The organism is Lysinibacillus sphaericus (assembly GCF_006864135.1).
Classification (GTDB): Bacteria; Bacillota; Bacilli; order Bacillales_A; family Planococcaceae; genus Lysinibacillus.
On the sequence record NZ_SADV01000020.1, the window covers coordinates 1 to 57,671 of the forward strand.

The following is a 57,671-nucleotide window of genomic DNA, read 5'->3' on the forward strand; positions in this document are numbered from 1 at the left end:
ACACGGAAGTTAAGCTCTTTAGCGCCGATGGTAGTTGGGGGCTTCCCCCTGTGAGAGTAGGACGTCGCTAGGCACCTAGAAAAGTCGAGGATTTATTCCTCGGCTTTTTTGTTTTATAAAATAAAAGTAAAATGATATACTCATTTTAAAATTTACATAATGAATGATGCTGTATAATGCTTCTAAAAACGAGCAAAGCAGACTGTTTGTGGAATGTAACGGGGGGAAACACATATGTGCCCGTAAAAACAAAAACGACTGATAGAATTAACGAACAGGAGGTTAGAGCGCCATCAAGAGAGATTTTTACAACTTGCTGGAATGTCTAAAAATAGGAAGAGGCAGTCGCTAGAACGTTTCAGGCGCATGTTTCACATTGTATATTGCCTCAACATTTGATATATCCATCGCTTATTGTTCAAAGAGTAAAGTCGGACGAGCTTTATTAGCGAATTTTAAATTGAAATTAGATCTATAACACACATCTTGCTTTAATAAGGGAGGAATTAAAAAATGAGGCGTAACATTTTTTCTACTATATCAATATTTTCCTTAATGATTACATTCTTTATGTTTGGCTATGATTCATCAAAATGGTATGGTAGTTTTTTTAATTTCCTTTATGATCTAAGTATATTTACGCCATTTATGTTAGGAGGATTGGGAATAATTAGCGCAATTTTGGGTATTAAAGGCGATATTCGTATAGTTTTAATTGTACTCAATGCTTTTTTAATGTTCCTGTTCCTGGGTGCATATTTAATTGGAATCTACGGATTTCAAAATCCTTAATAAAGAACTGCAGTTTATTTTTCTGCAGTTCTTTTAATTTGTCTTCGATTAGTAACAATAAAAATATAAATCCTTGTTAATAGCTAGTCACCAAAAGTTGAGAATGATATTTATTAAGCGGAGAGTGGGCGACTTTTTTTGGAATAGCGTCACAGATGAGATCTTGGAGCGAGCAAGCTGAGGAAAGAAGGCTAAAAATATCACATCCTATAATAACGCCTTCGTGACCAACATCGTGCCGATGTCGTTATGTTGCAATACGCTTTCGCATAAAAAACATTTGTTGGCACAAGCGGCTCATCGGACGCCCCTAGGAAAGTGCCTAGTCAGAATGAAAATCAACTTCACGTTTTGGCGAAGAGCATTTTATTAATACATCATACATACTAAAGGAACAAACTAAAGGTATAATGGAATTCATACAAGGGAAAACAATTGGAAACAAGATTGAAAGGAAGAAAGATTTGGGAAAAAAACAAATTTGGTATGAAGTAGAAGAAAACGAGTCAATTGAAGATTGTTTGGCAAGAATGCGTCGAGATGGTTATATGGCAGTGGGAAGAAAAGAAGAACCGATTTTTCACTTAGTCGATGGAGAACCAACGTTTTTGCGTCAAAAAATACAATTTAAAGCAATGTTATGGCAAGATTCCGAGTAATTCTTTCTTAAATCCGAACATTTATAAATGACTAAAATAAAATGTTCGCATTTTTGGTTGACTACAATGGAATGACTTGTTAAAATATGAGAAGGAAAAACAAATAAATCCCACATATATGCTAGAGGATTGGCTCTAGTGTCTCTACCCGGCACCGTAAATGCCGGACTATGCGGGAAAGCACTTTTGGCATGTTACGGGAAGGTTTATGTGCAGAAATGTACATTTGCATATTCTTTTCATAATAAGTCCTCAAGTAAACTGCTTTCACGTGTATGGTAGGGAGTAGTTTATTTGAGGATTTTCTTTGTTATAAAAAGAAAAAGTAAAGAATTGTAGTAGCTATAAAATATTTGATCATTTTTCTAACGTTAAAAAGGGGCGACAATCATGAATCCGAAAATCGGTGTCATTATGGGGAGTTCAAGTGACTGGGAAACAATGAAATATGCATGTGATATTTTAGATGAATTACAGGTACCGTACGAGAAAAAAGTTGTATCTGCACATCGTACTCCCGATTTAATGTTTGAGTATGCAGAATCAGCACGTGAGCGAGGTATTCAAGTAATTATTGCTGGTGCAGGTGGAGCTGCGCATTTACCTGGAATGGTAGCAGCTAAAACAACGTTACCGGTAATCGGTGTACCTGTGCAATCACGTGCTCTTAACGGTCTTGATTCTTTATTATCAATCGTTCAAATGCCTGGCGGTGTACCTGTAGCAACAGTAGCGATTGGCAAAGCGGGAGCGACGAACGCAGGCTTGCTAGCAGCGCAAATTTTATCGACAACAGATGCAGAGCTTGCTAATAAACTAGATGCTAGACGTGAAGTCACGAAGCAACAAGTATTGGAAAGCACAGGTGACTTAGTGTGACAAAGATAATTTATCCCGGGCAGACGATAGGCATTATCGGAGGAGGTCAGCTTGGCCGTATGATGGCACTTGCTGCTAAAGAAGCAGGCTTTAAAATCGCCGTTCTTGAACCATCAATGGATTCACCAGGTGGACAGGTTGCGGATGTACTTATTGTAGCCCCGTATGATGATGAGTCAGCTTTAGAAGAACTTGCAGAGGTAAGTGACGTTATAACGTATGAATTTGAAAATATCGATTATGAAGGCTTAAAACGTTTAACACAAATGGCTTACGTCCCACAAGGAGCAGAGCTAGTACGCATCACACAAGACCGTGTGACAGAGAAAGAAGCGATAGTGAACGCGGGTTGTCCAGTAGCCCCTTATTTGGTTGTAAATACATATGAAGAATTACTAGCCAATATTGATAGGATTAGTTATCCTTGTATAGTCAAAACAGCAAGAGGTGGCTATGATGGCAAGGGACAGCAGCTTTTAAAATCTACAGAAGACCTACCGTTAGCAAAAGGGCTTTTCTCTCATTCACAATGTATTGTTGAGGGATATGTATCTTTCGTTAAAGAGGTGTCTGTCATTGTTCAAAGAAACGGGCATGGTGAATCATATTGTCAGCCAGTTGGAGAAAATATTCATGTTCATCAAATTTTACATGAAACGATCGTACCAGCTCGTATAAAAGAGGAAACATCACTGTCTGCAGAACGAGAAGCCTTGAAAATTGCTGATTATTTAAATTTAGTAGGGACATTAGCTGTAGAAATGTTTGTATTAGAAGATGGTGGAATTGTTATAAATGAATTAGCACCAAGACCTCATAATTCAGGTCACTATTCTATAGAAGCATGTAACGTTTCACAGTTCCATCAGCATATACGTGCAGTTTGTGGTTGGCCATTATGTAAACCACAACTTTGGGCACCATCTATTATGGTAAATGTTTTAGGGCAGCATGTCATGCCACTTAGTAACTCAATTGCTAAATATCCTGAATGGTCTATACATCTTTATGGGAAAGCTGAAGCTAAGGTGAACCGTAAGATGGGCCACGTAACGATTATGACAAAAAACTTAGAAGAAACACTACAACAAATCGAGAGTTCTGGCATTTGGTCAGAATAGAAGGAGAAACGCAATGATCGAACGTTACACAAGACCCGAAATGGGCGCAATTTGGACAGAACAAAATAAATATCAAGCTTGGTTAGAAGTTGAAATTTTAGCATGTGAGGCTTGGGCAGAAATTGGAGACATCCCAAAAGAGGATGTAGCTAAAATTCGTGAAAATGCTTCATTTGATGTTAATCGCATTTTAGAGATTGAGAAAGAAACACGTCATGATGTTGTAGCATTTACTCGTGCCGTTTCTGAGACACTTGGTGAAGAGCGAAAATGGGTGCACTATGGTTTAACTTCTACGGACGTAGTTGATACAGCCCTTTCTTATATAATTAAACAAGCGAATGATATTTTACGCAAAGACATCGTGAATTTCATTGATATTATTGCAGCAAAAGCGAAAGAGCATAAGCATACGGTTATGATGGGACGTACACATGGTGTTCATGCTGAGCCAACAACTTTCGGTTTAAAACTTGGTTTATGGTATGAAGAAATGAAGCGTAACCTAGAACGCTTTGAAGCAGCAGCAAAAGTAATTGAAACAGGAAAAATGTCTGGAGCAGTTGGAACATATGCCAATATCGATCCTAAAGTTGAGCAATATGTATGCGATAAACTAGGCCTTGCAGCATCACCTATTTCAACTCAAACATTACAACGCGATCGTCATGCGCAATATTTAGGTGCGTTGGCATTAATCGCAACATCAATTGAGAAATTTGCAACAGAGATTCGCGGCTTGCAAAAATCAGAAACGCGTGAAGTTGAGGAAGCATTTGCAAAAGGTCAAAAAGGCTCGTCGGCAATGCCTCATAAACGTAATCCAATCGGTTCTGAAAACATGGTTGGTATGTCACGTTTAATGCGTGGCTATATGGTAACAGCTTATGAAAACGTAGCATTATGGCATGAGCGTGATATTTCACATTCATCTGCAGAGCGCGTTATTTTACCGGATGCAACGATTACACTTAACTATATGTTAAATCGCTTCGGTAACATTGTGAAAAACTTAACAGTATTCCCTGAAAACATGAAACGTAATATGGGTCGCACTTTTGGTTTAATTTATTCTCAACGTATCTTATTAGCACTAATTGATAAAGGGTTAGTGCGTGAGGAAGCGTATGATACAGTACAACCTTTAGCGATGCAGGCATGGGACGAGCAAGTTCAGTTCCGTACGTTAGTCGATGCAAGTGAAAAAATTACATCGTATTTAACGAAGGAAGAGCTAGATGATTGCTTCGACTACAACTACCATTTACAGCATGTAGATATGATTTTTGAACGTCTTGGTCTTAACTAACAATCTTCACGCTTTGTTTATCCACGCGAAAGCAAAGCGACAGCTACAATACGCCAAGGCGAAATGGATTGAGTAGAGTCACTAGCGGATGTTACAGAATTGAATCGTAAACGTACGATTCAATTCTGAACAATACGCGTGTATTTCATAATATCAGGGGGAGTAACGAAATGACTAAAGGTCAACTTTTGTATGAAGGTAAAGCAAAAAAATTGTACTCAACAGAGGAGCCTAATGTGTTACTCGTTGAATACAAGGATAGTGCAACAGCGTTTAATGGTGAGAAAAAAGAAGAAATTGAAGGCAAAGGCGTATTAAATAATCGCATTACATCTTTAATTTTCGAAAAATTACAAGCAAACGGAATTGCGTCACATTTCGTAAAACAATTATCTGATACGCAGCAGCTTGTAAAAAAGGTAGATATTATTCCAATTGAAGTCGTAGTTCGCAATATAGCGGCAGGTAGCTTAGCGAAACGTCTTGGCATTGAGGAAGGTACACCATTAAAACGCCCAATCGTTGAATTTTATTATAAAGACGATGAGCTAGGCGATCCGCTCATTTCAACGGAGCATATTGACGTACTTGATCTTGCAACACCTGAGGAAGTGACAGCCATTTATGATGGTGCACTTGTAGTGAACAAAGTTTTACAGCCTATTTTTGCAGATGTCAACGTTACACTAATTGACTTTAAATTAGAGTTTGGACGTGACAATGACGGAAATGTACTACTGGCAGATGAAATATCACCAGATACATGCAGACTTTGGGATGCAACTACAAAGCAAAAGTTAGACAAAGATGTCTTTCGTAGAGACCTTGGTAATTTAACTGAAGTTTATACTATTATACTTTCTAGACTCGGAGGCAAATAACAATGAAAAAAGTTAAAATTTACGTGACATTACGTGAGAGCATTCTTGATCCACAAGGTTCAGCTGTACAAGGTTCTTTAGTGAAAATGGGTTACGCTGAAGTAGAAGATTTACGAATCGGTAAATATCTTGAACTAGCAATTAAAGATACAGAACGAGATATTGATACTCTAGTAAAAGAAATGTGTGAAAAGGTTTTAACTAACGTTGTAATCGAAGACTATCGCTACGAAGTCGAGGAGGCTAACTAATCATGAAATTCGCAGTACTCGTTTTCCCTGGGTCAAACTGTGATATCGATATGTATCATGCGATTAAAGACGAGCTAGGTGAAGAAGTAGAATATGTATGGCATACAGCAACAGATTTAAGTGGCTTTGATGGCATTTTAGTACCAGGAGGCTTCTCATACGGGGATTATCTTCGCTGTGGTGCGATGGCCAACCAATCTAATATTATGGCAGAGGTTAAGAAGGCAGCAGATGCTGGTAAGCCGGTATTGGGCGTATGTAATGGCTTCCAAATATTAACTGAAGCAGGCTTATTACCTGGCGCATTACTTCGTAACAAAAATTTGAAATTCATGTGCCGTACAATCCAGCTTAAAGTTGAAAACAATAATACATTATTCACAAACCAATATGAGCAAGGTCAAATGATCAATATTCCAATCGCTCATGGTGAAGGTAACTATTACTGTGACGAGGAAACTTTACAGCAATTAAAAGATAACAATCAAATCGTGTTTACATATTCAGGCGAAAATCCAAACGGTTCTTTAGAAGATATCGCAGGGATTACAAACGAGCGCGGCAATGTACTAGGTATGATGCCTCACCCAGAGCGAGCTGTTGATGCACTGGTGGGCGGAGCAGATGGTCTGGCAGTATTTAAATCAATTGTGAAGCAGTGGAGGGAAAATCATGTCAACAACTAAGTTTGAGCCAACAGCACAGCAAATTAAAGAGCAAAAGCTATACGCTGGTATGGGGATGTCAGACGAAGAATTTGCAATGGTAGAAGGTATTTTAGGACGTCTACCAAACTGGACAGAGACAGGTCTTTTCTCCGTAATGTGGTCTGAGCACTGCTCATACAAAAATTCAAAACCAGTGTTACGTAAATTCCCTACAAAGGGTCCACAAGTTTTACAAGGTCCAGGTGAAGGTGCTGGTATCGTAGATATTGGCGACGAACAAGCAGTTGTATTTAAAATGGAATCACATAACCATCCATCAGCAATTGAGCCTTATCAAGGTGCTGCTACAGGAGTTGGTGGTATTATCCGTGACGTTTTCTCAATGGGTGCACGTCCAATTGCGATGCTAAACTCACTACGCTTTGGCGAATTAAAATCAGCACGTGGTAAATATTTATTTGAAGAAGTAGTTGCTGGTATCGCAGGTTACGGTAACTGTATCGGGATTCCTACAGTCGGTGGCGAAATTCAATTCGATCCTTGCTATGAAGGCAACCCACTAGTGAATGCAATGTGTGTAGGTTTAATCGACCACAAAGATATTCAACGTGGAATCGCGGCTGGTGTAGGGAATACAGTTATGTATGTGGGCGCTAAAACAGGCCGTGACGGTATCCATGGTGCAACATTTGCATCTGAAGAGTTAACAGAAGAATCTGAGAACCAACGTCCAGCAGTTCAAGTAGGTGATCCATTTATGGAGAAACTTTTACTTGAAGCATGTTTAGAAGTTGTAAAATCTGACGCGCTAGTAGGCATTCAAGATATGGGTGCTGCTGGTCTTACTTCTTCATCAGCAGAAATGGCTTCTAAGGCTGGCTCTGGTGTAGAAATGAACTTAGACTTAGTACCTCAACGTGAGACAGGCATGACAGCATATGAAATGATGCTATCTGAATCTCAGGAGCGTATGCTACTTGTTGTGAAAAAAGGTCGCGAAGATGAAATTAAAGCGATTTTCGATAAATATGACTTAGATGCTGTGGCAATTGGTCGCGTGACGGATGATAAAATGCTACGCCTATTACATAATGGCGAAGTTGTAGCTGAAGTACCTGCTGATGCACTTGCAGAAGATGCACCAGTTTATCATAAACCATCTGCAGAGCCTGCTTACTATGCTGAGTTCCAAGCGATGGAAAACACAGAACCAGTGGTAACAGATTACAAAGAAACATTAAATGCACTTTTAAAAGCACCAACAGTTGCTTCAAAAGAGTGGGTTTACGATCAATATGATTATCAAGTACGTACATCAACAGTCGTTGCACCAGGTTCTGATGCAGCCGTGATCCGCGTTCGCGGTACGAACAAAGGATTAGCGATGACTACTGACTGTAACTCTCGTTATATTTTCCTAGATCCAGAGGTAGGCGGTGCCATTGCTGTAGCAGAGGCAGCTCGTAATATCGTGGCAACTGGTGGTACACCATTAGCAATTACCGACTGCTTAAACTTTGGTAATCCTGAGAAACCAGAAATCTTCTGGCAAATTGACAAATCAGCTGATGGTATTTCAGCGGCTTGTACAGCATTGAATTCACCAGTAATTGGCGGTAACGTCTCTCTTTATAACGAGCGTTCTGGCGAAGCGGTTTACCCAACACCAACAATAGGTATGGTTGGACTAATTAAAGATTTAGCACATGTGACAACTCAAGAAGTAAAGGTTGCTGGTGATGTAGTATTTGTGATCGGCGATACAAAAACTGAGTTCGGTGGTTCGGAGCTTCAAAAACTGTTAAATAATGGGGTTATTTCAGGGAAAGCACCAGCTATTGACCTACAAATTGAAGCCGCACGTCAAGAAGCATTGCTTAAAGCGATTAAAGCAGGAATCGTACAATCTGCACATGATGTAGCAGAAGGCGGTCTTGCAGTAGCGCTTGTTGAAACAACATTTGGCGCAAATGGCTTAGGTCTTGATGTAACATTAACAGGCTCTGCTACAACAGCATTATTCAGTGAAACACAATCTCGTTTTGTTGTAACAGTGAAAGAAGAAAATGTAGCTGCATTTGTAGAAATTGTAAAAGACGCAATGAAAATCGGTGTTGTAACAAACGATGCGCTTGTTAAAATCGACGGTGACAACGGTGTGCTTGTAGAAGGTACAGTGGAGGAATTCCGTTCTAATTGGAAAGGAGCAATCCCATGCTTGCTGAACTCAGAGGCTTAAACGAAGAATGTGGGGTGTTTGGTATTTGGGGTAACTCAAATCCAGCACACCTTAGTTATTACGGGCTTCATGCTCTTCAACACCGTGGCCAAGAAGGCGCTGGGATCGTAGTTTCTGACGGTCAGCATCTTCGCGCGGTGAAAGGCGAAGGACTAGTTAATGATGTTTTCAACGAAGAGAAATTAAAGGCAGTGGACGGAAAAGCAGCAATTGCCCATGTCCGTTATACGACTGCTGGAGGGGGCGGTATTGAAAATGTACAGCCGTTATTATTTCACTCCTCAACTGGTAGCCTTTCAATTGCTCATAACGGTAATTTAGTCAATGCCACGCACTTAAAACAGTATTTAGAGCGTCAAGGTAGTATTTTCCATTCCAGCTCCGATACTGAAGTGCTAGCACATCTTATTAAGAAAAGCTCGCATTCACCATTCCGTGCGAAGGTGAAAAATGCCCTATCTTTATTAAAGGGCGCGTATTCTGTCTTAATTATGACTAAAGATGAAATGCTTGTTGCACGTGATCCACATGGTTTACGTCCATTATCTCTTGGGAAGCTAGGAGATGGCTGGGTTGTAGCTTCTGAAACTTGTGCATTTGATTTAATAGGTGCAGAATTTGTTCGATCTGTTGAACCTGGTGAGTTATTAATTATTAACGATGAGGGTGTAAAATCTGATCGTTTTGTAGATATGGATAAACGTGCAATGTGCGCGATGGAGTACGTTTATTTAGCACGTCCCGATTCTGATATTGATGGTATTAACGTCCACATGGCGCGTAAACGTATGGGCAAACAGCTTGCTCGAGAATGTGCACATATTGAAGCGGATGTTGTAACAGGTGTCCCTGATTCAAGTATTTCAGCAGCAATCGGCTTTGCAGAGGAAAGTGGCATTCCGTATGAGCTAGGTCTTATTAAAAATCGTTATGTAGGTCGTACATTTATCCAGCCAACACAGGAATTACGTGAACGCGGTGTGAAAATGAAGCTTTCTCCTGTTGTTCAAGTCGTAAAAGATAAACGTGTAGTGATGGTGGACGATTCAATCGTTCGCGGTACAACTTCAAGACGTATTGTAAAAATGTTAAAAGATGCAGGGGCGGCAGAAGTACATGTTGTCATTTCTTCACCACCGATGACGGATCCTTGCTATTACGGTATTGATACTTCCACACATGAAGAATTGATTGCATCTAGCCACAATGTAGATGAAATCCGGGATGCTATAGGAGCAGATTCCCTAACATTCCTTTCCGTTGAAGGTATGGTGGAGACGATTGCAAGACCATATGAAGATGAAAACCGTGGATTATGCCTAGCGTGCTTTACAGGTAAATATCCTACAGAAATTTTCCCAGATACAATCTTACCACATGAAAAAGAACTATTACGTTAAGAAAAACATCTAAACACGTCTAGCTATAAATGATAAATCTAGATTCAGATGTGCCAAGGCGATTTGGATGATAAGGAGGAACTCTGCGTGTCAAAAGCATATGAACAAGCAGGTGTAAATATAGAAGCAGGCTACGAAGCCGTAAAACGAATGAAGTCTCACGTTGAACGAACAAACCGTCTAGGTGTGATGGGCACGTTTGGTGGTTTTGGCGGTATGTTTGACTTGTCAGAACTAAATCTTAAGGAACCTGTTCTTATTTCAGGTACAGATGGTGTTGGGACAAAACTAAAGCTAGCGTTTATGGTGGACAAGCACGACACGATTGGTGTGGACTGTGTAGCGATGTGTGTCAATGATATCGTAGCGCAAGGGGCTGAACCATTGTATTTTTTAGATTATGTAGCCCTTGGCAAGGCAGAGCCAGCGAAAATTGAGCAAATCGTAAAGGGCGTTGCAGATGGCTGTGTGCAATCTGGTGCGGCATTAATCGGTGGAGAAACTGCAGAGATGCCAGGTCTTTACGAAGAAGATGAGTATGATTTAGCAGGTTTTGCGGTAGGAGCTTGTGAAAAATCAGCCATCGTAACAGGTGAGAAAACCGTAGAGGGTGACGTGCTTGTTGGTATTGCTTCAAGTGGGGTGCATTCAAACGGTTACTCATTAGTGCGAAAAGTTGTTTTTGCAGATAATCATTACGCTGTTGATTCGATTGTGGAAGGCTACGAGGATCTTGGTCCTATAGGGGAAGCCTTGTTAGTGCCAACAAAATTATATGCAAGACCTGTACTTGCAGCTTTAAAAGCAGCAGATGTTCATGGGTGTGCCCATGTAACTGGCGGTGGTTTTTATGAAAACCTACCACGTATGATGCCAGAAGGTTTAGCAACTGAAATTAACTTAGGTTCTTGGCCTGTCTTACGTATTTTTGAGTTTTTAAAAGAAAAAGGCCAGTTAGAGGACAAGGATTTATATAATGTCTTTAACATGGGGATTGGCTTCGTGTTAGCTGTACCTGCAGATGAAGTAGATAAAGTACTTGCTACAGTAGAAGCAAATGGTGAAAAAGCATACAAAATCGGTCGCGTTGTGAAAGGCGAGGGTGTTGTATTCAATGGCTCACATGATGGGAGTTTAGTGTAATGACTGCACCAACTAAAATTGCCGTTTTTGCTTCAGGTAGCGGCAGTAACTTTCAAGCTATTCAAGAGGCGATTGAACGTGGTGAACTACATGCAAAGATCGAACTTGTTGTCACAGACAAGCCTAGTGCATTTGTAGTGACACGTGCTGAGAACTATAGTATTCCGGTGCTAGCTTTAAGTCCGAAAGAGTTTTCTTCAAAAGCAAATTATGAGACTGCTATTATCGAAGCACTCCATAAATGTCATGTAGAATGGATTGTGCTTGCAGGTTATATGCGCTTAATTAGTGAAGTATTACTAACTGCATATCCACAGCGCATCGTGAATATTCACCCTTCACTATTACCGGCTTTCCCTGGTAAGGATGCCATTGGTCAAGCAATGGAACACGGAGTCAAAATAACAGGTGTAACCGTCCATTTTGTAGATGAAGGTATGGACACGGGACCTATTATTGCTCAATCGGCAGTTCAAGTTGTTGAAGGTGATCGTGAGGCAACAGAAACGGCCATTCATAAGGAAGAACATGAACTTTATACAAAAGCTTTACAGCAATTATTAAAGTAATTCAGTGGTGAGGAGTTTGGTCTTCTGGAACAATACAGCCAACTCTACTCTAACAATAATAGCAAGACATATTCGTGGCAAACACGATAAAAATTGGTTTATCACCAAAAGTTGTGGGTGACTTTTGTTAAAACGTCTACTATGTAAATAAGTTGATGGGAGTGGAGGCTGGACGACTCCTTGGGGATTAGCGATAGAGGAACGAAGGCTAAAAGCTTCACATCCTGTGATAACGCCTTCGTGACCAACATCGTGTTGCTGCCGCTACGTTACACTAAGCTTTCGCAACATCTGTTGCCCCAAGCGGCTCATCGGACGCCCCCAGGAAGTTTTGCTCTGTAGCGAAAGCGAAGCGTCAGCAACAAATGTCTTCTGTAGCGAAAGCGAAGCGTCAGCTACAAAGCGCCCAGCCGGAACAGAAATCAACCACACGTTTTGGTGATGATCCTAAAAATTAGGAGGATATTGTTGTGACAAAACGTGCATTAATCAGTGTTTCCAATAAAGATGGTATTTTAGAATTTGCGAAGGAACTAGTAGCGTTAGGTTATGAAATTTTATCAACTGGTGGTACGAAAAAAATGTTACAAGACAATAATGTTGCCGTAACAGCAGTAGATGAAGTAACTAAATTCCCTGAAATTTTAGATGGTCGTGTAAAAACTTTAAATCCAATGATTCACGGTGGACTATTAGGAAAGTTTGACGATGCTTCTCATCAAGCACAAATGAATGAGCATGGAATTGAGCCAATTGAGATTGTTTGTGTCAATCTTTACCCGTTTGTTGAAACAATTTCAAAGCCTAATGTAACATGGGATGACGCTATCGAAAATATTGATATTGGTGGTCCAACAATGTTACGTTCTGCAGCAAAAAACCATCAATATGTAACAGTAATTGTGGATAGCAATGACTATGCGAACGTATTAGAGGAGCTTAAAGCTAATGGTACAACGACAATTGAAACTCGTCGTAAGTTAGCTGCAAAAGTTTTCCGTCACACAGCCGCTTATGATTCATATATATCAAACTACTTAACAGAAGAAGAGTTCCCAGAGAGCTTAACAATGACATATGAATTAAAACAAAACTTACGCTATGGTGAAAATCCTCATCAAAAAGCAGCATTCTATCAAAAGCGACTAGGCTCAGATTTTTCATTAGCTTATGCTACGCAATTACATGGTAAAGAATTATCATACAACAATATTCAAGATGGGAATGCCGCATTGCAAATTGTCAAAGAGTTTGAAATGCCTGCAGCAGTAGCTGTAAAGCACATGAACCCTTGTGGTGTTGGAACGGGCGCAACATTAGAAGAAGCGTTTGATAAAGCGTATGAAGCAGATCCAACATCTATTTTCGGAGGTATTATTGCTTTAAATATGGAAGTAGACGCAGCAACTGCTGAAAAATTAAGCCATATCTTTTTAGAAATTATCATTGCACCTGCTTTCTCTCAAGGAGCACTTGATATTTTAACGAAGAAGAAAAATATTCGCTTATTAACAATTCCTTTTGAGCAAGCAAAACAAGACAAATTCAATGTTGTATCAGTTGAAGGTGGTCTTCTTGTACAAGAACCAGATCGCCACGGCTTTTCTAATGCAGATATTAAAGTTGTCACAGACCGTGAACCGACAGCACAGGAATGGGAAGCATTACAGCTTGGCTGGGCAGTTGTGAAGCACGTTAAATCTAATGCAATCGTCGTTACAGATTCTCAAATGACACTTGGCGTTGGTGCTGGTCAAATGAACCGTGTTGGCGCAGCTAAAATCGCATTTGAGCAAGCAGGCGAAAAAGCAAAAGGTGCAGCACTAGCTTCAGATGCATTTTTCCCAATGAGCGATACTGTTGAAGCAGCTGCAGCGGCTGGTATTACAGCCATTATTCAACCTGGTGGCTCTATCAAAGATCAGGATTCAATCGATAAAGCAAATGAATACGGCATTGCGATGGTATTCACTGGCGTACGTCATTTCAAGCACTAAAATATTCAAAAACTAGACCGAGATGGGCAACATCTCGGTTTTACGCACAAAGAGGAGGATTCCCTAAAATGAAAGTAATGGTCATTGGAAGCGGCGGTCGAGAGCATGCTATCGCCAAACAATTTAGTATGTCACCATCTGTTAATAAAGTATTTGTAGCACCTGGTAATGATGGCATGAAAAGCGGAGCAGAAATTGTTGCTATTGATACTATGGACTTTGCAGGTCTTGCACAATTTGCAAAGGAAAATGCAGTAGATTTAACCTTTGTAGGACCTGAGCAACCACTTGCGGAAGGCATAGTGGATTTCTTTACTGCTATTGGTTTACGAGTATTTGGTCCAACAAAGGCAGCAGCACAAATCGAAAGCAGTAAATCATATGCGAAAGAAATTATGAATAAATACAATATCCCAACTGCTGCCCATGAAACGTTTACTGAAGCTGCCAAGGCTATTACATATATTAAAGAGCAAGGTGCACCAATCGTTATCAAAGCAGACGGCTTGGCAGCTGGTAAAGGTGTAGTTGTAGCAATGACCGAAGATGAAGCAATTGAAGCTGTAGAGGATATGATTGGGAACCAACGTTTTGGTGAGTCCTCTTCTCGAGTTGTCATTGAAGAATTCCTAGACGGGGAAGAATTCTCCTTTATGTCCTTTGTCCATAAAGGCCAGATTTATCCAATGGTGATTGCTCAAGACCATAAACGTGCTTATGACGGCGATCAAGGACCAAATACAGGGGGTATGGGAGCTTATTCGCCAGTACCTCAAATCTCTCAAGAAGTAGTGGATGATGCATATAAAACGATTGTTGAACCGACCGTGAAAGGTATGGAGGCAGATGGTGTATCGTTTACCGGAATTTTATATGCAGGTTTGATATTAACGAAAAATGGTCCAAAAGTGATTGAGTTTAATGCACGCTTTGGAGATCCTGAAACGCAAGTAGTTTTACCACGTATGGCATCCGATTTTGGCGCATTTATGACTGCATTGATGGATGAAAAACCATTTGATTTGCAATGGTCTGAAGAAGCAATGCTAGGTGTAGTAATCGCCGCTGAAGGCTATCCAGGGGATGTTGAAAAAGGAAATGCATTACCTAACCTAGAGGCTCTTTCAGCTTCACATGCGGTATTCCATGCAGGCACAAAGCTTGTAGATGGGAACTTTGTTGGTAATGGTGGCCGAGTTTTATTAGTTGGAGCAAAGGCATCTACTTTACAAGAAGCACAAGAAAAAGTATACGCAGGCATTGCAACTGAAAAATGGGACAATTTCTTCTGCCGCAAAGATATCGGCTGGCGTACGTTTAAGTAGTGACTGATTAAATGATAAAAGTTATAGACGACAATTGTTAAAATATATGCTAGGTATATAAGTTGATTGGAGTGTCACAGATGAGTCTTTGGAGCAAAGCGATTAAGGGAGCGAGGGCTAAAAGCATCAAGTCCTGTGCTGACGCTTTGCTGTCTCGCCAACAACATCTGTTGCCTTGAAGCCCAAGGAAAGCTCCTAGTAGGAACGGAAATCAACCCTTCGCTATGATGATGGTCACTATAATTATCATACTGTGAAACTTCTTATTGTTTTCAAACGTATGAATGAAAAGGGTGAGAGCCGTCTCAACAATACAGTTGAGACGGCTCCTTTGACTAAGAAGGATTTTGTGCTTTAGTTGTAGAATTTTTACTTTCTGAGGAATGTTGATTTGAAGTGCTGGAGTCAGATTGCTTTGATGCAGTTGCGTTTGATCCTGACGTATTTCCAGATATAGCAGAGGAGAAATCCTTCATGAGTTTATCGATTTGTTCAGATGACATAGAATTTTGGCCGCTGAACATACTTTGCATAGAAGAGTTGCTGGTGCTATTGTTGTTGCTGTTGCTCATAGTACTCTCCAGACTAGAGCCCAGTAAAGCTTTGGTTGGGCAATACTTAAAGATACCTTCAGCCATTTTCAAGGCACCAAATGCAATCATCAATCGACCTTTCGTACATTCAGGATTTCTTGAGACTTTAGCGATACCGAATGCCGTTAAACCTGCCCCCATGGCAAAGCGACAAAAGGCATTTTTTTCGCTTAAATTCGATTCTTGCATCATAATATTTCCTCCTTTAGTCATTGTGGGAAAAATAAAGCGGGGTGCACTTTGTTTTATGAAAGTGCTGTGTTACGATTGAAACAAGATGATTGCATAAAGCATTAATTTCATAAAAAATCCGTTTATGCAGTAGTAGTATGTGATTTCGCGTAGGATTTACACAATGAAATTTTACGTAATTTAGGAAGGGGCGAATAGAATGGATCCAGTATGGAAAATTACAGAATTACGTCAGCAATTAGCAGTAATTGATGGAAAAAAAGCACCGGATATTGTATTAACAAATGCACGTTATTTACATAGCATGCTCAAACAATGGATAGTAGGGAACATTTGGATTTTAGGAGATCGTATTGTCTATGCTGGTGATAGAATGCCTCCGTTATTAGAAGGGACAGAAGTGGTTGATTGTACGAATAAAACAATTGTACCGGGATATATTGAGCCGCATGTTCATCCGTTCCAGTTATACCATCCGCAATCCTTTGCTGATTTTTGTGGTCAGCTAGGAACTACAACTTTTATTTCAGATAATTTAAGCTTCGTTTTATCTTTAGAAAATAAGAAAGCGTTTTCAATACTAGATGATTTGAAAAAGCTACCGTTTTCATTTTATTGGTGGACTCGTTTTGATTCGCAAACTGAAATGGAACAGGAGGAAGAGATTTTTTCTAATACGTCCATTTTAGAATGGCTAGAACGTGATGATGTTTTACTTGGAGGGGAATTAACGGGCTGGCCAAGGTTGTTACATGGGGATGACCAAATGCTCTATCGTATGCAAATGGCTAAGGGCTACGGGAAAAAAATAGAAGGGCATTTCCCTGGAGCATCAGAACGAACTTTAGCACGAATGAAGCTACTTGGTGCAGATGGTGATCATGAAGCTATGACAGTGGAAGAAGTAGAGCGACGTATTATGCAAGGATATGCCGTAACACTACGTCATTCTTCAATACGTCCAGACCTCCCTGATTTATTAAAGGGAATAGTTGAAAAAGAGCTACCTATTTTTGATCATTTAATGATGACAACAGATGGCTCACCACCTTCTTTCCATGAGGATGGTGTGATGGATAAATGTATTCAAGTAGCTTTAGATGCCGGTGTAGCACCGATAGATGCATATCAAATGGCTTCTTATAATGTTGCACGCTATTATAATATGTCCAACTTACATGGCTTTATCGCAACGGGTCGATTTGCTTCCCTAAATATTTTACAAGATGAATGGCACCCAGTTCCTGAAAGTGTATTATCGAAGGGTGTTTGGTTAAAACGTAATGGTGAACAAGTGCAGAAACTTGCGACAATAGATTATTCAGCGTTACCTGCATTTGACTTAGATTTTTCATTAACGTCTCATGATTTTCAATTCTCGATGCCGTTTGGAATTGAGTTAGTCAATGATGTTATTACGAAACCATATAACTCATTCATTACTAGAGATGGGCAGCTTGCAGATCATGATGAATGTTATTTAATGCTTATGAATAGAGACGGTAATTGGCATGTTAACACGATGATTAAAGGTTTTGCTACTAGTGTTCAAGGGTTTGCCTCATCTTATTCGAATACAGGCGATATTTTACTGATCGGAAAAAATAAAGACGATATGATTAAAGCCTTTGAGGAAATGAAGGCAATGCGTGGTGGTATTGTCCTTGTTGAAAAAGGCGAGGTAATTGCTGCTGTTCCTTTAACAATTGGCGGTCTTTTTTATGATGGAGATGTGAAGGAGCTAGCAGAAAAAGAGAAGTTCTTAAAACAAGCATTAGCGGAACGTGGTTACCACTTAGGAGACGCAGTTTACTCTTTACTATTCTTACAATCGACACATTTACCATATATCCGTATTACGCCAAAAGGGATTTTTGATGTTATGAAGAATAAGTTATTATTACCAGCAGTGATGCGTTAATTGAAGTTTCCCTATGGTAGATGTAATTGATAAAAGGAGAGTAATGCTTGTGTTCAAATCGAAGAAATTATTTATCGCAATGGCTTTTAGCACCTTACTGATAGGAGGATGTTCAAAAGATTCGTCAGAAGTAAAGAAAGATGATACGAGCAAAGTTGACGATGGAACTGCTATTGAAGAGCCAGTTAAAGAAGGAGCGTTTGTTGCTCCGTTAACAGGTGAAGCTGTGAAGGAAGAAATTACGCAGCGTCCAATTATTGTTACAGTTAATAATCACCCGAAAGCACGTCCACAATCAGGAATAGAAGCGGCAGATATTATTTATGAAATGCTAGCAGAAGGCAATGTTACACGTTTATTAGCAGTTTATCAAAGTGAACTGCCAGAAAATGTAGGGCCTGTTCGTAGTGCTCGATCTTATTTTGTGGATCTTGCGAAAGGCTATGGTGCATTTTACGTAGCACATGGTTATAGCCCAGAGGCGAAATCGATGCTTACTAATAATGTAGTCGACAATATAAATGGTATGGATTATGATGGCACACTTTTTAAACGTTCAAAAGACCGTGTTGCTCCACACAACTCGTATATTACGTCTGAAAGTATATTAAATGGAGCGAAAAAAGTGGGCGCTTCAATGAGTTACCATGAAAAAGTACATGAGGCTTTTTATGAACCCGATGAACGTGGTAAAATAGGCAATGAAACAAGTCGAGTTGACATTTACTACGGAAATAGTGAGTATTTCCATAATTCGTATTTGTATGATAAGCAAAGTAATCGTTATGGACGACAATCGGCTGGCGTTGACACAAAGGATATGTTAACAGGCGACACATTATCATTTTCAAATGTGCTATTTTTTGAAATGAAACATCGAACGATTGATAATGAGGGGCGCCAAGAAATTGATTTAACTTCTGGTGGAAATGCGTATGTATTTCAAAATGGCTATATGAGAGAAGTCAAATGGGCTAATATTGATGGAATACCAATGGCTGTAGAAGAGTCTGGGGAGCTTGTGAAGCTAGTACCAGGGAAGTCTTGGGTAAATTTCGTACCAATTTCACCAGGGTTACAAGCAATGGTGAAAACGCAGCCTTAAAGGGAGGAAGATTGCATGCAAATCGAAAAAATTCGAGGGCATCAAACAGATCAATTATTTAAAGCAGTGTTAGAGCTGAAAGACATCGAAGAATGTTATAAATTTTTTGATGATTTATGTACGATTAGTGAAATTCAATCGCTGGCACAACGCTTTGAGGTCGCGCATTTACTACGTTTAAAGAAAACCTACGAATCTATTAAGAAGGAAACAGGTGCAAGTACAGCAACTATTTCACGTGTACGTCGTTGCTTTGATTACGGGAATGATACATATGATGAAATGTTAGGTCGTTTGTATCCAGATGAAAAGCCGTTTCAAGCACCAAAAGAATAGTAGGTAAAAGGGCTGGGTAGAGTTATTACCCAGTCTTTTTCATTTTTTTGTAGACAGTCATAAGCTATACTTGTAAACGAATAGATTGAAAATGATAGGTGGTAAAATAGATGGATTGTTTAGAATGGAGACATGTGTTCAAGCTAGACCCAGCTAAAGATATTTCAGATGAGGCACTAGAAAAAATTTGTGAATCAGGTACAGATGTTATTATAGTTGGCGGAACAGACGGTGTAACGTTAGATGGTGTATTAGATTTACTTGTTCGTGTAAGACGCTTTGAAGTGCCAATAGCGCTTGAAATTTCTGCGATCGATTCAGTAACACCAGGCTATGACTATTATTTCATTCCAACCGTTTTGAATAGTGATGATCCAAAGTGGATTAAAAATTTACACCATGAAGCAATTAAAGAATATGGAGATATTATGGTATGGGATGAATTAGTCGCTGAAGGTTATTGTATTTTAAACCCGAATTGTAAAGTAGCTGAAGTAACGAATGCGAAAACGGATTTATCCATTGATGATGTTGTTGCTTACGCACGTATGGCTGAAAATTTCTTTAGACTACCTGTATTTTATGTAGAGTATAGCGGTACTTATGGCGATATTGAGGTTGTAAGTGCTGTGAAAAATGAACTGAAGAATACGCGACTGTTTTACGGTGGCGGCATTACATCTGCTCAGCAAGCAGCAGAAATGGCAAAATATGCAGATACAGTAGTAGTTGGTAATATTATATACGAAGATTTAAAAGCTGCACTTGCGACTGTTAAGGCTGTAAAAAATACGATATAATTTAACTTTTTCAGCAGGTGTCTAAACACCTGCTAAAAGAAGTTAAAGCCTCCGGCGGATGTCACGGGATCGGAAAGGAGTTCTTTGTGCAAGCACAAAGCCGATTCCGGACGCAATTATGCCGAGGCATAATTGATAAATAAACGTTTGTAAGGCGGTGCGAAATGGAGCAGTTAACGAAAAACTTATTAGCAGGTATGAACCCTGAGCAGGAAAATGCGGTTAAAACAACTGAGGGACCACTTCTAATTATGGCGGGTGCTGGATCAGGGAAGACACGTGTATTGACACATCGTATAGCATACTTAGTAATCGAAAAAGAAGTATACCCATCAAAGATTTTAGCTATCACATTTACAAATAAAGCTGCACGTGAAATGCGTGAGCGTATAGATGGCATACTAGGTAACGGAACTGGCGAAAGTATGTGGGTATCGACATTCCACTCAATGTGTGTGCGTATTTTGCGACGCAATATTGATCAGCTTGGGATATCACGTAACTTTTCAATTTTAGATTCTACTGATCAGCTATCAGTTATTAAAAATGTTATGAAGGATGAAAATATTGATACGAAGCGTTTTGAACCTCGTGCGATTTTAAATGCGATTAGTTCAGCAAAAAACGAATGTAAAACTGCGGACGATTATGCAGGTCAAATCAATGAAAATAATCCTTACGAAAAAACGATTGCCCGTGTTTATAAAGGTTATGAAAAAAGACTACGCCGCAATCAGTCACTCGATTTTGATGATTTAATTATGACAACTATTACATTATTCAATCGTGTACCAGAAGTGCTTGAATACTATCAAAATAAATTCCAATATATTCATGTGGACGAATATCAGGATACAAATAAATCCCAATATTTACTCGTTCAGTTGCTTGCCAAGAAATTTAAAAATATTTGTGTTGTAGGGGATTCCGACCAATCGATTTATCGTTGGCGTGGTGCAGATATTGGCAATATTCTTTCATTTGAAAAGGATTATCCAAATGCTAAGGCCATTATGCTTGAGCAAAATTATCGTTCAACACAACGCATCCTACAAGCGGCAAACGACGTCATTCAAAATAATACAACACGTTATCCAAAAGAACTGCGTACAGAAAATGCAGAAGGTGAAAAAATCGTGTTGTACAAAGCTTATAACGAGCAAGAGGAAGCGCAATTCGTTGTACAAACAATCCAACAGCTTATTCAAAAAGATAATCGTTCCTTTGATGACTTTGCGATATTATATCGTACAAATGCTCAGTCCCGTGTGATGGAGGAAGTGCTCGTTAAGTCCAATATGGCTTATCAAATAGTTGGTGGTACTAAGTTCTATGATCGTAAAGAGATTAAGGATTTACTTGCCTACTTACGCCTTATTGCCAATAATGATGATGATTTATCACTCGCACGTATTATTAATGAGCCAAAGCGTAGTATCGGTGCAACTTCCTTTGAAAAAATGGCGCGCTATGCGATTGAACAGGAGCGCTCTATTTTTGATGCTATGAATGATCTTGTATTCATGGGTCTTTCAGGGAAGGCTGCTAATTCAGCTGAGCAATTTTATGCAATGATTAAAGGCTTTACAGAGATGCAAGAATATTTATCGGTGACAGAAATTGTAGAGCAGGTCATTGACAAATCTGGTTATCGAGCAATGCTACAAAATGAAAAGACGATTGAAGCAGAAAGCCGCTTAGAAAATATTGAAGAGTTTTTATCAGTAACAAAGGCTTTTGAAGAGCGCAGTGAAGATAAAAGCTTAATTGCCTTTTTAACAGATTTAGCGCTAATTGCAGATATTGATGCACTTGATAAAGATGACACATCAAAGGGCAACATTATTTTGATGACGATGCATGCTGCAAAGGGCTTAGAATTCCCTATCGTTTTTATCATTGGAATGGAGGAAAATATTTTCCCACATTCTCGTTCACTTGATGATATGGATGAAATGGAAGAAGAAAGACGATTAATGTATGTCGGCGTGACACGGGCCGAGGAACGTTTATATTTAACGAGTGCACAAAGCCGTACGATTTTTGGTCGTTCTAGCTATAATAATGTTTCTCGTTTCTTAGGTGAAATTTCAGAAGATATTACAGAATCAATATCCAAAGGTGGCTCGAAGCCTGAGGTTCCGTTTGCCTCAAGTAATCGTTCTACAAGTGGCTATCAAAAACGTACACTTGGAGCGGTTCAGAAAACACAGCCTGCAACTGCTCGTTTACAAACAACAGGTGGTGACCAATTTGGCTGGAAGGCTGGAGACAAAGCGATCCATAAAAAATGGGGAACAGGTATGGTTGTTAGTGTAAAAGGTGAGGGTGATAGTACAGAGCTAGATATTGCCTTTCCACAACCTATTGGTATTAAGCGATTACTAGCACAATTTGCACCTATTGAAAAAGGGTAAGCGGAGGAACTTAAATGAACGAAATTGAACAGCGCGTTGTGGAGTTAAATAAATTATTACACGAATACGGTCATGCCTATTACGTGTTGGATAAACCTGTCGTAGCAGATAGTGTTTATGACCAATTATTACATGAGCTTATTGCATTAGAGGAAGCGAATCCGTCGCTTATTTACCCAGATTCACCTACGCAGCGTGTTGGCGGTGCAGTGGTAGAAGGCTTTAAGAAGGTGACTCACGATTATCCGATGCTAAGTCTATCAAACGCTTTTAATGAAGAAGACTTACGTGAATTTGACCGTAAAGTACGTCAAGCAATCGGCGATAACTTTTCCTATGTTTGTGAGTTGAAAATTGATGGTCTTGCCATTTCATTAAAATACGAAAATGGTGTTTTTGTACAAGGAGCAACGCGAGGAGACGGTGTTGTAGGGGAAGATATTACAGCAAATTTAAAAACGATTCGAGCAATACCTCTTCGATTGAAGGAACCACTTACAATTGAAGTACGTGGTGAGGCGTATATGCCTAAAAAATCATTTGACAAATTGAATACCCTTCGTACTGAAAATGGAGAAGAATTATTTGCTAATCCGAGAAACGCGGCTGCTGGTTCTTTACGCCAGTTAGATCCTAAAATAGCAGCGAGTCGTCAGCTATCAACCTTTATTTATGCAATTGGGGGAGATGGCGAGGCATATGGTATTGACGGTCATGCAGAGATGCTCGATTATTTAGAGGGACTAGGCTTCCCATCAAACAAAGAGCGTCAACACTGCTCAACGATTGAAGAAGTACTAGCCTTTATCGAAAAGTGGACTGAAAACCGTCCGTATTTAGCCTATGAAATTGACGGTATTGTTATTAAGGTGGATCGCTATGCGCAACAGGATGAGCTTGGTTATACAGCAAAGAGTCCACGTTGGGCAATTGCCTATAAATTCCCTGCTGAGGAAGTAGTGACAACATTACTTGATATTGATTTAACGGTTGGGCGTACAGGTGTTGTTACTCCAACTGCTATTTTAACGCCTGTTCAAGTGGCAGGTACGACAGTTCAACGTGCGTCATTACACAATGAGGATTTAATTCGAGAGAAAGATATTCGACTAGGAGATACTGTCATTATCCGAAAAGCCGGAGATATTATTCCTCAAGTTGTAGGTGTAATACTGGAGCAGCGCCCTGAGGACTCAGTGCCATTTGTAATGCCTGAACATTGTCCAGTTTGTGATAGCGAGCTTATTCGTATTGAAGGAGAAGTGGCATTACGTTGTGTAAATCCAGCATGCTTTGCACAAATTGCGGAGAGCATTAAATATTTCGTATCGCGTAATGCTATGAATATTGACGGTCTTGGTGATAAAGTCGTTGAGCAATTGTTACGTGCAGACTTAATTCATGATATCTCTGATTTGTATCACTTAACTGTAGAACAGCTTGTCGAGCTTGAGCGTATGGGAGAAAAATCAGCGACGAATTTAGTCAGTGCCATTCAGGCCTCCAAAGAAAATTCAATGGAGCGTTTACTAATTGGATTAGGGATACGACATGTTGGTGAAAAAGCAGCAAAAATTGTTTCAGAGGAGTTTGAAACGATGGAAGCGGTGATGGCAGCAACAGAGGAGCAACTAGTGGCGATTCATGAAATCGGCGATAAAATGGCTTCATCGCTTGTCGAGTATTTTTCAAATGAGGATGCTCGTGCAGTTATCGGGCGCCTTGCTGAAGTAGGCGTCAATATGACGTATAAAGGTAAAAAAGTAGAAGTAGCTATAGGGGATAATCCTTTTGCGGGGAAAACAATCGTATTAACTGGTAAACTTGAGCAATTGACACGTAACGAAGCAAAGGCGAAAATAGAAGAGTTAGGTGGTATTGTTACAGGTAGTGTCAGCAAAAAAACTGACCTTGTCATTGCAGGAGCAGAAGCGGGTTCTAAACTAGCAAAAGCCGAGCAATTAGGTATTGAAGTTTGGAATGAAGACAGCCTGATCGAACAGCTTAACCTCGTCCAATAAAGGATAGTAGTGAAGATAAGTATGATGAATTGTCTTAGCCACTTGGTGGAACGTAGAGGCATTTTTTAAATGTCTCTACGTTCCAAGGTAGGGTATGAACAATTCTTCGAGCACAATTTGATTTACAGTAAAGGAGTACAAAAATAATGAAGTCATTTCGACTCATTCCAGCAATTGTCGCTGCTGCAATGCTAGTCGGCTGTGTGCCTTCTAATAAGAAGGAAACAGAGCTTACACAGGAGACGCAACAGGAAAAAGCGGAAACAACGATTATTCCAAGCATACAGATTGATGATTCATACTATAGAACGCTAACACCTTATAAACAAAGTGCTAGCAGAGGATTAGTAGTTTCAAATATCTTTACGAAATATGATATGAAGGAAGTAGAAACAGGTTTAATGCGTCTTTCCCAAAATGAGTTTGACACAGAAAACTACTTCTTCCAAGAGGGGCAGTATTTAGCTGAAAGCACAGTGACAGATTGGCTTGCACGTAGTTCACAAACGAAGGATGGTTTAAATCCTCCAACGACGGACTCAATGCCAGCAGAAGAACGTGCAACTAAGGCCCCAATCTATTTATCACATATTGTTGAGCAAAATTATTTAACAAAAACTAGTGATAATAAAGTGAAATTAGGCGGTATTTCGATAGGACTTTCCTTAAACTCTATTTATTATTATCAAAAAGAAAAATATGGAGAGTACTATGAGGAACCAATTCCGGAGGCAAAACTCGTTGAGCAAGGAAAGAAAATGGCCGCTGAAATTGTGTCCCGCTTAAGAACTCGTGATGAATTGAAAGATATACCGATTGTAGTAGGCTTGTTTAAACAAAAAGCTCGCAATGATATTATTCCAGGAACGTATTTTAACTATGGCGTAGCAAAAGCAGGACAAAACGACGTAGCTGATTGGAAAGGTATTGACGAAGAATATGTACTATTCCCAACTAGTGAATCACAGGATGTATACAGGGATGTTAGCAATAACTTTAAGAATTTTAAACAAGATGTAGATAAATACTTTTCTAATTATACTAGTGTAATAGGAACAGGCTTCTATCAAAATAAAAAAATTCAAAAGCTAACGATTGAAGTGCCAATCCAATTTTACGGCAAGTCTGAAATTATAGGATTTACTCAATATTTAACAGGTGTTCTGATCAATCAATTTGATAACATCAATGTTGAAGTAAATATTACCTCAATAAACGGTCCAGAGGCATTGATCGTTAAGAATGCCAGCGAAAAGGAACCATACGTCCATATCTATTAACATATAGTCAGCCTCGTGCTGACTATATTTTTTTGTGGGAAGAAAAATGAAGAATTAATCAGAAGGATGGATAGGCTCTTTAGAGTGACGGATAGAGAGTAAAAGCTAAGGAAAGTTTCCTAGGATCGACGAATAGAAGAAAAGGCGACGGATAGCCCAGCCAAAGTGACGGATAAAAAAGCGAAAGCGACGGAAGGGTTCCCCGGATCGACGGATAAAGTCTTCGAAATGACGGAAAGAAACAAGGGCGACGGATAGCCCATCGGAAGTGACGGATAAAAAAGCGAAAGCGACGGAAAGATTCCCCGGATCGACGGATAAAGTCTTTGAAACGACGGAAAGAAACAAGGCCGACGGATAGCCCATCGGAAGTGACGGATAAAAAAGCGAAAGCGACGGAAAGATTCCCCGGAGCGATGGATAAAGTCTTCGAAATGACGGAAAGAAACAAGGCCGACGGATAGCCCATCGGAAGTGACGGATAAAAAAGCGAAAGCGACGGAAGGATTCCTCGGATCGACGGATAAAGTCTTCGAAACGAAGGAAAGCCTTCGAAACGACGGAAAGCCTCTTGACCCGAGATCCGAGAGCACGGCACACAATCCATGCCCTACTCCCGAAAAGCAGAGTCTATATGAAGGACTTGAAAGGCGGTCCATAAAGACAACACTTCGTCATAGTAGTGAAAGTTTCTTTATTTTTGGTGAAAGTTGTGATTTTTAATATGAAAAATGTTATGATAATTTGCATGGTTAACTTTATTCAACCCTATTGTCATCGACAAAAACAATGAATTGAGTGAGTATTCGGAGGTGTGGAAAAATGGCGAAATTAACAAAAGAAGAAGTTAAACACGTTGCAAATTTAGCACGTCTTGCAATTACGGAAGAGGAAGCAGAGAAATTTGCTGAACAGCTTGGTAAAATTACAGACTTCGCAGAGCAATTAAACGAGTTAGATACAACGAATGTTGAACCAACAACTCATGTTTTACCACTAGTAAACGTAATGCGTGAAGATGTGGCAACAAAAGGCTTAGACCGTGAAGTAATGATGTTAAACGTAAAAGAACAAGAAGATGGTCAAGTAAAAGTACCAGCTATCATGTAATACTAAAACATAGGAGGATTCCTCATGACGTTATTTGAACGTTCAGCAAAGGAGCTACAAGCTGACATTAAAGCGGGTAAGCTAACAATCGCTGATTTAACAAAAGAAGCATACGAACGTGTGGCAAAGCTTGACGGCGATGTACAAGCTTTCCTTGCTTCAAACGAAGAAAAAGCAACTGCACAAGCAGTTGAAATGGACAAAGTGCCATTTGAAGAGCGTGGACCACTTTTCGGTCTCCCTATCGGTGTTAAAGACAACATCGTGACAGAAGGTTTAGAAACAACTTGTGCTTCTAAAATTCTAGAAGGCTTTATGCCAATTTACGATGCAACAGTAGTTAAAAAGCTACGTGAAGCTGGTATGGTCACTATCGGTAAATTAAACATGGACGAGTTTGCAATGGGTTCTTCAAATGAAAACTCGTACTATAAAACAACAAAAAATCCATGGAACTTAAACCATGTACCGGGTGGATCTTCAGGTGCGTCTGCAGCGGCAGTAGCAGCAGGTGAAGTACCATTCTCACTTGGTTCTGATACAGGTGGTTCAATCCGTCAACCAGCAGCATATTGCGGTGTTGTAGGGATGAAACCTACATATGGTCGTGTATCTCGCTTTGGTTTAGTTGCATTTGCATCTTCTTTAGATCAAATCGGGCCAATTACTCGTAATGTTGAAGACAACGCTCTTTTACTTGAAGCAATTGCAGGATTAGATCCAAACGATTCAACTTCTGCAAACGTTGAAGTTCCAAACTACGTAGCAGCACTTACAGGTGACGTAAAAGGCTTACGTATCGCTGTGCCAAAAGAGTTCCTTGGTGAAGGTGTTGGCGAAGCAGCACGCCAATCAGTTCTTAAAGCATTAGAAGTATTAAAAGGCTTAGGTGCTACAGTAGAAGAAGTATCACTTCCTCATTCGAAATACGCACTTGCAGCATACTATATTCTTTCTTCTTCAGAAGCGTCTTCTAACCTTTCTCGTTTTGATGGTATCCGTTATGGTTTCCGTGCAGAAAATGTTAATAATTTGATGGACCTTTATAAAGAAACACGCGCACAAGGCTTTGGTGATGAAGTAAAACGTCGTATCATGCTTGGGACTTACTCATTAAGCGCAGGTACGTATGATGCTTACTACAAAAAAGCGCAACAAGCACGTACACTTATCAAAGCAGACTATGACAAAGTATTTGAAGACTTTGATGTAATCATTGGACCAACTTCTCCAACACCAGCATTTAAAATTGGTGAAAACGTTAATGATCCAATGACGATGTACGCAAATGATATTTTAACAATTCCTATGAACTTAGCTGGTGTTCCAGCCATTTCAATTCCATGTGGCTTTGAAAATGAACTGCCATTAGGCTTACAAATTATCGGTAAATATTTCGATGAAGCAACAATTTACCGTGTAGCTCATGCTTTTGAACAAGCAACGGAGTTCCATAAACAAGTTCCTCAAATTTGGGAGGGAAAATAACATGAACTTTGAAACAGTCATTGGTTTAGAAGTACACGTTGAGTTAAAAACGAACTCAAAAATCTTCTCATCAGCACCAGCTCATTTCGGTGCTGAACCAAATACAAATACTACAGTTATCGACCTAGGCTATCCTGGTGTCCTTCCTGTACTTAATAAAAATGTTGTAGATTTCGCAATGCGTGCAGCACTTGCACTAAACATGGAAATCGAACAAGAAACAAAATTTGACCGTAAAAACTACTTCTATCCAGATAATCCGAAAGCTTATCAAATTTCTCAATTCGATAAACCAATCGGTAAAAATGGCTGGGTTGATATCGAAGTAGATGGTTACACAAAACGTATTGGTATTACACGTCTTCATATGGAAGAAGATGCTGGTAAACTGTCTCACAGTGGCGACCACTCTTTAGTTGACTTTAACCGTCAAGGTACACCACTTGTAGAAATCGTTTCTGAGCCAGATATTCGCACACCAAACGAAGCGTATGCGTATCTTGAAAAAATAAAATCAATCATCCAATATTCAGATGTTTCAGACTGTAAAATGGAAGAAGGTTCACTTCGTTGTGACGCCAACATTTCACTTCGTCCATATGGTCAAGAAGAATTTGGTACAAAGACAGAGCTTAAAAACCTTAACTCTTTCAACTATGTTCGCCGTGGTTTAGAGCATGAGGAATTACGTCAAGCTGATGTTCTTCTTTCAGGTGGGGAAATTGAGCAAGAAACTCGTCGCTTCGATGAAAAAACAGGTAAAACAATTCTTATGCGTGTGAAAGAAGGAACAGATGATTATCGTTACTTCCCAGAGCCAGACTTAGTTCGTCTATCAATCGATGATGAGTGGTTAGAACGAGTAAAATCAGAAATTCCAGAGCTTCCAGATGCTCGTAAAAAGCGCTATGTTGAAGAATTAGGCTTAACACCATATGATGCAGGAGTTCTTGTTATTTCAAAAGAAATCTCAGACTTCTTCGAGGCTATGGTAGTTAAAGGTGCAGATGCAAAGCTTTCAGCAAACTGGCTTATGGGTGATGTTTCTGCATACTTAAATGCAGAACAAAAAGATCTTAAAAATACTGCATTAACGCCAGAAAACCTTGCGGAAATGGTGAAATTAATCACGGACGGTACAATTTCTTCTAAAATCGGTAAAAAAGTATTTGCTGAATTAGTAGAAAATGGCGGTTCCGCAGCAGAAATCGTTAAAGCAAAAGGTTTAGTTCAAATTTCTGATGAAGGTGCATTACTTGCTATCGTTACAGAAGTTCTAGACAACAATGCACAATCAATTGAAGACTTCAAAAACGGTAAGGATCGCGCTATCGGCTTCTTAGTTGGTCAAATTATGAAAGCTACTAAAGGTCAAGCGAACCCACCAATGGTCAATAAATTATTACAACAAGAAATTGCGAAACGTTAATTGCAATTATTATAGAAGGCCAAGAGAGCAAATTCGTTTTCTTGGCTTTTTATTTTAAAAAATATACATACGAAAGACTCTTTGGGGTATCTATACAAGATAAATGCCTTACCGAGCAAAACGATATTTGCTGTAAATCGACACTGAAAAATACCAAATTAACACTTAATAGTTGTCTTCAAAGAGTATTCATAGCAAAATATAGTATAGAACATGATATAACTTTAGGAGGTCAATCAATGAAAACTGAACAACAATATTTCGATGATGCGATTTCGATTCAACAATATATGGATAATATGACGACATTAAAAGAGGAAAGCTTCCGTATTTATGATGGCTTCGAAGTGTCACTAAACGATGGTTTTATCGAACTACTAAAGGACAAGCAACCAAAAATTTTAACAATTACTGAGGATTGGTGCGGGGACGCAATGTTAAACAATCCAGTTATTCGTCGAGTTGCAGAGGCAGCAGGGTTAGAAATGCGCGCAGTACTACGTGATGCTGATACAGATTTAATTGATCGCTATTTAACAAACGGTGGCCGTGCAATTCCAGTTTATATTTTATTAGATGATGCTGGGCAGGTTGTTGGAAAATGGGGACCGCGTGCACCAGAATTACAGGAACTAGTAGTGAGTAAGCGAGCTACTTTACCTGATAAAGAAGATCCTACATTTGAAGATGCACAAAAAGCACTATATGCTGAAATTCGTGAAGAGAATATTACGAATAAAGCATATTGGACATTTGTCTATGAGGATTTTAAAAAGCAAGTAACAGCTGCATTACAATAATTATAAATCGTAAGGCTGCATGTCAGAGAATAAGGACATGCCTTACTTTTGTTGACTATTGGAAGCTTAATGCAACATTTAAACGAATAGTTCGTTGAAAGAAATAGAATCTTATGAAGCAAAGAAGGTATGTTATGAAACGAGCAAGAATCATTTATAATCCTACATCTGGGCGTGAAGCGTTTAAAAAGCATCTACCAGAAGTATTGGCAAAATTAGAGGTAGCAGGCTATGAGACATCTTGTCACGCAACAACCTGTGAAGGCGATGCAACCATTGCAGCAAAAAATGCAGTTGAACGTGGCTTTGATATCATCATTGCAGTTGGTGGAGATGGCACATTAAATGAAGTTGTTTCAGGCGTGAGTTCATTTGAGAACCGCCCGAAAGTAGGTTTAATTCCGATGGGCACTACGAATGACTTTGCCCGTGCCGTGCATATTCCGCGAAATATTGAAGCTGCAGTTGACATCATTATTAAAGGCGAAACGTTGCCGGTTGATGTTGGTTTATTAAATGGGGAACGCTATTTCATCAATATTGCCGCTGGCGGACGTATTACAGAGTTAACTTATGAAGTGCCAAGTAAAATGAAAACAATGCTAGGACAGCTAGCTTATTACGTAAAAGCAGTAGAAATGATCCCATCAATTAAAGCTTCCCATATGCGTATCGAATATGATGGCGAAGTGTTTGATGGGGATGCCATGATGTTTTTATGCGGCTTAACAAATTCAGTGGGTGGCTTTGAAAAGCTAGCACCTGATGCAAGTATTAATGATGGCTACTTTACTTTATTAGTATTGAAAAAAGTAAGCTTACCTGAATTTATTCAGCTTGCTGCAATGGCATTAAGAGGCGAGCATTTGAATGATGATCGTGTAATTTATAAAAAGGCAAGTGTCGTAAAAGTATCTACTGAAGATGAAATACATTTAAACTTAGATGGTGAGTATGGTGGAGATGCGCCTGCTACATTTGAAAACTTAAAGCGCCATATTGAGATTTTTGTTCCACTAGCAGATATTCGTGAAGAAGACCGTATGTAATAAACATAAGAAGAGCTCTGCTTAATTTAAGGTGAGAGCCTTATCACCAAAAGTTGGGGATGACCTTTGTTAAGTGGCTGGACGCCCCAGCAAAGCGTCCAGCCGGAACGAAAATCAAGCACATGTTTTGATGATGATTCATATTAATGGATTTATCTCCATATATATGAATATTTTCATCCTTTAATTGGTATTGTGAATGAATTAAGAAAAATGTTTGGCAAATGTGCGTATATTACTTGAACAAAATTTGAAACCTTTATAATAGGCCGAAATTCCGGTCCATTATAAAGGTTTTTTTCGTTGCAATAGTGGAAAATGGGGTAGAGATAAGGGAAAGGAAGTGTTGCCTTTGTATAAATCACAGGAAAGAAAGCTCATTTGGCTAAGCTTTGGTGTTGCAATTATTATGCTACTTTCCATACTTGGAAGAATATTTGGAGGTTAGGGGGGCAATGACATGGTGAATGAATCAGCAGTCTTTTGGAGTAGAGCGTTAACGGAACTAACTTTATCCTTCCATATTATTTATGCAACGATTGGTGTTGGTGTCCCGTTAATGATTATGATCGCACAATGGACTGGGTATAAAAAGAATGATGAGCACTATATTTTAATGGCAAGACGTTGGGCACGAGGTTTTGTTATTACGGTTGCAGTTGGAGTCGTCACAGGGACAGCAATTGGCTTACAGTTATCCTTACTATGGCCGAATTTCATGCAGCTTGCCGGTCAGACAATTGCCTTACCACTTTTCATGGAAACGTTCGCATTTTTCTTTGAAGCCATCTTTTTAGGCATCTACCTATATACTTGGGATCGTTTCGATAGTCAGAAGAAGCATATGCTACTATTAATCCCAGTTGCTGTCGGTGCATCGATGTCAGCTGTGTTTATAACAATTGTCAATGCGTTTATGAATGCGCCACAAGGATTTGATATTGTGGACGGCCAGCTAGTGAATATTCAACCATTTTTAGCAATGTTTAATCCAGCAATGCCGACAAAGGTAGCGCATGTTCTCGTTACAGCCTATATGACATCCGCATTTGTGTTAGCAGCAATTGCAGGATATCGTATGCTTAGAGGTTCTAAGCATATATATCATAAAAAATCTTTATTACTACTTATGAAGATTGGTCTGATTTTCTCCATTGCTTCAGCAATTATTGGAGACTTTTCAGGAAAATATTTAGCGGAATATCAGCCAGAAAAACTAGCTGCGGCTGAGTGGCATTTTGAAACGGCAGACAAAGCTTCCCTTATACTATTTGGTGTATTAGAAGGGGAAGAAGTAAAATATGCTATTAAAGTACCTTATGCTTTGAGTGTTTTAGCACATAATAATCCAAATGCAGAGGTAATTGGCTTAGATCAATTTGCAGAAGAAGATCGACCACCACTATATATCCATTACCTTTTTAATCTCATGGTGTTTATCGGCATGTTTATGGCACTCGTTTCACTAGTTTATGTATGCGGGAAAGCACGTGATTGGCAGTTTATTCATTCACGTTGGTTTAGATGGATTGTTGTTGCAGGTGGACCACTTTCTATTATTGCGATTGAAGCAGGCTGGTGGCTTGCTGAAGTTGGACGACAGCCTTGGATCTTATATGGATTAATGCGAACACCAGAAGGGGCCACGACGAGTGACCATGTAGATTTAATGATGCTGTTGTTTACAGGTGTGTATGCCGTATTAGGAGTAGGAAGTATGGTCGTTTTAATTCGTATGTTCAAAAAGAATCCAATTGAGCGAGAGTTAGAAGATCGCCATGCTGAAAAAGGCGGTGACATCCTATGACATTAGAGATTTTAGGTATTTCAGTTTTATGGATTTTCCTATTTGGTTATGTCATTGTAGCTTCAATCGATTTTGGTGCAGGCTTTTTTAATGCCTACAGCCTACTAATCGGAAAAAATCACATTTTAACAAATATTATTAAACGTTATTTATCACCAGTTTGGGAAGTAACCAATGTCTTTTTAGTATTCTTCTTTGTTGGGATTGTTGGATTTTTCCCACAAACAGCTTTCTATTATGGAACGATTTTACTTGTTCCAGTTAGTATTTCGCTAGTGCTTCTTGCAATACGAGGCTCCTATTATGCATTTGAATCATATGGCGCACGTGGGCATATTGGTTACACGTTGACGTATGGTATAGCAGGCTTACTTATTCCAGCCTCACTCTCTGTTGTATTTGCGATTGCTGCTGGCGGCTATGTTGATATTGCTGACGGGCAACCGTTCTTGAATTATTGGACGTTGTATACGAGCCCGTTTGCTTGGAGTATTGTCGTGCTAAGCATTGCAGCGGTACTGTATATTTCAGCTGTGTTTTTAACTTGGTATGCATATAAAGCTAAGGATCGAGAAGCTACAAATTTAATGCGAAAATACGCACTTGCTTGGGCGATACCATTAATGGTGAGTGCGCTCGGCATTATGTACGAAATGAAATTCATTAACCCTGAAAGTTACAATAACCTAGTTAATTTATGGTGGATGTTTGCCATATCTGCCGTGCTATTTATTATTACTGTAGTGTTACTATGGATGCGAAAAAATTACGGTCTTGCGGTTAGTTTATTGATTGCCCAATTTGCAGTGGCATTCTTTGCATATGGAATTGCCCAATACCCATATTTACTGTATCCGTATTTAACGATTTACGATAGCTTTACAAGCACACAAATGGCGATTGCACTCGTCATTGCGTTTGTTTTGGGACTGTGTCTGCTTATTCCATCATTGTTCTTGTTGTTGAAATTATTCCTTTTCAACAAAAATTATGTGACAGGAAAAGAAGATAATCACGCATAGGAGGGATACAACTATGACAAGTTTTTTGATTTTTTATGCACCATTTATAGTCGTCATCCTAGGTGTAGTTGCTGCTTTCTGGTGGGCACCTAGAGATTACCATACAGTAAGGAAAGAGGAGAAGAGTCGCGAATAGCGGCTCTTTTTTCTACTCGTGTAAAGGTGATCAGTTTGAGAGCGGATACCAATCTTGTCTTCCTGATCAGTTAGAAGTAGAGCCGACCACATTTGAGTGTTAATATGAAGCCTTGTTCTTTTGTCATCCGCCTCAACATGCTACAATAAAGAGATTGAAATGGAGGATGTACGAATGTCAGCACCCGTGAAAAAGAATGACCGACTAACAGTTTATATAGAAGATTTAACACATGATGGCAATGGCGTCGCAAAGGTCGATGGCTATCCATTATTTATCCAAGGTGCACTTCCTAGTGAAACGGCGGAAATACATGTTGTAAAAACGTTAAAAAACTACGGCTTTGCGAAGGTCGTAGAAATTCTCGAGCCATCATCAGATCGTGTAGATGCGCCTTGTGAATATTTTAAACAATGTGGCGGCTGCCAATTACAACACCTGTCTTATGAAGGACAGTTAAAATGGAAAGAAAACATGGTGCGTAATGTCATGCAGCGCATTGGTAAAATTGCTGCGCCTGTTCTACCAGTGAAGGGCATGGAAGAGCCTTGGCATTACCGTAATAAAGCGCAAATACCTTTCTCCTCAAATGAAGCAGGACAAGCAATTGCTGGTTTCTACAAAACGAAGTCTCATAGCATTGTGGATATGGAGCGATGCTTAATTCAGACTGGAGAAGCGGACGCTATTCTTGCAGATTTGAAAAAGGAATTAGCGGCAATTGGTATTCGACCATACAACGAGCAAACACATGAGGGAATGCTACGCCACGTAGTTATTCGTAAAGCACGAGCAACTGGTGAAGTGATGGTTGTTGTCGTAACTAAAAAGAAAAAATTCCTGCAAAAAGAAGCCGCTGTTGCGACAATCCAGAAGCTTGTCCCGAATGTTACATCCATTATGCAAAACGTTAATAGCGACAAAACGAACGTTATTTTCGGTGATGAAACCGTAAATCTGTGGGGCAAGGACGTTATTATTGATACAATTGGCGATGTTCGCTTTGAAATTTCAGCCCGTTCATTTTACCAAGTAAACCCTGAGCAAACGGAAGTTCTATACAAACAAGCATTAGACTACGCTAACTTGCAGGGTGATGAACGAGTAATTGATGCATACTGTGGTATCGGCACAATTTCTTTATTCCTTGCACAAAAAGCAAAGGCTGTTATGGGGGTTGAAATTGTCCCACAAGCGATTGAAGATGCAAAACGCAATGCAGCACTAAATGGCTTTACGAACACGTATTTCGAGGCTGGGCCAGCAGAGGAAGTTATTCCACGCTGGTATAAGGAAGGTAAAGAAGCGGATGTTTTAGTAGTTGACCCACCACGCAAAGGCTGCGATGAGGCGCTTCTAAAGACAATTTTAGAGCAACGACCAAAGCGTGTTGTGTATGTGTCCTGTAATCCAGCTACACTAGCACGTGATCTTCGAATTTTGGAGGATGGGGGCTATAAAACGCAGGAGATTCAACCTGTAGATATGTTCCCGCATTCGACGCATGTGGAGGTTGTTACGGAACTAACTCTAAAGGAGTGATCATAATGGACGCAGCAAAAAAATGGCTCTCTATCCCGAAAGATATTAGAGAAATGCTCGTGAAAAACGTATTTTGTGGCAATTGTGGTGTAACGACAATTGTGAAGTACACGATACAAGAGGGAGAATATGCCCCTGTATTGAAGGGGAAATGCAAGACTTGTGGTAGGGATGTTGCTCGGGTGATTGATTAGTAAATGATAGAACTCTGAAAGGATGGAGTGAATATTCCATCCTTTTTGTGTAAGCATGGAAGGGATTTGGTTGAATCTTATGCTTGAATAGAAGAGGTTACTTTTGATATATGTGAATTAAAATACGACTTTCACAAATTATAAATGCCAAATGTATTTGTGTTTGATAATTAGTTATTGAGCATGATATAAGTGTAAAAGAAGTAGAACATTTGGCTTCATGTTTTTTGATCGAGAGTTTGAAGTTGTATCCATAGTGAGAGGATTTGAGTTTGACATGATAGATAATTTTTGGCGTGACTTACCGCGACCATTTTTTGTACTTGCACCAATGGAAGATGTGACGGATGTTGTTTTTCGTCATGTAGTAAGTGAAGCCGGTCGACCGGACGTATTTTTCACAGAGTTTACAAACTCGGATAGCTATTGTCATCCAGAGGGTATGAAAAGTGTGCGTGGTCGTTTAATTTTTACAGAAGATGAACAGCCAATGGTGGCACATATTTGGGGGGATAATCCCGAATATTTTCGTCAAATGAGTATTGGTATGGCGGAGCTAGGCTTTAAAGGCATCGATATTAATATGGGTTGTCCTGTACCGAATGTGGCATCGAGAGGGAAAGGTAGTGGCCTTATTCTGCGTCCAGACGTTGCGGCAGAGCTTATTCAAGCAGCAAAAGCAGGAGGACTACCTGTCAGCGTGAAAACACGACTTGGCTTTAAAGAGGTAAATGAGTGGGAGGAGTGGCTAACGCATATTTTAAAGCAGGATATTGCGAACCTTTCTATTCATTTACGTACAAGAAAGGAAATGAGCCAAGTAGATGCGCATTGGGAGCTAATTCCGGAAATCAAAAAATTGCGTGACCGTATTGCACCAAATACGCTAATAACAATCAATGGAGACATTCCTGACCGTCAAACTGGGCTACAGCTTGCTGAACAATATGGTATTGATGGCGTTATGATCGGGCGAGGTATTTTTAAAAATCCTTTTGCTTTTGAAAAAGAGCCGAAAGAGCATAGTAGTAAAGAGTATCTTGATCTTTTAAGACTGCAGCTTGATCTTCAAGATCAATATGCGGAAGTACTACCACGTTCAATCTCTGGGCTTCATCGCTTTTTCAAAATTTATGTTAAAGGTTTCCGTGGAGCTGGTGAATTAAGAAATCAATTGATGAACACGAAATCAACAGATGAAGTGCGTGCATTGCTTGATAACTTTGATTCAAACGATGTTGAATGACGAAGGACCGTAGATAGCAAAGAGGGGCAATTAACCCCTCTTTTTTGTTGCCTAATTGAGTTTTGTAAAGTACCTTATCTCTTCTGTATCCGTATAAAAACCGACAGACTCGTATAGAGATAAAGCTGATTTATTTGTAGTTAGTACCATGAGAGTAGCTTTTTGTAGCTGATGAGACTTAAGGTATTTCATAGCTTGTGTAAGCAAAAACTGGGCAATACCGCGTTTCCTCCACGGTTCACGGACAAAAACGTCCTCTATTACACCGTAGTCTTCTTCTTGCCATGCCATCAGTCCACCAATAATAGCGTCTGTTTGACGTATGACCATGGATGTCCATAGCTTGTTGTCCTTGTATTCAGATAACCTATTTAGACCAAGTGGAGTGTCTGGCCAAATTTCGGCTTCTATATCAAGGTAATTTCTTTCCTCGCTAGAAGTCTCCATCTTCCAGTATGAGAATTGAAATTCTTCTTGTAGTGTTAACGCAGGAATAGGTTTATTCAAATCACGATTCATACGATACAGGCTATTTAGAGGGAGGTAGCCTTTTTGGATAAAAAACTGATTGTTTGCAGTTTCTTCCGAGTCGTTACCAACGCAAAGAATTGTCCCATATTCTTTAGGTAAAGTTTCCTTTAATTGATGTGCTCTTTTGAAAAGATATTGATAGACTTTATCGAGCAGAGCAATGTCATGTTCTCTTTCAGAAATGGTTTTAAGATTAACGTATATAGAGTGGTTATTCTCTATTGAACGACCGGGGGGTACAACGTTAATGATGCTAACTTGCCCCTTAGCGACCATTTTCCCTTTTTCAAATGCGCAATAAACGTTACGCCAATTATCTTCGTCTCCGACCCACCAAATTGTCGCATTTTCTTTTGCTGTAACGGATTGGTACAATTCCCCAAGTAAAGGCATGTCCCCATATTCAAAATTACGTATGAAAATTTCTGTTGATGATTGGCTCAAAATAATCCTCCTCGTAGTATGGGATTTTGCAGTTTAGAAGGTTGGCTATGCGAGTTCCCTGTATCGATTCCATCTATACATTATATATCATAAAATGGTATTATATGTAATAATATTTTTAGTGATTCTTTAAATAAAATAGCTGTTACCTATTGCCCAAAAGGAGAATTAACTATGTACAAACTTATGCATATTGAAGACGATACTGAATTAAGTGCGCTTATTCAAGAAAACTTGGAGCGCTATGGGTATACTGTTGTACAGCTTAAAGACTTTTTTGATATAGATGAAAATGCCTCCTATCTCAACTAAGAGCTAAGGTAATTTTTTCTACTATAAGGCATTGCTATTTCAATAATAATCTTATAGAATGTAGAACAACATAAATGAACGAAATAAATTTCCTTTAATACGGTCCAGAGAGGCTGAAAAGGGCTACTTGATATTTTAAGGCTAAAATATCTTTGATTTGGCATGCCCTTTTGTCCTCTGTGACAGAAGGGCTTTTATTTTGCTTCAACCTCTTTTAATGGAGTCCCGTGAGGCTTAAAAAGAGAATGGACAAGAATTGTATAATCCATTCCCTCAAAAAGAGATCTTTATCAACAAGAAACTGGAGGATTGTAAAGATGGATTATCGTAAGAAAACAGTGGTAGCTTCAGTAGCTGGTTTAACATTGGAAGGGATGGACATTATGTTTATCTCCTTTGCAATGACAATGATTATTTCAGAATTTAACATTGACTTCGCAACGGGTGGGCTCATTTCTTCCGTAACGAATATTGGTATGCTGTTAGGTGGCATTATTTTCGGGGTTTTAGCTGATAAGTATGGGCGGGTAAAAGTGTTTACTTATACCGTCTTGCTGTTTGCAATTGGTACAGCTTTAACTGGGTTAGCAACAACTATTGAACAAATTTATATGTATAGATTTATTGCAGGTCTCGGTGCAGGGGGCGAATACGGCATTGGTATGGCGCTTGTTGCCGAGGCTTGGCCGAAGAATAAGCAAGGAAGAGCCTCTTCATATGTTAGTGTAGGTGCTCAATACGGAGTTATTTTAGCAGCGTTACTAAGTGCCATTATTCTTCCTACTTTAGGATGGAGAGCTTTATTCTTTGTTGGTGTAGTACCTGTCATTTTCGCTTTTATCGTGCGAAGAAATCTTGAGGAATCACCGGAGTGGCTGGCTGCTCAGAAAAATAAAAAAATCGATAAGCAACATGAAAAAGGTAAGTTGGTGCAGCTATTTGAAACGCCTCGAACTTCGATGACGACAATATCATTAATCGTTATGGCAACTGTTCAAATTGCTGGTTACAATGGCTTAATGATTTGGTTGCCATCTATGTTGCAAAAATCTCAAGGTCTATCCGTTTCAAGCTCGGCACTTTGGACAATTAGCACAGCAGTTGGCATGATTATTGGGATGCTAACATTTGGGCGAGTTATGGACCGATTTGGCGCAAAGCGTGCATTCGGAATCTTTTTACTTACCTCTGCATGTGCAGTGTTTTTATATGCCTATGCCACAGGTAGTTTCTCAATTTTATTAGGTGGTGCAATTGTCGGCTTTTTCTCAAACGGGATGTTCGCAGGGTATGGAGCTTTAATTAGTAGCTTCTATCCAGTGCAAATTCGAAGTACAGCAACAAATACAATTTTTAACTTTGGTAGAGCAATTGGAGGATTTTCACCAATCTTTGTCGGCTATATTCTTCAAAGTTATGATATGACGGTCGTTATGATCTATTTAGCTGCCTTATATTGTATTTCCTTTATCGTGATGCTTACTCTAAAAAAAGGGGCAAGCGAGGCTTTACAACCGGTTGAAATTAAATAAATCAATTATGCCTCGGCATAAATTGTGTCTGGAATCGGCTTTGTGCTTAGGCCTTCAGATGTTTTTTGCCCGAAAGCGTAGTGCTAACGCAGCGTCAGCAACTGGTTTTGTCTGTGCGAAAGCGAAGCGGCAGCAACAGCACGATGCAGGTCAGTTAGCCGTTAGCTAACATCCTCTAAGAACTCCTTTCCGATTCCGTGACATCCGCCGGACATAAAAGAACGAATGCCAATTTTAAAAAAGGGATTCGTTCTTTTTTTAATTTATTATTATAATAAACCTTTTGAACGTTTTTCAGCCATTTCTACGAGGCGTTTTGTTATTTCTCCCCCGACTGAACCGTTTGCACGAGAAGAGGCTTCTGGCCCTAATTGTACATTAAATTCTTGTGCGATTTCATATTTCAATTGGTTAACGGCTTCATGTACACCGGGAACTAGAAGCTTATTTGAACTACGATTAGCCATTTATCTCACCTCCTTGTGATTAGAATGGTCGGGAGTTAGCTAATCATACATGTTAAAAAATAAAATGCACATTCTAAATACTATAGTAAAGTAACTTTTGGAAAGCTAACTAAAATTGTGAATGTCTCTGCTATAATAAAGTAATGCTTCAATTAGGATAGGATTATTAGAAGCGCTTTTACAGTTAAAAATGGAGGTTTTTAAAATGACGAACAATGATATTTTAATTCGTTTAAGATATGCATTAGATATCAAAAATACAGATATGGTTAAAATTTTTCAGCTAGGTGGCATGGACTATACGAAAGAAGAAGTATTGAACATGCTTATTAAAGTTTATGATGAGGAAGAAGCACCAGAAGAATACATTAAATGTAATAATAAAATGGTAGAGGCTTTTTTAAATGGATTTATTACATTTAAACGGGGTCCGCAAAAGCCTAAGCCAGGTCAATCAGAAGGACCACTACCTGTTTCAGGAAAAGAAAGCCCTAATAATATGCTATTAAAGAAAGTGAAGATTGCGTTAGCCTTAACGACTGAGGAGATGCTCGATATTTTATATGATGGAGGCGTTAGCGTTTCGAAAGGCGAATTAGGTGCCATTTTAAGAAATCCAAGTCATCGTAACTATAAAGAATGTGGCGATCGCTTTGTGAGAAATTTTTTAAGAGGGCTGACAGATAAGTATAGAAATTAAAAAAACGTTCACTCTGAATTGTCAAGTGTGAATTTCAATGAAAAACTAATGGATTAATGATTAACAAAGCAACTGCAATTTTGCAGTTGCTTTTTTGCGAATAATTTTACGTAAAATACTCGCTGTGATAAAAATATTCTGCAAAAAGCGCGTTTTCCTTAGTTGAATATAGTTGACAATTTATGGCGGAATTGTGTACACTGAAAATGACATAAAGTTGTCACAAAGAGGAAAAATAAATGTTCACGAACAGAGGGGTGCTTTTATGTTTGGTTTAAACATTTTATTAGTTGCTTTCGCATGTGTTACAATCCCACTTGTTGTTGCTTCAGTGATGTTAGACATTTTTTATGCAGAAAAGAAACAAGTTCGTTTTTCATTACGCCGTACATCTATGTGGTATTCCTGCATGTTTGCTTTATCATTTATACCGTCGGTCTTATACATGACACTAAAATAGATATATCTTTAATTTGAATAATCATTTAGGGGTAATTGATTATTTAAAATTATAGTAGCAGCTACAATATTGCGTTGTAGCTGTTTTTATTTGTTATGAAGAGAATTGTGGATAAGCTGAGAGAAATAAGTAATATTATTCATTTTATACTAATAGTAAAATAGTAAAAAATATGTGAATTTTAACCTGGTAACATTGACTACTTTTACCCATTGTGTTAATTTGAGGAGGAAAAAGATGGGCAAATCTACTGAAAGGTAGAGACGCAAAGCTACAGATCTAAAGTAATAAATACTATGATGGCTGAGCTGCAAAGGAGTACTAGTTAGGTACATATATTGCTAGTCATATTCTTTGATGCCTGTTTCTTTTGAAATAGGTTATTTTTTTTGCCTAAAATACGATCAAGGAGGAAGTAATAATCATGAAGTTGTTTAAAAATGTTTCATTAAAAAACAAACTTTTACTAACGGTTTCTATTATTGTTTTGCTTCTAATTGCTATTATTACTACACAAAGTATTAGAGAATTAAACAATCGAATGTCTGTTGATTTAGAGCAAGAGTTGAAAAGTGTTGGTTTATTGACAGCTATGAATCTTGATAGGAATGATGTTAAAGATTTATTGACTGAAAAGGGAGAGACTAATGCTAAATTTAAAAAAATTCAAAAGCAACTCGATAAGATTCAAGAAGAACAAGGGATTATGAGTTGGAGCTATATTTGGGATGTGAAGGACGCAGATGGCGTTAACCCGATCGGCTATACATCTAATTTGAACGATGTCTATGAAGCGGGTGAAATCTTTACTGATTTAGCAGATGAACATGTAAAAACAGCTAAATTGGCAATTAAAAATGATAGCACTGCTGTAACTGATATTTTCGAAGATCCTTATGGTTCATGGCGAACTGTGTTTACCCCTATTAAAGATGACAATGGCAGGCTCATTGCTTTATTAGGTATTGATTATTCTGCGGACTACATAAATACCATCATTAAAACAAGTGTCATAAAACAAATCGTTATAGCTGTTATTGGAATTTTACTTCTATTAGTTTTACTCTACATAATTATTGATCGTCTATTAAAACCACTTAAGAAAGTAGTGAACGCTGCAAATCAAGTAGCGAATGGAGAATTAATAAATGTAGATTTAGAAATAACGAAGGACGAAATCGGAAATTTATCTAAATCTATTAAAACGATGGTTTCCAATTTACAACATATTATTTTAAATATTAGAAATACATCTGACAACGTTTCTTCTGCTGCTAATCAGCTAACTGTTAATGCAGCAGAAACATATAACAGCTCAACAACTATTGCTCAAGACATGGGACAAATCACGCAAAACGCTGAGGCTTCAATGGTTATGACTGAGGAAACAGCTGCTGCTATGGAGGAAACAGCGACAGGTATCCAGCAAATTGCTGACTCTGCTAATACGGCAGCCGAATCATCTATTTCTGCTTCTCAAGCTTCAGAACGTGGAAATCATGTTGTTCAGCAAGTCATTGCACAAATGGAGTTGATTAATGATTCTGTTGAACAAATCGGTACAACAATAAACGGATTACATATCAATACGAAAAAAATTAGCGATATCGTAAATCTTATTACAGCCATAGCAGATCAAACAAATCTACTAGCATTGAATGCGGCAATCGAAGCTGCTAGAGCAGGAGAGCATGGGAAAGGCTTCGCGGTTGTCGCTGATGAGGTTAGACGATTAGCGGAACAATCATCGCAGTCTGCCACGGAAATATACAATTTAATTAGTACAATTCAAGCTGATTCAAATGCCTCTATCACTGTTATGGAAAAAGGTAAAGAAGATGTAAAGGCTGGTATGGAGTTTACAAACGAAGTAGGGGAAATCTTTAAAGAAATTCTCACTTCATCAGAACAAGTTGCCAGTCAGATACGTGAAATTTCAGCTGCATCTCAACAAATTTCAGCTTCTTCGGAGGAAGTAGCAGCATCTGTCAATAATATTAAGCAATCTGCGGAGCAGTCATCTGAATTCTCGGCGAATGTGTCAAATGCAACTCAAGAGCAATTGACGACCATGCAAGAGGTGAAAGAAGCATCTTCTTCATTAGGAAAAACAGCAGAAGAATTGCAGGTACTTGTAGCAAAATTCAAATTGGAGAACGATCAATAATGGACATTAATTTTAAAGGAAAAAATGTACTAATTACGGGTTCAAGTAAAGGAATCGGCAAAGCCATTGCTTTGGGCTTTGCCGAGCAAGGGGCCAATATATGTATCAATTATATTGGTGATGATAACGAGGCAGAGGAGGTTCGTGCGCAAGCAGAAAAGTTTGGTGTACAAGCTATAAAATGTAATGCAGATGTATCGAACTCTCAACAAGTTCAAGCTATGTATCAGTATATGGACAAACAGTTAGGCGAAATTGATATTCTTGTCAATAACGCTGGGTTCGCGCAGGCTTCAAGCATTACGGATTTAACAGATGAGCAGTGGGATAAAATGATCAAAGTTCATCTATATGGTTGTTTCTACAATTGTCGAGAAGCAGCAAAAAGAATGAAAGAACGAAACAATGGAAAAATTATTAATATTTCTTCTGATATTGGTAGTTTAGGTTGTGAGGAATTTACGCATTATTCTGCTGCAAAGGGTGGTATTAATGCATTTACGAAGGCTTTGGCACGAGAGTTAGCACCTTCGATACTAGTCAATGCAGTAGCTCCTAGTGGTACATTTACAGACATCCTAAAGGAATTTGGAGAGAATTATGTAGAGGAAGAGTCTGCTAAATATCCGTTAAAACGATTAGCTCAACCAGAAGAAATCGCAAAGACCGTGTTATTTTTAGCTTCAGAAAATGCGAATTTCTATACGGGTCAAGTATTAACACCAAATGGCGGAGTCGTTATGAACGGTTAATGTGAAAAACTGAGGAGCAATACTATGTTAAATATAATCATCTTTAGCTTATACTTAATTTTTATTTATTACATTGGATATAAAGGATACAAACGGGTTAATACTGCGGAGGATTTAATTGTTGCTGGGTGGAGCATGCCTTTATCTGTTGTCACAGGAAGTCTAGTGGCTGCCTTATTAGCAGCCCCATTCTTCTTTGCAGCAGTAGGCTCTGGTTATACAAGTGGCGGCTTTGAAGGTTCAGCGACAATGGGTGGTTTAGGGACTTGTATGATTCTTGGAGCACTCATTTGGACGAAGCCATTACGTAGATTAAAGGGCTGGACATTAGCAGATTACTATGGATTAAGATATGGCAGTAAAAAGCTCGGTGCTTATACAGGCGTCGTAATGGCGATTGCCTTTGGTGTCTTTAATGCTGCTGCGTTAACAGTTGGTGGCACGTATATTATTCAGCAGCTATTACAAATTGATTTCGTTCCAGCAGCATTACTTTTTGTATCATTAACTGCCTTATATTCTGTAATTGGGGGCCTTTGGGCTGTAGCCTATACGGAAATTGTTCAGGGGGCACTGGCAGTAGCGGGTATAGTAGGGATCACAATTTTTATCTTATTCTATTACCCTGATGTAACATTTAACCCGGAGTGGTGGAATATTAGTGAACTCTTCAATAAGGCTGGAGCAGAGTTTTGGACACTATATCTTGTGTTAGCACTTGGTGATATTCCGGCAGTGGACTTAGGACAAAGGGTAGCCGCGGCTAAAAGTCCAAAAGTAGCTCAGCGCAGTATGATTATAGCTGGGACCATTATTATCGCTATTAGCTGGATTCCGGGTATGCTAGGAGAAGCGTTCAAAACGATTTATCCTGGTAGTACAAATCCAGAGACATTGATGCTTGCCTTTGCTCAAGGATATTTCCCACCGTTATTAGCAGCCATCTTTTTAACAGCAATGGCAGCGATGGGGATGTCTACTGTAGCAGCGTGTTATGTTGCAACTTCAGGAATTGTCACGAAAAACATTTATTTAGACTTTATTAATCGTAACCCAGATCCTAAAAAACTATTAAAATTTTCAAGACTTATTATTATTTTAAGTGCTTTGCTAGGTTTAGTTTTAGCGGTCAGCTTCCAGAAAGTCATTGATTTAGCCTACTTGGCATGGGATATTGTATTCGTAACAATTTTCTGGCCAATCGTTTTAGGGCCGTTTTGGAAGCGAGTAAGTACACCTGCAGTTTGGGCGAGTATATCTGTCGGGTTAGTATATTACATTATTACATCTTTAACACATGTGCCTAGTCTTACTATCCAATCAGAAGGATTTTTAGGTTTATTAAATGAGCTGTGGCAGGCACCTGTTTTCTCAGGCGTTGTGATCACAGGTATTACAATTGTTATTGTTAGTTTGATTATTCCACCTTCGCAACATGTTCTCGAGATGCATAAAATTGAAAAAGATAAGACTTTAGACAATGTAGGCAGTAAAGAGGAATTAAAGGAACATTCAAATTGATAATTATTTATAAATAAAAATGGAAACATGAGGGCAATGATTTTTAATGCCCCCATGTTTTTTTATGCGGACAACAACACTAGCTTGTTTTGGCAAAAAAAGCACTTCGGGAATGGATAAATTTTACCAGAGGAATGTTGTGAAATTTATTGTTACAAAAATTAAAAAGTAAGTTTTCACATAGAAAATTATTGTCTGAGGAGATTACAGCAGGCGTTGTGGAAATAACGATGCTTGCTAATAAGGCTGCAAAGGTAAGAGAGAGTGGATGGAGCAGTAAAGCTACAATCAAGATAACCTCCATTTTAATGGCAGAATAACTGGTCCTATAGAAATTAAGAATGAAAAGATAATCGTTAGAATAAAATTTCTATTAACATGGATGAAATAAACCTATCGATTATCTTTTTGAGGGTGGGATATGGATGAAAACCTTTTTTCTTATATTTCTAGGAATGACCTATTTATTATTAGCAAAGTTAGTCGAAGCGGCTATCTTTAGCAACGTCTATTTTTTAATTGGTTTAGGAGTATTAATAGCAGGAATTATTCGATATGTTAAAGAACGATATATCTATAACAATAGATTAAATGAAATGAAAGAGGCTAGTGAGGAGGAGTTTATGGCTATCACTCATACGCATTGCATCATCTCAAATGATTGTTTAAATGCTTTATTACTAAATGAACTAACAAATACACTTTTTCTCGTAAGTAGAGAAGATTTAGAAGAAGATTTGATGAAAAAAGAAATCTCATTCAATAAAATATATGAAGTAGCTATAGTGGAGGACGAAATGTATATTGCTAGGACTAGCAATAGTTTAATAAGTGGTTCATTACTTGGTGAAGATCTGGATATAGAAGAGGAATTCGATGATGAGGACCCTGAGGATAACGCTGTGTCTCAATTGACGTTGAAAATTGTAGCTGATAACTTATCTGATCCTATTCTAGAATTTGTTTTTCTGGATAACGGTGAGCCTATATCAAGAGAAGAGGATGCGTATCAAGAAGCGTTAGAGTTATGTGAGGAATGGTTTCAGAAGATCAGTGTTATTATCAAACGTTATGAGCTTGAAAGGGTACCTATTAGACAGTGGCAATAAATTAAAATATAGAAAAGAAAGCTATCTCGGACGTAATGTCGAGATAGCTTTTTTAGATTGATATTTTAAATGCTTAGGTAGTGAACCAAAGTGCTCCGTTATTGTCCAAAATTGCTTGGGGTACCAAAGAAATCTCTGTTAAAGACCTAACACGTTCACGTTCTCCAAATTAAGAATCCGTACTTTAAATTTTAAATCGCTGTAATTGGATATTTAGCTCTTCAGCCATACTAGCGAGTTGATTTGCACTCCTTGAAATTTCCTCCATAGTAGCGGCAGTTTCCTCTACAGTTGCTGTTGTTTGTTCTACACCAGCTGCAGACTCTTGAGAAATAGAAGCCATTTCATCAACAGAGACATTGATAGACTCGGAATTTTGAGCAACTTTATTTAAATTGCCTGAAATGGTATTTATGTTAAGGATCATTTCTTCAACGGCTCCCGAAATTTGGTCAAATGTTTCATTTGTTTGATTTAGTTGGGCGTTTCCTCTTTTTACTTCCTCATAGCCGGATTGCAGAGCAGTTGTTACATTGCCAGTTTCTCCTTGAATACGGTTGACGATTGTTGAAATATCAGTGACAGAGAATTGTACTTGTTCTGCAAGTTTACGAACTTCATCGGCTACAACTGCAAAACCTTTACCATGCTCTCCTGCGCGAGCTGCTTCGATGGCAGCGTTTAAGGCAAGTAAATTTGTTTGATTTGAAATATCATCAATGACAGAAACAAGCTTGGAAATTTCAGCAGACTGCGCATTCAAGCCTTCAACTTTTTTCACTGAATTTAACACAATCTCATTAATAGCTGCCATTTGTTGTGTTGACTGTATCATTAAGTCTTTACCAGTTGTTGTTAGTTCTTGTACATGACTTGAATGTTCTTTTAATTTAATGCCTTCCTGTGTTGTTTCATGAATACTGCGTTGGAAAGAAGACATTGTTCCGGCTAAATCACCTGCTGTAGATGCTTGCGTTTCTGTGCCAGAGGCTAGCTCCTGCATAGTCACGGTAATTTGCTCTGTACCTGATTGCACTTCATTCGAAGATTGGGCCAGCTCTTCGCTACTAGCTGCTACTGTTTCGGAAACGGTATAGATTGAGCTAATCGTTTGCTTTAATTTTTCATTCATTTCATTGGCGGAAAGCATTAATTGACCAATCTCATCACGATGAGTTATTGGAAGTAGTTCATGGTGCAAATTGCCATCCGCTAATTCACTCATGCGCTTTGAGACAATCGTAATAGGCTTAGAAATATCTCTAGCAGTGACAATAGCGATTAGGACACCTGCGATTGTCAATACAATGCTAACAATCATTCCAACTGTTTTATTGCTTAAACTTGTTGATACTACGTCATCTCCTACCTTAGTAATGGCATCCGAGCGTTTATTGGCTAAGTCTTCATAACCAACACGAACTTCGATTACAAGATTATTCATAGCTGTTAAATTTTTTAATGCTAATTCTCTATCACCTTTTTTATAAACATCGAATACTTCGGTGTTAACGCGATTGCTCCATGTACGTGCCATTTCTACTAGCGCATCACGCTCAGGTGTATTTTCGTATTTCTCTATAATACTGTTATTTTCTTCTGCTACTTTACGATATTCATTAAACATTTCTATGTATTTTTCATCACCAGATACAACATAACTTAAAGCTGCAGAGAGACGAACGCTCATAGACATTGCTAAATTTTTACTTGCCGTTAAGACTTGTAAATCTTCTTTTACTAAACCTTCTGCTTGTTTTTCCATCTTATTATTAGAAATATAAGAATAGGCTGTAAAACAAACAACTAATACTAATAAAAGAAGAAATGCACTTAATATTCGAGCTTTAAGTGTTTTAAACTGAAAAATACCTTTCATCTTTTCCCACCCTTTGCTAAATGGTCTCTAAAATATAATTGTTGTTATAGTACAAATATTATTTTATAACTAAATCTTTATATAAATAAGCCCTTTTAATGGAAAAATGAAAAATAGTTTTTTAGTACAATAATATTTTGGTGTTAAAGGGGTAGGTAGTTAAAAATATAGTATCTTATGTGCAATTATGAAATTTTTTTAATATTTTTATGTATTTTTTCCTATTTAAGAAAAAGCACTTGCTGCACAAGTGCACCAAGCGCTCTAAATCAGAAAAGAAAACATTTCGCCATTTTTCAGCCGAGTCGTCATTCATTATTGTTGTTTTGCTTTTTTAGCTAGTCGTTCCCATTGTAGTAATGATGGATATGGATCAAATGCCCATTCTGTACGTCCATTGAACTTATATATGCCATAGTGAAGATGAGGCGGGAATTTTCCGGACGTTCCTTCTTTACCGTAGCCAGAACTACCAACATAACCGAGAACAGTTCCAGGCTCGACAAAGTCGCCTACATTAATCTTCTTATTATAACTACCGAGATGGGCATAATAATGATATGAGTTATGATTATCACGAACTCCTATGCGCCAACCACCAAATTGGTTCCAGCCTTTTATTTCTACTACTCCATAAGAGGTAGAAAGTACGGGAGTACCATAGCTAGCGAAAATATCCGTTCCTTCATGAATACGGCGTCCACCCCAGCCCCTATTGTCTCCCCATGTACTCCGATAACTGTAATCGTAATTAGTAGGGATTGGGAATGTGTGGTCATCGAGCTCAGTTGATTTGAAATGACTATACATTTTGGAAATGGTGAAGATTTGATTTACGGCCTGTTCACTTCCGTAATATTCCCATAAAGCTAATTTAAAGTCCTCATCAGTTGTTCCAAATTTACTTAAAAATGTAGCCATGGAGAAAATTATATCGGCATCATTCTTTGGGCTGGCAACTCCGTCACCATTGCCATCTAATCCCATCCCGCCAAAGTAACTAATTGTTTCTGGGCGAGTATCATCTCGTACAGGATTTAAAGCACCTGACCAATATTCATCAGAAAATTGAATGGCAATGATACCATCCCGTTTCGGAATATCTTTACGAACGGATTGTAAATTTCGTTCATATTGATCAATAGCTGCTAAGAAATGCCATGGGATAAGTAATTCATCAAATTGTACGTAATAGGCCATACGTTGCTGCACAATTTCTTCTTGGGTGGGTTCTTCTTTTGCTAAAGCAACAGAGGGGAGAGTAAAACTCCATAATAACATCCATAATAAAAGGAATATAAAATGGCGCAAATAGTGGACCTCCTTTCTAACGTTAGAATAACCGAATTTTTTATCTTCATTCAGCACTTTTTGTGGGAAAATGAAGCGGTAGAAATGAGCAATTTTTGTGAAAGACGACGCACGTAAGGTTGATTTCCGTTCCGGCTGGGCGCTTTGTAGCTGCTTCGCTTTCGCACAGATAAAACATTTGTAGCTGCCGCTTCGCTTTCGCACAGATAAAACATTTTGTAGCTGCCGCTTCGCTTTCGCACAGATAAAACATTTTGTAGCTGCCGCTTCGCTTTTGCACAGATAAAACATTTTGTAGCTGCAACTTCGCTTTTGCACAGAGCAAAGCTTCCTGGGGGCGTCCGATGAAACAGATGTTTTTTGTGCGAAAGCGTAGTGAAACGTAGCGGCAGCAACAGGGTGTTGGTCACGAAGGGCGTTATCACAGGATGTAAGCCTGCTGATCCCCAAGGAATCGCACCCTCCACTCTTCAGGTATAGTTTTAAAAAAATGATATCCCTTTTTGGAATAAGCCGAAAAACGTAAGGCGATTCGATTAGTGTTGTCATTCTTTTTTATATTTAGCGTTGTTTAAATTCCTGTTTTTCAGAGGAAAAAATTAAAAACGCAATAAGAATAAATTTCGACAAAGAAAAAGTATTGGGTATCATAATGTCATTTCCTTCATACTATGTTATAAATCAAGCCCTGAATGGAGGGAAGGCTATCAACATTTTAGATAAAGTGAAAAGCTATCGCGAAGAAGAAAATCGGCTAAAGTGGGAAGGTACATTTGCAGATTACTTAAACATCATCAAGGAAAGACCTGAAGTTGCTCAAACGGCCCATTCACGCGTCTACAATATGATAAAAAATGCTGGTGTAGAGGAACGCGATGGGCAAAAAATGTATGAATTTTTTGGGCAAGAAATTTTTGGGCTTGAAACAGCAGTTGAAAGACTGGTGGAGGAATATTTCCATCCAGCAGCGCGAAGATTGGATGTTAGAAAACGTATTTTGTTATTAATGGGACCAGTAAGTGGTGGTAAATCAACAATAGTAACCTTGTTGAAACGTGGACTCGAGCAATTTTCGAGAACAGATGAAGGTGCAGTTTTCGCAATTAAGGGATGCCCAATGCATGAGGATCCTCTACATTTAATTCCACATCATTTGCGTAATGATTTTTATGAGGAGTATGGTATACGAATTGAAGGAAGCTTATCGCCCTTAAATACGATGCGTCTTGAAAAAGAGTACGAAGGACGTATTGAAAATGTGATGATTGAACGTATTACTTTTTCTGAAGACAAACGTGTGGGCATAGGAACATTTACGCCGTCAGATCCAAAATCACAAGATATTGCAGATTTAACAGGTAGTATTGATTTCTCAACAATCGGTGAATTTGGTTCAGAATCTGACCCTCGTGCTTATCGCTTCGATGGTGAGTTAAATAAGGCAAACAGAGGTATGATGGAGTTCCAAGAAATGTTAAAGCTTGATGAAAAATTCTTATGGAATTTATTGTCTTTAACACAGGAAGGTAATTTTAAAGCAGGTCGATTTGCATTAATTAGTGCAGATGAGTTAATTGTTGCGCATACAAACGAAACGGAGTATCGTTCATTTATTTCAAATAAAAAGAATGAGGCGTTACATTCACGTATTATTGTCATGCCGATTCCGTATAACTTAAAAGTTAGTCAGGAAGAATTGATTTACGAAAAAATGATTAAAGAAAGCGATATGTCACATGTTCATATTGCGCCGCATGCATTGAAGGCCGCAGCAATCTTTTCGGTTCTAACAAGGCTGGAAGTACCGAAAAAACAAGGTGTGGATCTTATTAAAAAAATGCGACTGTACGACGGAGAAAATGTGGAGGGATTTAATTCCGTTGACTTAGAGGAGCTTAAAAAAGAGTTTCCGAACGAAGGCATGAACGGTATTGATCCACGGTATATTATTAATCGTATTTCTTCTGCTATTATCCGAAAAGAGATACCATCTATTAATGCGTTAGATGTTCTACGTGCACTAAAGGATGGGCTTGACCAGCATGCTTCCATTACTCAGGAAGATCGAGAAAAATATATGAACTATATTGCAGTTGCTCGAAGAGAGTATGATGAAATTGCCAAGAATGAAGTGCAAAAAGCATTCGTTTATTCGTATGAAGAGTCTGCAAAAACATTGATGAATAATTACCTCGATAATGTAGAGGCGTTTTGTAATAAAAATAAAATTTTAGATCCATTGACTGGTGAGGAAATGAATCCTGATGAAAAGTTAATGCGCTCTATTGAAGAGCAAATAGGCATTTCGGAAAATGCAAAAAAAGCATTCCGTGAGGAGATATTAATTCGTATTTCTGCTTATGCTCGAAAAGGTAAGCGTTTTGACTATAATTCTCATGAAAGATTACGAGAAGCAATACAGAAAAAATTATTTGCGGATCTTAAGGATGTCGTAAAAATTACAACATCTTCAAAAATGCCGGATGAATCACAGTTGAAAAAGATTAATGAGGTTGTGGCAAGACTTGTTGATGAGCATGGCTATAATACAACGTCTGCTAATGAATTATTGCAGTATGTAGGTAGTCTGTTAAATCGTTAGCGACCTATTCAGTGGAAACTATAAGACTATTGATAGGAATGAATAGGAGTGTCCCATTTTAGGGCACTCCTTTTATCTTCATTTAAGTTCAAGAAAGCGAATGACTAGCATAGTATAGAAAAAGCGAATTTGATAGATGGGTGAGGATAAAAATGACTGAAAACGATAATAAACGTTTTGCCATTTCTCAGGAAAATTGGTCCCTCCATCGTAAAGGGCACCAGGACCAGCAACGGCATATGGAAAAAGTTAAAGATGCTATTAAGAATAATTTACCCGATTTAGTTAGTGAAGAAAGTATTGTCATGTCCAATGGTCGTGAGGTAATTAAAATACCTATACGTTCACTTGATGAATATAAAATTCGATATAACCATGATAACTCCAAGCATGTTGGGCAAGGTCAAGGAGACAGTAATGTAGGTGATGTGGTTGCGCGTGATCCCAGCAGAGGCAATCAGGCTAATGGTAAAGGAAAAGAAGCTGGTGACAAGCCAGGTCAGGATTATTATGAAGCTGAAGTAAGCATTGAAGAGGTTCAAAATGTGTTATTTAACGAGCTTGAGCTACCAAATCTACAGCAGAAAGAAAAAGCGGATATTAAGACGGAAAAAGTTGAGTTTAACGATATTCGGAAAAAAGGTTTAATGGGAAATGTCGATAAAAAGCGCACAATCCTTAATGCGCTAAAGCGTAATGCTATGCAAGGAAAACCAGACATTACGCCGATTCATAATGATGATCTGCGTTTTAAAACGTGGGATGAAGTGGAAAAACCTGAATCGAAGGCAGTGGTCCTTGCCATGATGGATACAAGTGGTTCCATGGGCTCCTTCGAAAAATATTGCGCAAGGAGCTTCTTCTTTTGGATGACAAAATTTTTGCGCTCCAAGTATGAAACAGTAGAAATTGAGTTTATTGCGCATCATACCGAGGCGAAAGTAGTAACAGAAGAGGAGTTTTTTACGAAGGGAGAAAGCGGTGGAACGATTTGTTCATCTGCCTATATAAAGGCACTGGAACTAATTCGGGAAAAGTATAATCCTACTCGCTATAATATTTATCCAGTACATTTTTCAGATGGTGAAAATATTTCAATGGATAATGAAAAGTGCTTGAAGCTAGTGGGAGAGTTAATGGATGTATCGAGCATGTTTGGATATGGTGAAGTCAATCAGCATAACCGCTTTTCTACACTTATGTACACTTACAAAAAAATAGATGACCCTAAATTTAGATATCATATTTTGAGAAAAAAAGACGATGTGTACGATGCCTTAAAGAGCTTTTTCAAAAAAGATGAATCTTAAATCATGTTCAAAGGAGGAGGCGGAAAAGTGGAGATGAACGAGCTTGAACGAGCAATTGATGAAATCACAGAAATTGCCTCAAGCTTTGGCTTAGATTTCTTTCCAATGCGCTATGAAATTTGTCCGGCAGATATTATTTATACATTTGGCGCATATGGTATGCCTACTCGATTTTCACATTGGAGCTTCGGTAAACAATTCCACAAAATGAAGCTTCAATATGATTTAGGGCTAAGTCAAATCTATGAGCTAGTGATTAACTCTAACCCATGTTATGCATTTTTACTTGATACCAATACGTTAACACAAAATAAATTGATTATTGCGCATGTATTGGCGCACTGCGATTTCTTTAAAAATAATGTACGCTTCTCCAATACGAGAAGAGATATGGTGGAGAGTATGACTGCAACAGCTGAACGGATAGCTGGCTATGAAAGAGAATATGGAAAGGAAGAGGTCGAACAATTTTTAGATGCGATTTTAGCGATTCAGGAGCATATCGATCCTTCCCTTTTACGACCAAAATTGTCTTGGAATACGGAAGATGAACTTGAAGAGGAAAGTCCTCAAATAAAATCACCGTATGATGATCTCTGGCGTTTAGACGATAAGGAAAAAGAGTATAGATCGGTAAGGCGAAAAATAAAGCACTTCCCGCCAAAGCCAGAAAAAGATTTATTGCTATTTTTAGAGGAGCATAGTCGGGAGCTCGAGGACTGGCAGCGAGATATATTAACGATGATGCGTGAGGAAATGCTTTATTTTTGGCCACAATTAGAGACAAAAATAATGAATGAGGGCTGGGCTTCCTTTTGGCATCAACGCATCATGCGTGAGCTTAAGCTAACAACAGCGGAAACGATTGAATATGCGAAATTAAATGCAGGTGTTGTGCAGCCTTCAAAAACATCCATTAATCCTTATTACCTTGGTGTAAAAATTTTCGAAGATATTGAGAACCGCTATAATCATCCAACGGAAGAGATGAGAAAGCTAGGTGTTCAGCCAAACTCCGGTCGAGAGAAAATGTTTGAGGTTAGAGAGATAGAATCGGATATATCTTTTATCCGTAACTATTTGACGAAGGATTTAGCAAAACGTGAAGATCTATATTTGTTCCAGAAAAAGGGCAGTGAATACCGTATTACAGATAAGGAGCATGAAATGGTACGAGATCAGCTCGTATCGATGCGTGTAAACGGGGGATTCCCATATATCGTCGTTAAAAATGGAGATTACCTTCGGAACGGAGAGCTCTATTTAGTGCATGGCTATGAGGGGATGGAGCTCGATCCAATCTACTTAGAAAACGTTTTGCCGTATATTTATCAGCTATGGGGTCGTCCTGTACATTTAGAAACAAATGTGGATGGAAAGCCAATGCTTTATTCATATGATGGTACAAAAAATTATAAACGCAATGTGTGAGGTATGGTTCCTTGACGAATTACTGAAACGAAAAAACTTCTATCTGTGGTATGAAATATCCCTGCAGATAGAAGTTTTTTACAGTCTAGAATCAACGTTCATCGCCATAATTTCTGTTCCGCCAGGGCGTTTTCCTGGGGGCGTTCGATGAGCGCGGTCAACTTTATTCGTTGTTATTCTCATCTTCACTACTTTCACTATGATTCGAAGATGAATGAATATCGCTGTCGATAACTCTACTGTCTCTTACTTTTATGCCTTGTTGTCCGCCAGCTTCATCGTTGTCGTCACCAGCAATACCGCTTCGGCCGTTTCCATCAGCAAATTGGGAGTAGTACTGCCGTTTATGGCATTTGACCGCCTTGGTTGGCATTAGTACCTACATCCTTATTTATTTGTCCTCCACCTTCAGCCTTTTGTTCAAAATGGATTTCTTTATTGCCAATATTAATAGTAAGATGGATGGTAATATGATTTTTAGATAGATCTTTTGAATGTTCATTATTAGGCATAATTTTCACCTCCTTTATTTTAGCATTACTATTAAGTTATTAATCTTTCTTTAGCTTACTTGTTCATGTAGCCCTAAAATGTATAAATAATGTGAGGGGATGGAGACTGAAAAACTGTTCCTTATCGTAAAATTTGATAAAATGAATAGGATTTGAATATAAGAAGAACTGGAACGGTGAAACAACGTTGAGAACATTTAAAAAGGTTTATATAGAAATAACGAGTGTCTGTAATTTAGCATGTAGCTTTTGTCCTCCAACTGCTCGTGCAAAGGGACTTATTAAAGTAGAACAATTTAATAAAATATTGGATGAAATACGTCCCCATACGAAATATATTTATTTGCATGTAAAAGGAGAGCCACTTTTACACCCACGTATTGATCAGCTACTTGATGCAGCACATGAGAAAGGATTTAAAGTTAACATTACAACGAACGGTACACTGATTAAAAAGAATCGTGAAAAGATACTAGGAAAACCAGCCTTACGCCAACTCAATTTTTCTTTGCATAGTTTCGACGGTCATGAGGGATCGGAAAATCGTGAGAAATATTTAGGGGATATATTAGATTTTGTGCGTGCTTCGAAAGACTATAATACGATTATTTCATATCGATTATGGAATTTACAAAAGGATCATGTAACAGATATTGCGGCACGGAGAAATCGTGAAACGCTCGAAATTTTAGAAAATGAATATAATCTTGATTATCGCATCGAAGAAAAAGTGCAGCCTGGTAAAGGTGTAAAGATTGCTAATAATATTTATTTAAATCAGGATCATGAATTCAAGTGGCCAAGCTTACTGGAAGCGGAGGATGAAGGCAAAGGCTTTTGCCATGCACTACGAAGCCAAGCCGCTATTTTAGTGGACGGTACAGTAGTGCCTTGCTGTCTTGATGGTGAG

Annotated in this window: 52 protein-coding genes, 1 rRNA gene and 2 riboswitches (1 of these 55 running past the window's edge); of the genes, 46 read left to right on the forward strand and 7 right to left on the reverse strand. The window is 38.7% G+C overall.

Going from position 1 to position 57,671, the window contains the following annotated elements:
• From rrf to purD, 15 genes are all read left to right on the forward strand, one after another.
• Window positions 1-73 (forward strand): 5S ribosomal RNA (rrf, locus tag C7Y47_RS26305); the annotation flags it as partial.
• Between the two features lie 440 nt (window positions 74-513).
• The gene (locus C7Y47_RS18410; RefSeq protein WP_142510082.1) at window positions 514-792 is read left to right on the forward strand and encodes a hypothetical protein; all 279 of its coding nucleotides are present in this window, start codon (window positions 514-516) and stop codon (window positions 790-792) included.
• Between the two features lie 464 nt (window positions 793-1,256).
• Window positions 1,257-1,451 (forward strand): NETI motif-containing protein, encoded by a 195-nt coding sequence (locus C7Y47_RS18415; protein WP_142510083.1) that lies wholly within the window; start codon window positions 1,257-1,259, stop codon window positions 1,449-1,451.
• Between the two features lie 92 nt (window positions 1,452-1,543).
• Window positions 1,544-1,642: riboswitch (purine riboswitch) on the forward strand.
• A 199-nt stretch (window positions 1,643-1,841) separates the two neighbouring features.
• Entirely contained in the window at window positions 1,842-2,330 is a 489-nt protein-coding gene (purE, locus tag C7Y47_RS18420) for a 5-(carboxyamino)imidazole ribonucleotide mutase (protein ID WP_142510084.1), read from the forward strand.
• Window positions 2,327-3,451: a 5-(carboxyamino)imidazole ribonucleotide synthase gene (gene purK / locus C7Y47_RS18425; protein ID WP_142510085.1), complete on the forward strand. Its 1,125-nt coding sequence runs from the start codon at window positions 2,327-2,329 to the stop codon at window positions 3,449-3,451. Before purE ends, purK begins: the two co-directional genes overlap by 4 nt.
• 13 nt (window positions 3,452-3,464) lie before the next feature.
• Window positions 3,465-4,760, forward strand: a complete 1,296-nt coding sequence (purB, locus tag C7Y47_RS18430) for an adenylosuccinate lyase (protein ID WP_142510086.1) — start codon at window positions 3,465-3,467, stop codon at window positions 4,758-4,760.
• A 170-nt stretch (window positions 4,761-4,930) separates the two neighbouring features.
• On the forward strand, window positions 4,931-5,641 hold the full coding sequence (gene purC, locus C7Y47_RS18435) for a phosphoribosylaminoimidazolesuccinocarboxamide synthase (protein WP_142510087.1): 711 nt from the start codon (window positions 4,931-4,933) through the stop codon (window positions 5,639-5,641).
• Between the two features lie 2 nt (window positions 5,642-5,643).
• Window positions 5,644-5,892: a phosphoribosylformylglycinamidine synthase subunit PurS gene (gene purS, locus C7Y47_RS18440; protein ID WP_079562648.1), complete on the forward strand. Its 249-nt coding sequence runs from the start codon at window positions 5,644-5,646 to the stop codon at window positions 5,890-5,892.
• A 2-nt stretch (window positions 5,893-5,894) separates the two neighbouring features.
• The gene (gene purQ / locus C7Y47_RS18445; protein ID WP_142510088.1) at window positions 5,895-6,578 is read left to right on the forward strand and encodes a phosphoribosylformylglycinamidine synthase subunit PurQ; all 684 of its coding nucleotides are present in this window, start codon (window positions 5,895-5,897) and stop codon (window positions 6,576-6,578) included.
• The gene (gene purL, locus C7Y47_RS18450; protein ID WP_142510089.1) at window positions 6,565-8,799 is read left to right on the forward strand and encodes a phosphoribosylformylglycinamidine synthase subunit PurL; all 2,235 of its coding nucleotides are present in this window, start codon (window positions 6,565-6,567) and stop codon (window positions 8,797-8,799) included. The genes purQ and purL overlap by 14 nt, the downstream gene beginning before the upstream one ends.
• Window positions 8,775-10,199, forward strand: coding sequence for an amidophosphoribosyltransferase (gene purF / locus C7Y47_RS18455; RefSeq protein WP_142510090.1), 1,425 nt, complete (start codon window positions 8,775-8,777; stop codon window positions 10,197-10,199). Before purL ends, purF begins: the two co-directional genes overlap by 25 nt.
• 87 nt (window positions 10,200-10,286) lie before the next feature.
• On the forward strand, window positions 10,287-11,342 hold the full coding sequence (purM, locus tag C7Y47_RS18460) for a phosphoribosylformylglycinamidine cyclo-ligase (RefSeq protein WP_142510091.1): 1,056 nt from the start codon (window positions 10,287-10,289) through the stop codon (window positions 11,340-11,342).
• Window positions 11,342-11,911, forward strand: a complete 570-nt coding sequence (gene purN / locus C7Y47_RS18465) for a phosphoribosylglycinamide formyltransferase (protein ID WP_142510092.1) — start codon at window positions 11,342-11,344, stop codon at window positions 11,909-11,911. Before purM ends, purN begins: the two co-directional genes overlap by 1 nt.
• Before the next feature lie 470 nt (window positions 11,912-12,381).
• Window positions 12,382-13,908 (forward strand): bifunctional phosphoribosylaminoimidazolecarboxamide formyltransferase/IMP cyclohydrolase, encoded by a 1,527-nt coding sequence (purH, locus tag C7Y47_RS18470; RefSeq protein ID WP_142510093.1) that lies wholly within the window; start codon window positions 12,382-12,384, stop codon window positions 13,906-13,908.
• 68 nt (window positions 13,909-13,976) lie between these two features.
• Complete coding sequence (purD, locus tag C7Y47_RS18475; protein ID WP_142510094.1) at window positions 13,977-15,233, forward strand: phosphoribosylamine--glycine ligase; 1,257 nt, start codon at window positions 13,977-13,979, stop codon at window positions 15,231-15,233.
• A 335-nt stretch (window positions 15,234-15,568) separates the two neighbouring features.
• Here purD and C7Y47_RS18480 read toward each other — a convergent pair whose 3' ends face one another.
• On the reverse strand, window positions 15,569-16,018 hold the full coding sequence (locus C7Y47_RS18480; protein WP_142510095.1) for a YgaP-like transmembrane domain: 450 nt from the start codon (window positions 16,016-16,018) through the stop codon (window positions 15,569-15,571).
• A 199-nt stretch (window positions 16,019-16,217) separates the two neighbouring features.
• Between C7Y47_RS18480 and C7Y47_RS18485 the strand changes: the two genes are divergently transcribed.
• The 18 genes from C7Y47_RS18485 (at window position 16,218) to C7Y47_RS18565 (ending at window position 37,721) form a co-directional block, all read left to right on the forward strand.
• Window positions 16,218-17,939, forward strand: coding sequence for an adenine deaminase C-terminal domain-containing protein (locus tag C7Y47_RS18485; RefSeq protein ID WP_142510096.1), 1,722 nt, complete (start codon window positions 16,218-16,220; stop codon window positions 17,937-17,939).
• Between the two features lie 49 nt (window positions 17,940-17,988).
• Complete coding sequence (locus C7Y47_RS18490) at window positions 17,989-19,044, forward strand: DUF3048 domain-containing protein (protein ID WP_142510097.1); 1,056 nt, start codon at window positions 17,989-17,991, stop codon at window positions 19,042-19,044.
• A gap of 15 nt (window positions 19,045-19,059) precedes the next feature.
• Complete coding sequence (locus C7Y47_RS18495) at window positions 19,060-19,380, forward strand: YerC/YecD family TrpR-related protein (protein WP_004225717.1); 321 nt, start codon at window positions 19,060-19,062, stop codon at window positions 19,378-19,380.
• Between the two features lie 110 nt (window positions 19,381-19,490).
• Entirely contained in the window at window positions 19,491-20,180 is a 690-nt protein-coding gene (locus tag C7Y47_RS18500) for a heptaprenylglyceryl phosphate synthase (RefSeq protein WP_142510098.1), read from the forward strand.
• Window positions 20,181-20,344: 164 nt separating this feature from the next.
• Complete coding sequence (pcrA, locus tag C7Y47_RS18505) at window positions 20,345-22,597, forward strand: DNA helicase PcrA (protein ID WP_142510099.1); 2,253 nt, start codon at window positions 20,345-20,347, stop codon at window positions 22,595-22,597.
• Between the two features lie 14 nt (window positions 22,598-22,611).
• The gene (gene ligA, locus C7Y47_RS18510) at window positions 22,612-24,618 is read left to right on the forward strand and encodes an NAD-dependent DNA ligase LigA (RefSeq protein ID WP_142510100.1); all 2,007 of its coding nucleotides are present in this window, start codon (window positions 22,612-22,614) and stop codon (window positions 24,616-24,618) included.
• A 146-nt stretch (window positions 24,619-24,764) separates the two neighbouring features.
• Window positions 24,765-25,898, forward strand: coding sequence for a CamS family sex pheromone protein (locus C7Y47_RS18515; RefSeq protein WP_142510101.1), 1,134 nt, complete (start codon window positions 24,765-24,767; stop codon window positions 25,896-25,898).
• An 822-nt stretch (window positions 25,899-26,720) separates the two neighbouring features.
• On the forward strand, window positions 26,721-27,008 hold the full coding sequence (gatC, locus tag C7Y47_RS18520; RefSeq protein WP_010857153.1) for an Asp-tRNA(Asn)/Glu-tRNA(Gln) amidotransferase subunit GatC: 288 nt from the start codon (window positions 26,721-26,723) through the stop codon (window positions 27,006-27,008).
• A 24-nt stretch (window positions 27,009-27,032) separates the two neighbouring features.
• Window positions 27,033-28,496: an Asp-tRNA(Asn)/Glu-tRNA(Gln) amidotransferase subunit GatA gene (gene gatA / locus C7Y47_RS18525; RefSeq protein WP_142510102.1), complete on the forward strand. Its 1,464-nt coding sequence runs from the start codon at window positions 27,033-27,035 to the stop codon at window positions 28,494-28,496.
• A gap of 1 nt (window position 28,497) precedes the next feature.
• Window positions 28,498-29,925, forward strand: a complete 1,428-nt coding sequence (gene gatB, locus C7Y47_RS18530) for an Asp-tRNA(Asn)/Glu-tRNA(Gln) amidotransferase subunit GatB (RefSeq protein ID WP_142510103.1) — start codon at window positions 28,498-28,500, stop codon at window positions 29,923-29,925.
• A 239-nt stretch (window positions 29,926-30,164) separates the two neighbouring features.
• Entirely contained in the window at window positions 30,165-30,725 is a 561-nt protein-coding gene (locus tag C7Y47_RS18535) for a thioredoxin family protein (protein WP_142510104.1), read from the forward strand.
• Between the two features lie 134 nt (window positions 30,726-30,859).
• Entirely contained in the window at window positions 30,860-31,774 is a 915-nt protein-coding gene (locus C7Y47_RS18540) for a diacylglycerol kinase (RefSeq protein ID WP_142510105.1), read from the forward strand.
• Window positions 31,775-32,234: 460 nt separating this feature from the next.
• A complete protein-coding gene (locus C7Y47_RS18545; RefSeq protein WP_132363456.1) occupies window positions 32,235-33,581 on the forward strand; it encodes a cytochrome ubiquinol oxidase subunit I in 1,347 nt (448 codons plus the stop codon).
• Entirely contained in the window at window positions 33,578-34,603 is a 1,026-nt protein-coding gene (locus tag C7Y47_RS18550; RefSeq protein WP_142510106.1) for a cytochrome d ubiquinol oxidase subunit II, read from the forward strand. Before C7Y47_RS18545 ends, C7Y47_RS18550 begins: the two co-directional genes overlap by 4 nt.
• A 13-nt stretch (window positions 34,604-34,616) precedes the next feature.
• The gene (cydS, locus tag C7Y47_RS25790) at window positions 34,617-34,739 is read left to right on the forward strand and encodes a cytochrome bd oxidase small subunit CydS (RefSeq protein WP_255505249.1); all 123 of its coding nucleotides are present in this window, start codon (window positions 34,617-34,619) and stop codon (window positions 34,737-34,739) included.
• 174 nt (window positions 34,740-34,913) lie between these two features.
• On the forward strand, window positions 34,914-36,281 hold the full coding sequence (gene rlmD, locus C7Y47_RS18555; protein ID WP_142510107.1) for a 23S rRNA (uracil(1939)-C(5))-methyltransferase RlmD: 1,368 nt from the start codon (window positions 34,914-34,916) through the stop codon (window positions 36,279-36,281).
• Window positions 36,282-36,286: 5 nt separating this feature from the next.
• Entirely contained in the window at window positions 36,287-36,475 is a 189-nt protein-coding gene (locus C7Y47_RS18560; RefSeq protein WP_132363450.1) for a hypothetical protein, read from the forward strand.
• A gap of 256 nt (window positions 36,476-36,731) precedes the next feature.
• Window positions 36,732-37,721 (forward strand): tRNA dihydrouridine synthase, encoded by a 990-nt coding sequence (locus C7Y47_RS18565; RefSeq protein WP_142510143.1) that lies wholly within the window; start codon window positions 36,732-36,734, stop codon window positions 37,719-37,721.
• Between the two features lie 51 nt (window positions 37,722-37,772).
• Here C7Y47_RS18565 and C7Y47_RS18570 read toward each other — a convergent pair whose 3' ends face one another.
• Window positions 37,773-38,696, reverse strand: coding sequence for a GNAT family N-acetyltransferase (locus C7Y47_RS18570; RefSeq protein ID WP_255505250.1), 924 nt, complete (start codon window positions 38,694-38,696; stop codon window positions 37,773-37,775).
• Window positions 38,697-38,870: 174 nt separating this feature from the next.
• Here C7Y47_RS18570 and C7Y47_RS18575 point away from each other — a divergent pair, with 174 nt between their 5' ends.
• Window positions 38,871-39,008, forward strand: coding sequence for a response regulator transcription factor (locus C7Y47_RS18575; RefSeq protein ID WP_142510109.1), 138 nt, complete (start codon window positions 38,871-38,873; stop codon window positions 39,006-39,008).
• Between the two features lie 317 nt (window positions 39,009-39,325).
• On the forward strand, window positions 39,326-40,540 hold the full coding sequence (locus C7Y47_RS18580; protein WP_142510110.1) for an MFS transporter: 1,215 nt from the start codon (window positions 39,326-39,328) through the stop codon (window positions 40,538-40,540).
• Window positions 40,541-40,809: 269 nt separating this feature from the next.
• Here C7Y47_RS18580 and C7Y47_RS18585 read toward each other — a convergent pair whose 3' ends face one another.
• A complete protein-coding gene (locus C7Y47_RS18585; protein WP_053483023.1) occupies window positions 40,810-41,007 on the reverse strand; it encodes an alpha/beta-type small acid-soluble spore protein in 198 nt (65 codons plus the stop codon).
• A 205-nt stretch (window positions 41,008-41,212) separates the two neighbouring features.
• Between C7Y47_RS18585 and C7Y47_RS18590 the strand changes: the two genes are divergently transcribed.
• The 7 genes from C7Y47_RS18590 to C7Y47_RS18615 all read left to right on the forward strand — a co-directional run bounded on the left by C7Y47_RS18590 (window position 41,213) and on the right by C7Y47_RS18615 (window position 47,716).
• The gene (locus tag C7Y47_RS18590) at window positions 41,213-41,707 is read left to right on the forward strand and encodes a DUF1456 family protein (RefSeq protein ID WP_142510111.1); all 495 of its coding nucleotides are present in this window, start codon (window positions 41,213-41,215) and stop codon (window positions 41,705-41,707) included.
• 265 nt (window positions 41,708-41,972) lie between these two features.
• On the forward strand, window positions 41,973-42,167 hold the full coding sequence (locus C7Y47_RS18595) for a hypothetical protein (protein WP_142510112.1): 195 nt from the start codon (window positions 41,973-41,975) through the stop codon (window positions 42,165-42,167).
• Between the two features lie 230 nt (window positions 42,168-42,397).
• Window positions 42,398-42,483: riboswitch (cyclic di-GMP riboswitch) on the forward strand.
• A 108-nt stretch (window positions 42,484-42,591) separates the two neighbouring features.
• A complete protein-coding gene (locus tag C7Y47_RS18600; RefSeq protein ID WP_142510113.1) occupies window positions 42,592-44,334 on the forward strand; it encodes a methyl-accepting chemotaxis protein in 1,743 nt (580 codons plus the stop codon).
• The gene (locus tag C7Y47_RS18605; protein WP_142510114.1) at window positions 44,334-45,086 is read left to right on the forward strand and encodes an SDR family NAD(P)-dependent oxidoreductase; all 753 of its coding nucleotides are present in this window, start codon (window positions 44,334-44,336) and stop codon (window positions 45,084-45,086) included. Before C7Y47_RS18600 ends, C7Y47_RS18605 begins: the two co-directional genes overlap by 1 nt.
• Window positions 45,087-45,110: 24 nt before the next feature.
• Window positions 45,111-46,607 carry a sodium:solute symporter family protein gene (locus C7Y47_RS18610; protein ID WP_142510115.1) on the forward strand — a complete coding sequence of 499 codons (1,497 nt, stop codon included), beginning with the start codon at window positions 45,111-45,113 and terminating at the stop codon, window positions 46,605-46,607.
• A 149-nt stretch (window positions 46,608-46,756) separates the two neighbouring features.
• Window positions 46,757-46,927, forward strand: a complete 171-nt coding sequence (locus C7Y47_RS25040) for a hypothetical protein (protein WP_185903530.1) — start codon at window positions 46,757-46,759, stop codon at window positions 46,925-46,927.
• 105 nt (window positions 46,928-47,032) lie between these two features.
• The gene (locus tag C7Y47_RS18615) at window positions 47,033-47,716 is read left to right on the forward strand and encodes a hypothetical protein (protein ID WP_142510116.1); all 684 of its coding nucleotides are present in this window, start codon (window positions 47,033-47,035) and stop codon (window positions 47,714-47,716) included.
• A gap of 184 nt (window positions 47,717-47,900) precedes the next feature.
• On the opposite strand, the gene C7Y47_RS18620 is transcribed toward C7Y47_RS18615, so the two are convergent.
• Together C7Y47_RS18620 and C7Y47_RS18625 are read right to left on the reverse strand one after the other, a co-directional pair.
• On the reverse strand, window positions 47,901-49,595 hold the full coding sequence (locus C7Y47_RS18620) for a methyl-accepting chemotaxis protein (protein ID WP_142510117.1): 1,695 nt from the start codon (window positions 49,593-49,595) through the stop codon (window positions 47,901-47,903).
• 315 nt (window positions 49,596-49,910) lie between these two features.
• Window positions 49,911-50,906, reverse strand: coding sequence for a M23 family metallopeptidase (locus C7Y47_RS18625; protein WP_436970119.1), 996 nt, complete (start codon window positions 50,904-50,906; stop codon window positions 49,911-49,913).
• Between the two features lie 706 nt (window positions 50,907-51,612).
• On the opposite strand from C7Y47_RS18625, the gene C7Y47_RS18630 reads away from it, so the two are divergent.
• The 3 genes from C7Y47_RS18630 to C7Y47_RS18640 all read left to right on the forward strand — a co-directional run bounded on the left by C7Y47_RS18630 (window position 51,613) and on the right by C7Y47_RS18640 (window position 56,249).
• The gene (locus tag C7Y47_RS18630; protein ID WP_142510145.1) at window positions 51,613-53,508 is read left to right on the forward strand and encodes a PrkA family serine protein kinase; all 1,896 of its coding nucleotides are present in this window, start codon (window positions 51,613-51,615) and stop codon (window positions 53,506-53,508) included.
• A 152-nt stretch (window positions 53,509-53,660) separates the two neighbouring features.
• Entirely contained in the window at window positions 53,661-54,818 is a 1,158-nt protein-coding gene (gene yhbH / locus C7Y47_RS18635) for a sporulation protein YhbH (RefSeq protein ID WP_142510118.1), read from the forward strand.
• Between the two features lie 33 nt (window positions 54,819-54,851).
• Window positions 54,852-56,249, forward strand: coding sequence for a SpoVR family protein (locus C7Y47_RS18640; protein WP_185903534.1), 1,398 nt, complete (start codon window positions 54,852-54,854; stop codon window positions 56,247-56,249).
• Window positions 56,250-56,412: 163 nt separating this feature from the next.
• Here C7Y47_RS18640 and C7Y47_RS25795 read toward each other — a convergent pair whose 3' ends face one another.
• Window positions 56,413-56,622: a hypothetical protein gene (locus C7Y47_RS25795; RefSeq protein ID WP_255505251.1), complete on the reverse strand. Its 210-nt coding sequence runs from the start codon at window positions 56,620-56,622 to the stop codon at window positions 56,413-56,415.
• Entirely contained in the window at window positions 56,594-56,761 is a 168-nt protein-coding gene (locus C7Y47_RS25800; RefSeq protein WP_255505252.1) for a hypothetical protein, read from the reverse strand. The genes C7Y47_RS25795 and C7Y47_RS25800 overlap by 29 nt, the downstream gene beginning before the upstream one ends.
• Before the next feature lie 187 nt (window positions 56,762-56,948).
• Between C7Y47_RS25800 and C7Y47_RS18650 the strand changes: the two genes are divergently transcribed.
• Window positions 56,949-57,671, forward strand: partial view of a radical SAM/SPASM domain-containing protein gene (locus tag C7Y47_RS18650; RefSeq protein WP_142510120.1) — the 5' portion only. The gene runs 153 nt beyond the window's last position; 723 of the gene's 876 nt are visible here — the first part of the coding sequence; its start codon is at window positions 56,949-56,951; the stop codon falls past the right edge of the window.

What these genes read in the sequence shown, in the direction of transcription:
- C7Y47_RS18605 (WP_142510114.1), top strand. Translation starts at nt 44,334, where the DNA reads ATGGACATTAATTTTAAAGGAAAAAATGTACTAATTACGGGTTCAAGT.
- C7Y47_RS18410 (WP_142510082.1), top strand. Translation starts at nt 514, where the DNA reads ATGAGGCGTAACATTTTTTCTACTATATCAATATTTTCCTTAATGATT.
- C7Y47_RS18575 (WP_142510109.1), top strand. Translation starts at nt 38,871, where the DNA reads ATGTACAAACTTATGCATATTGAAGACGATACTGAATTAAGTGCGCTT.
- C7Y47_RS18485 (WP_142510096.1), top strand. Translation starts at nt 16,218, where the DNA reads ATGGATCCAGTATGGAAAATTACAGAATTACGTCAGCAATTAGCAGTA.
- purF (WP_142510090.1), top strand. Translation starts at nt 8,775, where the DNA reads ATGCTTGCTGAACTCAGAGGCTTAAACGAAGAATGTGGGGTGTTTGGT.
- purD (WP_142510094.1), top strand. Translation starts at nt 13,977, where the DNA reads ATGAAAGTAATGGTCATTGGAAGCGGCGGTCGAGAGCATGCTATCGCC.
- C7Y47_RS18550 (WP_142510106.1), top strand. Translation starts at nt 33,578, where the DNA reads ATGACATTAGAGATTTTAGGTATTTCAGTTTTATGGATTTTCCTATTT.
- C7Y47_RS18540 (WP_142510105.1), top strand. Translation starts at nt 30,860, where the DNA reads ATGAAACGAGCAAGAATCATTTATAATCCTACATCTGGGCGTGAAGCG.
- purL (WP_142510089.1), top strand. Translation starts at nt 6,565, where the DNA reads ATGTCAACAACTAAGTTTGAGCCAACAGCACAGCAAATTAAAGAGCAA.
- C7Y47_RS18580 (WP_142510110.1), top strand. Translation starts at nt 39,326, where the DNA reads ATGGATTATCGTAAGAAAACAGTGGTAGCTTCAGTAGCTGGTTTAACA.
- C7Y47_RS18610 (WP_142510115.1), top strand. Translation starts at nt 45,111, where the DNA reads ATGTTAAATATAATCATCTTTAGCTTATACTTAATTTTTATTTATTAC.
- C7Y47_RS18600 (WP_142510113.1), top strand. Translation starts at nt 42,592, where the DNA reads ATGAAGTTGTTTAAAAATGTTTCATTAAAAAACAAACTTTTACTAACG.
- purE (WP_142510084.1), top strand. Translation starts at nt 1,842, where the DNA reads ATGAATCCGAAAATCGGTGTCATTATGGGGAGTTCAAGTGACTGGGAA.
- C7Y47_RS18595 (WP_142510112.1), top strand. Translation starts at nt 41,973, where the DNA reads ATGTTTGGTTTAAACATTTTATTAGTTGCTTTCGCATGTGTTACAATC.
- C7Y47_RS18480 (WP_142510095.1), bottom strand. Translation starts at nt 16,018, where the DNA reads ATGATGCAAGAATCGAATTTAAGCGAAAAAAATGCCTTTTGTCGCTTT.
- ligA (WP_142510100.1), top strand. Translation starts at nt 22,612, where the DNA reads ATGAACGAAATTGAACAGCGCGTTGTGGAGTTAAATAAATTATTACAC.
- C7Y47_RS18620 (WP_142510117.1), bottom strand. Translation starts at nt 49,595, where the DNA reads ATGAAAGGTATTTTTCAGTTTAAAACACTTAAAGCTCGAATATTAAGT.
- C7Y47_RS18535 (WP_142510104.1), top strand. Translation starts at nt 30,165, where the DNA reads ATGAAAACTGAACAACAATATTTCGATGATGCGATTTCGATTCAACAA.
- gatB (WP_142510103.1), top strand. Translation starts at nt 28,498, where the DNA reads ATGAACTTTGAAACAGTCATTGGTTTAGAAGTACACGTTGAGTTAAAA.
- rlmD (WP_142510107.1), top strand. Translation starts at nt 34,914, where the DNA reads ATGTCAGCACCCGTGAAAAAGAATGACCGACTAACAGTTTATATAGAA.
- C7Y47_RS25800 (WP_255505252.1), bottom strand. Translation starts at nt 56,761, where the DNA reads ATGCCTAATAATGAACATTCAAAAGATCTATCTAAAAATCATATTACC.
- gatC (WP_010857153.1), top strand. Translation starts at nt 26,721, where the DNA reads ATGGCGAAATTAACAAAAGAAGAAGTTAAACACGTTGCAAATTTAGCA.
- pcrA (WP_142510099.1), top strand. Translation starts at nt 20,345, where the DNA reads ATGGAGCAGTTAACGAAAAACTTATTAGCAGGTATGAACCCTGAGCAG.
- C7Y47_RS18590 (WP_142510111.1), top strand. Translation starts at nt 41,213, where the DNA reads ATGACGAACAATGATATTTTAATTCGTTTAAGATATGCATTAGATATC.
- purC (WP_142510087.1), top strand. Translation starts at nt 4,931, where the DNA reads ATGACTAAAGGTCAACTTTTGTATGAAGGTAAAGCAAAAAAATTGTAC.
- C7Y47_RS18585 (WP_053483023.1), bottom strand. Translation starts at nt 41,007, where the DNA reads ATGGCTAATCGTAGTTCAAATAAGCTTCTAGTTCCCGGTGTACATGAA.
- purQ (WP_142510088.1), top strand. Translation starts at nt 5,895, where the DNA reads ATGAAATTCGCAGTACTCGTTTTCCCTGGGTCAAACTGTGATATCGAT.
- C7Y47_RS18560 (WP_132363450.1), top strand. Translation starts at nt 36,287, where the DNA reads ATGGACGCAGCAAAAAAATGGCTCTCTATCCCGAAAGATATTAGAGAA.
- purS (WP_079562648.1), top strand. Translation starts at nt 5,644, where the DNA reads ATGAAAAAAGTTAAAATTTACGTGACATTACGTGAGAGCATTCTTGAT.
- C7Y47_RS25795 (WP_255505251.1), bottom strand. Translation starts at nt 56,622, where the DNA reads ATGCCAACCAAGGCGGTCAAATGCCATAAACGGCAGTACTACTCCCAA.
- C7Y47_RS18495 (WP_004225717.1), top strand. Translation starts at nt 19,060, where the DNA reads ATGCAAATCGAAAAAATTCGAGGGCATCAAACAGATCAATTATTTAAA.
- gatA (WP_142510102.1), top strand. Translation starts at nt 27,033, where the DNA reads ATGACGTTATTTGAACGTTCAGCAAAGGAGCTACAAGCTGACATTAAA.
- C7Y47_RS18515 (WP_142510101.1), top strand. Translation starts at nt 24,765, where the DNA reads ATGAAGTCATTTCGACTCATTCCAGCAATTGTCGCTGCTGCAATGCTA.
- cydS (WP_255505249.1), top strand. Translation starts at nt 34,617, where the DNA reads ATGACAAGTTTTTTGATTTTTTATGCACCATTTATAGTCGTCATCCTA.
- purB (WP_142510086.1), top strand. Translation starts at nt 3,465, where the DNA reads ATGATCGAACGTTACACAAGACCCGAAATGGGCGCAATTTGGACAGAA.
- yhbH (WP_142510118.1), top strand. Translation starts at nt 53,661, where the DNA reads ATGACTGAAAACGATAATAAACGTTTTGCCATTTCTCAGGAAAATTGG.
- purN (WP_142510092.1), top strand. Translation starts at nt 11,342, where the DNA reads ATGACTGCACCAACTAAAATTGCCGTTTTTGCTTCAGGTAGCGGCAGT.
- C7Y47_RS18500 (WP_142510098.1), top strand. Translation starts at nt 19,491, where the DNA reads ATGGATTGTTTAGAATGGAGACATGTGTTCAAGCTAGACCCAGCTAAA.
- C7Y47_RS18545 (WP_132363456.1), top strand. Translation starts at nt 32,235, where the DNA reads ATGGTGAATGAATCAGCAGTCTTTTGGAGTAGAGCGTTAACGGAACTA.
- C7Y47_RS18640 (WP_185903534.1), top strand. Translation starts at nt 54,852, where the DNA reads ATGAACGAGCTTGAACGAGCAATTGATGAAATCACAGAAATTGCCTCA.
- C7Y47_RS18615 (WP_142510116.1), top strand. Translation starts at nt 47,033, where the DNA reads ATGAAAACCTTTTTTCTTATATTTCTAGGAATGACCTATTTATTATTA.